The 57671-nt window shown below is 45.1% G+C and carries 49 protein-coding genes and 3 pseudogenes (1 of these 52 running past the window's edge); 21 read left to right on the top strand and 31 right to left on the bottom strand.

Annotated features, from left to right (window positions below):
* Positions 1 to 154 precede the first annotated feature (154 nt).
* Positions 155 to 1090: a Uma2 family endonuclease gene (locus RIG27_RS11985; protein WP_446345375.1), complete on the bottom strand. Its 936-nt coding sequence runs from the start codon at positions 1088 to 1090 to the stop codon at positions 155 to 157.
* Between the two features lie 284 nt (positions 1091 to 1374).
* On the opposite strand from RIG27_RS11985, the gene RIG27_RS11990 reads away from it, so the two are divergent.
* Complete coding sequence (locus RIG27_RS11990) at positions 1375 to 5118, top strand: right-handed parallel beta-helix repeat-containing protein (protein ID WP_446345377.1); 3744 nt, start codon at positions 1375 to 1377, stop codon at positions 5116 to 5118.
* Positions 5119 to 5195: 77 nt separating this feature from the next.
* Here the strand turns inward: RIG27_RS11990 and RIG27_RS11995 are convergent, their stop codons facing one another.
* From RIG27_RS11995 to RIG27_RS12010, 4 genes are all read right to left on the bottom strand, one after another.
* Positions 5196 to 5408 carry a hypothetical protein gene (locus RIG27_RS11995; RefSeq protein ID WP_446345380.1) on the bottom strand — a complete coding sequence of 71 codons (213 nt, stop codon included), beginning with the start codon at positions 5406 to 5408 and terminating at the stop codon, positions 5196 to 5198.
* Positions 5392 to 5631, bottom strand: coding sequence for a 2Fe-2S iron-sulfur cluster-binding protein (locus RIG27_RS12000; protein WP_446340657.1), 240 nt, complete (start codon positions 5629 to 5631; stop codon positions 5392 to 5394). The genes RIG27_RS11995 and RIG27_RS12000 overlap by 17 nt, the downstream gene beginning before the upstream one ends.
* A gap of 21 nt (positions 5632 to 5652) precedes the next feature.
* Positions 5653 to 7149 carry a cobyric acid synthase CobQ gene (cobQ, locus tag RIG27_RS12005; RefSeq protein WP_446345382.1) on the bottom strand — a complete coding sequence of 499 codons (1497 nt, stop codon included), beginning with the start codon at positions 7147 to 7149 and terminating at the stop codon, positions 5653 to 5655.
* 61 nt (positions 7150 to 7210) lie between these two features.
* Complete coding sequence (locus RIG27_RS12010) at positions 7211 to 7621, bottom strand: Npun_F0494 family protein (protein ID WP_446345384.1); 411 nt, start codon at positions 7619 to 7621, stop codon at positions 7211 to 7213.
* 373 nt (positions 7622 to 7994) lie between these two features.
* Between RIG27_RS12010 and RIG27_RS12015 the strand changes: the two genes are divergently transcribed.
* A complete protein-coding gene (locus tag RIG27_RS12015) occupies positions 7995 to 8429 on the top strand; it encodes a peroxiredoxin (protein WP_446340654.1) in 435 nt (144 codons plus the stop codon).
* A gap of 55 nt (positions 8430 to 8484) precedes the next feature.
* On the opposite strand, the gene RIG27_RS12020 is transcribed toward RIG27_RS12015, so the two are convergent.
* The 5 genes from RIG27_RS12020 to RIG27_RS12040 all read right to left on the bottom strand — a co-directional run bounded on the left by RIG27_RS12020 (position 8485) and on the right by RIG27_RS12040 (position 16566).
* Complete coding sequence (locus tag RIG27_RS12020; protein WP_446345387.1) at positions 8485 to 8874, bottom strand: hypothetical protein; 390 nt, start codon at positions 8872 to 8874, stop codon at positions 8485 to 8487.
* Positions 8875 to 9597: 723 nt separating this feature from the next.
* Positions 9598 to 12705: an NACHT domain-containing protein gene (locus RIG27_RS12025; protein WP_446345475.1), complete on the bottom strand. Its 3108-nt coding sequence runs from the start codon at positions 12703 to 12705 to the stop codon at positions 9598 to 9600.
* 180 nt (positions 12706 to 12885) lie between these two features.
* On the bottom strand, positions 12886 to 13779 hold the full coding sequence (locus tag RIG27_RS12030; protein WP_446345389.1) for an ABC transporter permease: 894 nt from the start codon (positions 13777 to 13779) through the stop codon (positions 12886 to 12888).
* 273 nt (positions 13780 to 14052) lie between these two features.
* Positions 14053 to 15075 carry an ATP-binding cassette domain-containing protein gene (locus tag RIG27_RS12035; RefSeq protein WP_446345391.1) on the bottom strand — a complete coding sequence of 341 codons (1023 nt, stop codon included), beginning with the start codon at positions 15073 to 15075 and terminating at the stop codon, positions 14053 to 14055.
* A 333-nt stretch (positions 15076 to 15408) separates the two neighbouring features.
* The gene (locus RIG27_RS12040) at positions 15409 to 16566 is read right to left on the bottom strand and encodes an esterase-like activity of phytase family protein (RefSeq protein ID WP_446345477.1); all 1158 of its coding nucleotides are present in this window, start codon (positions 16564 to 16566) and stop codon (positions 15409 to 15411) included.
* Between the two features lie 363 nt (positions 16567 to 16929).
* Between RIG27_RS12040 and RIG27_RS12045 the strand changes: the two genes are divergently transcribed.
* Positions 16930 to 18135 (top strand): tetratricopeptide repeat protein, encoded by a 1206-nt coding sequence (locus RIG27_RS12045; RefSeq protein ID WP_446345393.1) that lies wholly within the window; start codon positions 16930 to 16932, stop codon positions 18133 to 18135.
* 201 nt (positions 18136 to 18336) lie between these two features.
* Positions 18337 to 18714, top strand: coding sequence for a response regulator (locus RIG27_RS12050; protein ID WP_446345395.1), 378 nt, complete (start codon positions 18337 to 18339; stop codon positions 18712 to 18714).
* 86 nt (positions 18715 to 18800) lie between these two features.
* Here the strand turns inward: RIG27_RS12050 and tftA are convergent, their stop codons facing one another.
* Positions 18801 to 20156, bottom strand: coding sequence for a hormogonium tapered terminus morphoprotein TftA (gene tftA, locus RIG27_RS12055; protein WP_446345397.1), 1356 nt, complete (start codon positions 20154 to 20156; stop codon positions 18801 to 18803).
* Between the two features lie 152 nt (positions 20157 to 20308).
* Between tftA and RIG27_RS12060 the strand changes: the two genes are divergently transcribed.
* Positions 20309 to 20884, top strand: coding sequence for a hypothetical protein (locus RIG27_RS12060; RefSeq protein WP_446345398.1), 576 nt, complete (start codon positions 20309 to 20311; stop codon positions 20882 to 20884).
* A 207-nt stretch (positions 20885 to 21091) separates the two neighbouring features.
* Here RIG27_RS12060 and RIG27_RS12065 read toward each other — a convergent pair whose 3' ends face one another.
* A complete protein-coding gene (locus RIG27_RS12065) occupies positions 21092 to 21781 on the bottom strand; it encodes a hypothetical protein (RefSeq protein ID WP_446345400.1) in 690 nt (229 codons plus the stop codon).
* A gap of 302 nt (positions 21782 to 22083) precedes the next feature.
* Between RIG27_RS12065 and RIG27_RS12070 the strand changes: the two genes are divergently transcribed.
* Both RIG27_RS12070 and tsaB read left to right on the top strand, forming a co-directional pair.
* Entirely contained in the window at positions 22084 to 23625 is a 1542-nt protein-coding gene (locus RIG27_RS12070; protein ID WP_446345402.1) for a serine/threonine protein kinase, read from the top strand.
* Positions 23626 to 24073: 448 nt separating this feature from the next.
* A complete protein-coding gene (gene tsaB, locus RIG27_RS12075; protein ID WP_446345404.1) occupies positions 24074 to 24733 on the top strand; it encodes a tRNA (adenosine(37)-N6)-threonylcarbamoyltransferase complex dimerization subunit type 1 TsaB in 660 nt (219 codons plus the stop codon).
* A gap of 119 nt (positions 24734 to 24852) precedes the next feature.
* Here the strand turns inward: tsaB and RIG27_RS12080 are convergent, their stop codons facing one another.
* Together RIG27_RS12080 and miaE are read right to left on the bottom strand one after the other, a co-directional pair.
* Positions 24853 to 25473: a PEP-CTERM sorting domain-containing protein gene (locus RIG27_RS12080; RefSeq protein WP_446345406.1), complete on the bottom strand. Its 621-nt coding sequence runs from the start codon at positions 25471 to 25473 to the stop codon at positions 24853 to 24855.
* A 448-nt stretch (positions 25474 to 25921) separates the two neighbouring features.
* Positions 25922 to 26536 carry a tRNA isopentenyl-2-thiomethyl-A-37 hydroxylase MiaE gene (gene miaE, locus RIG27_RS12085; RefSeq protein ID WP_446345408.1) on the bottom strand — a complete coding sequence of 205 codons (615 nt, stop codon included), beginning with the start codon at positions 26534 to 26536 and terminating at the stop codon, positions 25922 to 25924.
* 739 nt (positions 26537 to 27275) lie between these two features.
* On the opposite strand from miaE, the gene RIG27_RS12090 reads away from it, so the two are divergent.
* A complete protein-coding gene (locus RIG27_RS12090; RefSeq protein ID WP_446345410.1) occupies positions 27276 to 28025 on the top strand; it encodes a metallophosphoesterase family protein in 750 nt (249 codons plus the stop codon).
* Positions 28026 to 28116: 91 nt separating this feature from the next.
* On the opposite strand, the gene RIG27_RS12095 is transcribed toward RIG27_RS12090, so the two are convergent.
* On the bottom strand, positions 28117 to 28968 hold the full coding sequence (locus tag RIG27_RS12095; protein ID WP_446345412.1) for a M48 family metallopeptidase: 852 nt from the start codon (positions 28966 to 28968) through the stop codon (positions 28117 to 28119).
* A gap of 198 nt (positions 28969 to 29166) precedes the next feature.
* Positions 29167 to 29556: pseudogene (gene tnpA, locus RIG27_RS12100) on the bottom strand (IS200/IS605 family transposase); the annotation flags it as partial.
* 30 nt (positions 29557 to 29586) lie between these two features.
* Here tnpA and RIG27_RS12105 point away from each other — a divergent pair.
* A pseudogene (locus RIG27_RS12105) lies at positions 29587 to 29760 on the top strand (RNA-guided endonuclease InsQ/TnpB family protein); the annotation flags it as partial.
* 78 nt (positions 29761 to 29838) lie between these two features.
* Here RIG27_RS12105 and RIG27_RS12110 read toward each other — a convergent pair.
* Positions 29839 to 30255, bottom strand: a complete 417-nt coding sequence (locus tag RIG27_RS12110; RefSeq protein ID WP_446345479.1) for a thiol-disulfide oxidoreductase DCC family protein — start codon at positions 30253 to 30255, stop codon at positions 29839 to 29841.
* Between the two features lie 369 nt (positions 30256 to 30624).
* Between RIG27_RS12110 and RIG27_RS12115 the strand changes: the two genes are divergently transcribed.
* The gene (locus RIG27_RS12115; RefSeq protein ID WP_446345414.1) at positions 30625 to 31476 is read left to right on the top strand and encodes a DUF2382 domain-containing protein; all 852 of its coding nucleotides are present in this window, start codon (positions 30625 to 30627) and stop codon (positions 31474 to 31476) included.
* 134 nt (positions 31477 to 31610) lie between these two features.
* Positions 31611 to 32087, top strand: a complete 477-nt coding sequence (locus RIG27_RS12120) for a DUF2382 domain-containing protein (protein ID WP_446345416.1) — start codon at positions 31611 to 31613, stop codon at positions 32085 to 32087.
* Here the strand turns inward: RIG27_RS12120 and RIG27_RS12125 are convergent.
* A complete protein-coding gene (locus RIG27_RS12125) occupies positions 32048 to 32227 on the bottom strand; it encodes a hypothetical protein (RefSeq protein WP_446345418.1) in 180 nt (59 codons plus the stop codon). The genes RIG27_RS12120 and RIG27_RS12125 overlap by 40 nt on opposite strands.
* Positions 32228 to 32254: 27 nt before the next feature.
* The gene (locus RIG27_RS12130; RefSeq protein ID WP_446345420.1) at positions 32255 to 33118 is read right to left on the bottom strand and encodes an endonuclease/exonuclease/phosphatase family protein; all 864 of its coding nucleotides are present in this window, start codon (positions 33116 to 33118) and stop codon (positions 32255 to 32257) included.
* A 250-nt stretch (positions 33119 to 33368) separates the two neighbouring features.
* Between RIG27_RS12130 and RIG27_RS12135 the strand changes: the two genes are divergently transcribed.
* Entirely contained in the window at positions 33369 to 35057 is a 1689-nt protein-coding gene (locus RIG27_RS12135; RefSeq protein ID WP_446345422.1) for a potassium channel family protein, read from the top strand.
* A 204-nt stretch (positions 35058 to 35261) separates the two neighbouring features.
* Positions 35262 to 36476: an RNA-guided endonuclease InsQ/TnpB family protein gene (locus RIG27_RS12140; protein WP_446345424.1), complete on the top strand. Its 1215-nt coding sequence runs from the start codon at positions 35262 to 35264 to the stop codon at positions 36474 to 36476.
* 308 nt (positions 36477 to 36784) lie between these two features.
* Here the strand turns inward: RIG27_RS12140 and RIG27_RS12145 are convergent, their stop codons facing one another.
* Positions 36785 to 39511, bottom strand: coding sequence for a right-handed parallel beta-helix repeat-containing protein (locus tag RIG27_RS12145; RefSeq protein ID WP_446345426.1), 2727 nt, complete (start codon positions 39509 to 39511; stop codon positions 36785 to 36787).
* A 238-nt stretch (positions 39512 to 39749) separates the two neighbouring features.
* On the opposite strand from RIG27_RS12145, the gene RIG27_RS12150 reads away from it, so the two are divergent.
* From RIG27_RS12150 to RIG27_RS12165, 4 genes are all read left to right on the top strand, one after another.
* Positions 39750 to 39959, top strand: coding sequence for a hypothetical protein (locus RIG27_RS12150; RefSeq protein WP_446342641.1), 210 nt, complete (start codon positions 39750 to 39752; stop codon positions 39957 to 39959).
* A gap of 319 nt (positions 39960 to 40278) precedes the next feature.
* Positions 40279 to 41265 carry a CHAD domain-containing protein gene (locus tag RIG27_RS12155; RefSeq protein WP_446345428.1) on the top strand — a complete coding sequence of 329 codons (987 nt, stop codon included), beginning with the start codon at positions 40279 to 40281 and terminating at the stop codon, positions 41263 to 41265.
* Positions 41266 to 41387: 122 nt separating this feature from the next.
* Positions 41388 to 42035 carry a Crp/Fnr family transcriptional regulator gene (locus RIG27_RS12160; protein ID WP_446345430.1) on the top strand — a complete coding sequence of 216 codons (648 nt, stop codon included), beginning with the start codon at positions 41388 to 41390 and terminating at the stop codon, positions 42033 to 42035.
* A gap of 436 nt (positions 42036 to 42471) precedes the next feature.
* Entirely contained in the window at positions 42472 to 43083 is a 612-nt protein-coding gene (locus tag RIG27_RS12165; protein ID WP_446345481.1) for an alpha/beta hydrolase, read from the top strand.
* Positions 43084 to 43300: 217 nt separating this feature from the next.
* Here the strand turns inward: RIG27_RS12165 and RIG27_RS12170 are convergent, their stop codons facing one another.
* The 4 genes and pseudogenes from RIG27_RS12170 to RIG27_RS12185 all read right to left on the bottom strand — a co-directional run bounded on the left by RIG27_RS12170 (position 43301) and on the right by RIG27_RS12185 (position 47180).
* Positions 43301 to 44083 (bottom strand): ABC transporter permease, encoded by a 783-nt coding sequence (locus tag RIG27_RS12170; protein WP_446345432.1) that lies wholly within the window; start codon positions 44081 to 44083, stop codon positions 43301 to 43303.
* 49 nt (positions 44084 to 44132) lie between these two features.
* Positions 44133 to 45161: a DUF5357 family protein gene (locus RIG27_RS12175; RefSeq protein ID WP_446345434.1), complete on the bottom strand. Its 1029-nt coding sequence runs from the start codon at positions 45159 to 45161 to the stop codon at positions 44133 to 44135.
* An 81-nt stretch (positions 45162 to 45242) separates the two neighbouring features.
* Complete coding sequence (gene fraC, locus RIG27_RS12180; RefSeq protein WP_446345436.1) at positions 45243 to 45929, bottom strand: filament integrity protein FraC; 687 nt, start codon at positions 45927 to 45929, stop codon at positions 45243 to 45245.
* A gap of 8 nt (positions 45930 to 45937) precedes the next feature.
* Positions 45938 to 47180, bottom strand: a pseudogene (locus RIG27_RS12185) (RNA-guided endonuclease InsQ/TnpB family protein).
* A gap of 303 nt (positions 47181 to 47483) precedes the next feature.
* Between RIG27_RS12185 and RIG27_RS12190 the strand changes: the two are divergent.
* The 3 genes from RIG27_RS12190 to RIG27_RS12200 all read left to right on the top strand — a co-directional run bounded on the left by RIG27_RS12190 (position 47484) and on the right by RIG27_RS12200 (position 49510).
* Positions 47484 to 48617: a cob(I)yrinic acid a,c-diamide adenosyltransferase gene (locus RIG27_RS12190; RefSeq protein ID WP_446345438.1), complete on the top strand. Its 1134-nt coding sequence runs from the start codon at positions 47484 to 47486 to the stop codon at positions 48615 to 48617.
* 5 nt (positions 48618 to 48622) lie between these two features.
* Positions 48623 to 48796, top strand: a complete 174-nt coding sequence (locus RIG27_RS12195; RefSeq protein WP_446345440.1) for a hypothetical protein — start codon at positions 48623 to 48625, stop codon at positions 48794 to 48796.
* 285 nt (positions 48797 to 49081) lie between these two features.
* Positions 49082 to 49510: a hypothetical protein gene (locus RIG27_RS12200; RefSeq protein ID WP_446345442.1), complete on the top strand. Its 429-nt coding sequence runs from the start codon at positions 49082 to 49084 to the stop codon at positions 49508 to 49510.
* Between the two features lie 209 nt (positions 49511 to 49719).
* Here the strand turns inward: RIG27_RS12200 and RIG27_RS12205 are convergent, their stop codons facing one another.
* The 4 genes from RIG27_RS12205 to RIG27_RS12220 form a co-directional block, all read right to left on the bottom strand.
* Positions 49720 to 51750 (bottom strand): CHASE2 domain-containing protein, encoded by a 2031-nt coding sequence (locus RIG27_RS12205; RefSeq protein WP_446345444.1) that lies wholly within the window; start codon positions 51748 to 51750, stop codon positions 49720 to 49722.
* A 17-nt stretch (positions 51751 to 51767) separates the two neighbouring features.
* Complete coding sequence (locus tag RIG27_RS12210) at positions 51768 to 52598, bottom strand: hypothetical protein (RefSeq protein WP_446345446.1); 831 nt, start codon at positions 52596 to 52598, stop codon at positions 51768 to 51770.
* A gap of 253 nt (positions 52599 to 52851) precedes the next feature.
* Entirely contained in the window at positions 52852 to 53340 is a 489-nt protein-coding gene (locus RIG27_RS12215) for a universal stress protein (protein ID WP_446342619.1), read from the bottom strand.
* 204 nt (positions 53341 to 53544) lie between these two features.
* Positions 53545 to 54711, bottom strand: coding sequence for a pyridoxal phosphate-dependent aminotransferase (locus tag RIG27_RS12220; protein WP_446345448.1), 1167 nt, complete (start codon positions 54709 to 54711; stop codon positions 53545 to 53547).
* 466 nt (positions 54712 to 55177) lie between these two features.
* Here RIG27_RS12220 and RIG27_RS12225 point away from each other — a divergent pair, with 466 nt between their 5' ends.
* On the top strand, positions 55178 to 55570 hold the full coding sequence (locus RIG27_RS12225) for a J domain-containing protein (RefSeq protein ID WP_446342615.1): 393 nt from the start codon (positions 55178 to 55180) through the stop codon (positions 55568 to 55570).
* 45 nt (positions 55571 to 55615) lie between these two features.
* Here RIG27_RS12225 and RIG27_RS12230 read toward each other — a convergent pair whose 3' ends face one another.
* The 3 genes from RIG27_RS12230 to RIG27_RS12240 all read right to left on the bottom strand — a co-directional run.
* A complete protein-coding gene (locus RIG27_RS12230) occupies positions 55616 to 56425 on the bottom strand; it encodes an ABC transporter ATP-binding protein (RefSeq protein ID WP_446345450.1) in 810 nt (269 codons plus the stop codon).
* A 29-nt stretch (positions 56426 to 56454) separates the two neighbouring features.
* Positions 56455 to 57303: an ABC transporter permease gene (locus tag RIG27_RS12235; RefSeq protein WP_446345452.1), complete on the bottom strand. Its 849-nt coding sequence runs from the start codon at positions 57301 to 57303 to the stop codon at positions 56455 to 56457.
* A 141-nt stretch (positions 57304 to 57444) separates the two neighbouring features.
* Positions 57445 to 57671 carry the 3' portion of an ABC transporter substrate-binding protein gene (locus RIG27_RS12240; RefSeq protein ID WP_446345454.1) on the bottom strand. Its footprint extends 799 nt past the window's final position, so 227 of the gene's 1026 nt are visible here — the last part of the coding sequence; its start codon lies off the right edge, out of view — the gene reads right to left on this strand; it ends in the stop codon at positions 57445 to 57447.

The following is a 57671-nucleotide window of genomic DNA, read 5'->3' on the forward strand; positions in this document are numbered from 1 at the left end:
GGTGTGCGAGCCGGAAAGCTCGCTACTCATACCCAATTTAAATGCCCACCAGAATACGAGGAGCATAACATTCATCAATGGCGAAATCATTGGTGTGCGAGCCGGAAAGCTCGCTACTCATACCCAATTTAAATGCACGACAGCTAATCTTGCCCTATACATTATCTGGATCAATACCTAATTCTCGCAACCGTTGCGCCAATTGCTGGGCGCGTTCTTCAGCTAATTGTGCGCGTTCAGCTTCCTGTTGGGCGCGTTCTTCAGCTAATCGAGCGAGTTCAGCTTCCTGTTGGGCGCGTTCTTCAGCTAATCGAGCCAGTTCAGCTTCCTGTTGGGCGCGTTCTTCAGCTAATCGAGCGAGTTCAGCTTCCTGTTGGGCGCGTTCTTCGGCGGCGATTGCCCGTTGTTCAGCAAATACAGCCTGCTCATTATCCGTGGGAATCAACTCGCCGGAAGGCGTCATCCATCGCAACCAACGTCCGTTAATCTCACGAAACCGTCCTGACCATAATCCCAAGCTTAACCCTAATTCGGGTATGACCAACCGATTATCAGTTAAATTCACCCGTTGATAATTCCCCTCAACTAAATGGAAGATTTGCAATTCCAAGGTATAGCGGCTAAAAATCACATAGTACGGTACCCGCAAAATCTGTTCATACACCTGCCATTTTGTCGGTGGACTTCCGGCTTGGGGTATTGTCCGTCCAAAATCCTCATCCTCCGTCCCCGGAGATAATAACTCCACCACGACAAAGGGACTAATTTCTTCTTGCCAAATCACATAACTTAAGCGCAAATCTCGCTGTTCATACAAGCGAGGAATCCCCACAACGCCAAACCAATCGGGACGCTTGTACCAGTGAGTATGATTAACATCGTAATACAGATTCAAATCGCAGGCAGAAAACACCTGCTCCCAATTCCAATTCGTTGGTTGAAAAGTTAAAAGCAGTAAAAGGGGTTGAAAAAAGTGAAACTCATCGGGCAATCCAGGGTCCTCCGGATTATCACTAGGTAAATCATACATTGTCGGCAAGGTTTGCCGGGGAGAATCTGGGGGATTGGATTGGGTGGGCAGACGAATCATGATGATGTGAGGTATTGATTACTATAAAATCTATTCCATCATTTTAGCTGGGTCACGCCGCCATCGTGCGGAGAGCAAAGCGTAACGCACCTGGAAGCGCTCACCCGCTCTCGTTTGGTTTCGTTCCAAGGGTTTAACCTACTTGCGTTGACATACACCCACGCACCTTTATTACTATATTTAATCCCCAAGCCTCGTCATGCCAGATATCGATCACCCTAACTTGAGAAAATTTATGCTAAGAAAGGAGTCGATTTAATGTCAGACTCTGAGAGCCACCACTTATGCATAAAATAGGCAACCTGTATTTTTTATGGTATGCATTATTCTTTACTCTAAGTATTATATCAACCGCCACCCAAGCCCAAGAATTAAACGGGGACTCGGACACCCCACTCGGATCAGCATCGGATTTGAGAATTACCCCCCGCGTAGGTATTGGTTATAACACCTCAGGTGCTGGCTACGACGGCTTTACCCGCTTTGAGGGCTTTGTTCCCTTGCTACAAACTCCGGGTCGGACACTGACGTTTATTCAAGGACAGTTGCTGCTCGATAATACGGCAAACTGGGGCGGTAATATTCTCTTGGGACATCGTTTTTACACCCCAGAAGCTAACCGTATTTTTGGTGGGTATCTGGCGTATGATAATCGTCATACAGGTAAAACGACCTTTCATCAATTGGGCATCGGATTGGAAACGTTAGGCTCAATTTGGGATGTTCGGGTGAATGGTTATCTGCCGATTGGAGATACTCGCAAAGTTGTTGAAGAACGAATTGTTGATACAGGATTACAACTGACAGATATTTTCTTCCAGGATCACTTTTTAGTCCAACAAGCCCGACGAGAACGTCAGGAAGTGCGCCATTTAGAAGCTGCGATGACTGGGGTTGATCTGGAAGCTGGGGCGAGATTGGCGCAATGGGGGACAACGGGTGAGTTGCGAGGATATGCAGGACTTTATTATTATGATGCTGCGGGTACAGAGGGGAGTTTGGGGTGGCGACTTCGCCTGGATATTCGTCCCACCAATTATCTGAATTTGGGTGTGGCGTTTCAAGAAGATGAGTTATTTGGTACAAATGTTCTGTTTAATCTGGGAGCAAGTTGGGGCGGAACTCCGGCGGCTGGGAAACGGGAAGGAAATGCAGTTTGGGCGCGAATGGGGGAATCGGTGATGCGTACTGCAAGTATTACCGTCGATGGACAAACTGATGTTGGGGAACCGTTCGAGGAATCCACGACTATTCAGGCGACGAACCCATTAACAGGTGAACCTTATTTTTTCCAGCAGGTAAACTTACAAGCAACTGGGGGGAATGGAACGGCTGAAAATCCCTTTGGTACTCTGGCAGAAGCGCTGAATGCAGCCCAGGCGAATCAGATTGTATATGTGCAAGGAACAACGCCGCCTGAAATTCCGGGATTTACGATTCCTGATGGTGTGTCGGTTTTGTCTACAGCGCCAGTACAAGAGATTGAAACGGTAACATTTGGTCGCATTCCGTTACCTCAGTCGGGGAGTGGAACAGTTCCCCAGATTGGGGGTACGGTAACGATGGGCAATGATACGGTGTTATCCGGGTTTGCCATTACTAATGCTCAGGGTTCCGGTATTGAAGCAATTAATATTAGTAATGCTGAGATTCGAGATACTCAGATTACAAGTTCGACACAAGCTGGTGTCTGGCTAGAAAATATAACCGGGACAATTACTCTAACCAATAGTGTGATTACCGGGGATAGAGTAGCGTCTATTATTGGCACAAACGTTAATAATATTACAGTCACAGATGGAAGCTTAATTAGCCGAGAGTCCGACACTGATGGAATTAAATTCGATGGAGTCAACGGTGTCGTTAATATTAGCGATAGTACCATTACGGTGACCAATCCTAGTCAACATGGTATTGCTGCAACTAACGTTAATGGCAGTCTCACTATTATGGCGAATGAGGGGAGTGAAATTACCACAGCTTCGACGAGAAACGCCGGAGTTTTTCTAGAGGATATTCCCGGTTCTGTGACGCTGGCTAGGCTTGATATGAGTAGTACAGGTTCAGCCGCTATTCAGGGTACGACTGTTAACAGGATCGAGGTAATGGATAGTAGTATAACGAGCCGTAATTCTGACACCAGTGGCATTACATTTGATGGAGTCAGCGGCGTGGTTAATATTAGTGATAGTCCAATTACCGTGGTGAATCCTATTGAACAAGGGATTGCACTGAGAAATGTAACAGGTGAGCTGACGATTGCCGCTAATCAAGGGAGTGAAATCACGACGATTTCAGCAGGAACTTCAGGTGTGTTAGTTGAGGATACGATGGGTTCAGTACGACTGTCTGGATTCACGATTAGTAGTACCGTAGGAGCAGTGATTCAAGGGAATCGGATTAATAATCTAGAGATTGTGGATAGTACTTTAACCAGTATTGATTCTAACCAGCATGGACTTAGTTTCAATGAAGTGAGTGGACTGGTCAATATTAGCGATAGCACGATTACAGTGACGAATCCGACTGAAAATGGTATTTCAGCCACAGATATTAGTGGCAAGCTCAATATTAACGCTAATGAAGGGAGTCAGATTACTACGGCTACTAATGGCGTCGCCGGAATTTTGTTAGAAAATGCGACAGATACTGTAATGCTTTCGGGACTGGAAGTTAGCAGCGCTGGGGGTTCTGCGTTCCAGGGAAATCAGGTAAATAATCTTGCGATCGCGAATAGTACGCTAATTAGTTCTAATTCGACGACAGGAGGCATTTCTCTGGACACTGTAACGGGTACAGTGGAGATAACCGATAGCACTATTACAATTCTTGATCCCGTCAATGATACCCATGGTATCTCAATAAATGATGTCACAGGGACGGTGACAATTGCCGCGAATCAAGGCAGTGAAATTACTACTCCAAATTTTGGCATTGAACTGACAGATTCACCCAGCGGACAATTCACAATTTCCGGATTCACGATTATCGATGCCCAAGACAGTGGTATTTTTGGGCAAAATCTGGGTGGTTTGACGTTTCAGGGAAATACAATTCGTCAAGCAACCAATCAAGGCATAGCCTTAAATAATGTGACTGGAACCGTCGCGATCGCAAATAATACAATTACCAATACGGGTTCGGATCGGGACATTAAATTACCCAATGGTGAGACTGTACCGACTGGACAAGGTATCGCGGTTGTCAACACAACCGGGCAAGTTGATCTAAGCATTTCTAATAATAATCAAATTAGCGATAATTTTAACGATGCTATTCTCTTAAGCTTTAGTGGAGATGCCGTAGCTAACACTGTGACAATTACCGGAAATACCTTGGAAAATAATGGCGGTGTTTCACCCGTTCGAGGGGATGGCATTGCTATGGCGTTGGATAATACTGCAATTGTTTATAATCTGACCATTTCAGAGAATACTATCCGGGGGAATGGGGATGAAGGAATTGACCTGCGTCTTGGCTTCTTTGGGGAGAACAATGCCCGACTGGAAAATGGGACGATTAGCAACAACCTGATCGACGATAATAATCAAATGGGTATTAATCTAGCGACAGCCAATGGTGGCACGCAACAGTTAACCGTTACACAGAATAGGATTACGAATAGTGGTCAGCAAGGGATTAACATCTTAGCGGCTGTCGGTAGCACTCAACAGATTACCCTTACGGACAACACTGTTGAAAATAGTCTGTCTCAGAACATTTTTATCCAGACTGTTGTCGATAGCCGGATAATTGCTGATGTTCAGGGGAATACCTTATCAAACAGTGGCGATGTTAATTTCCATGCGAGCGCCACGCCTCCTAGCACATTCTGCTTAAACTTGCAGGATAATACAAGTTTAGAGGATTTCTCCAGTACGGGGTACTTGCTAAATAATTTCGGTGGGACATTTTTGGTTGTCGATTTGGCAAACCTTAATATCAACAATACCCCGAATAATTCGGTCATATTGCCATCTTCTTCTTTTTCTTTAGACAATCTGACAACTCTAACAGCTTGTCCTTAATTCAACAAATGACGTATAGCGCTTCGCGCTGGTCTAGTTACACTTTGTTTGTACGAACATCCCATCTGGACTCAGTTTCAGGTACGAGAGTTGTAAATACACCAGAGCGACTTGCTATAGCTTGCTTCTCGATGAAAGCGAGTATGACCAATGACAAATGACCAATGACAAATGACCAATGACAAATGACCAATGACAAATGACCAATGACCAATGACCAATGACCAATGACCAATGACAAATGACCAATGACCAATGACCAATGACCAAAACTTACCAAAATGGATCACTATAGAGATTAATCGTAAGCTGTTCCTGACCCGGTGGTACAGCCGAGATACAGGCACAAATCGTTTCTCCGTCGTTAATTTCAACCTCGCAAGCGTGACAGGAACCCATGAGGCATCCTGTGGGAATGAAAACGCCAGCGCGTTGAGCCACTTGCAGTAGCGGTTCTCCTACTTCTGCATTAATGGTGACATCATCGGGTAAAAATCGAATGGTAACACTCATGAACAGGTTTTAGTGATTAACTCACCCCAAGTTAGGTATAATAGTGCTTAAATCTAAATGAGCCTCGACGCTATCGGCTAAGGAATTCAAAACCACTTCGAGCTGCTCTCGATAGTCCGGAATACCCGTTGGCAAAGACGCAAGTCCACGTTGATGTCGCAGTTGATTCAACCACGCCCGTCGCCAGGGACCATTATCAAATAAACCATGGAGATAGGTTCCCCAAATCGATTGAGTGATATCGACTAACCCTAAACCGGGGTCATCAAATAGGGGTTGATAGGCAGACTTATTATCCGTAGTTTCTGAGTCAATCAGCCGAGAACGCCCTTGATGGATTTCGTAACCAGCGACAGGTAAACCGACTTGAGGATAGTTAGAGGTGACTAGGCGCTGACGTGCCACTTTTCTGGCGGTAATTATGGTTTTGATCGGTAATAATCCTAATCCTTGATATTGTCCCGGTTCATCTTCAATACCATCGGGATCAAGCAGGGTTTGACCCAGCATTTGAAACCCACCACAAATCCCTAAAACGGTACCCCCAGCAGCGGCATAGTTTTTAATCTCTTCGAGCATGCCTGTTTTATGCAACATGAGTAAGTCGCTAATCGTGGTTTTTGTCCCCGGCAAAATCAGGGCGTCGGGATAGCCGAGGGATTGATTCGGTGTTAAATATTTGACACTGACCGTTGATTCCGCTTCGAGGGCATCAAAGTCGGTAAAGTTAGAGATGCGAGGGAAGCGAATTACCGCCACCGTTAATTCACTATCCCGTTTTCTCTTATTGTAGCGATCTAGTAATGCTAAAGAGTCTTCGGCAGGAAAGATCTCATTAATCCAGGGAATTACCCCAATAACAGGAATTCCGGTGCGTTCTTCGAGCCAAGTAATTCCCGATTCTAAGAGCGATCGCTGTCCTCTAAATTTATTAATCACCACACCCTTAATTAAAGCTCGCTCATCCGGTTCTAAGAGTTCTAGAGTCCCAACAATATGAGCAAATGCGCCGCCGCGATCAATATCTACTACAAGTAACGTTGGTGCATTTAAATGCTTCGCTACCCGCATATTGGTTAAGTCGCGGTGTTTGAGATTAATTTCTGCTGGACTCCCTGCACCCTCACACACGACAAAATCAAACTCATGACTCAAACGCCGCAGCGACTCTTGAATCGCTTGCCAACCCCGATCAAAGTACTGTTCATAATAATCCGCCGCGCCGACTTTACCCGCCACTTGACCCATGAGAATGACTTGAGAGGTCATATCCCCCTGGGGTTTAAGTAAAATCGGGTTCATTTCGACACAGGGCGTCACATCAGCCGCCCAAGCTTGAACCGCTTGAGCATGTCCAATTTCGCCGCCATTGGGGGTGACATAAGCGTTGAGCGCCATATTTTGTCCCTTAAAGGGAGCCACGCGCCAACCGCGCCGGGAAAGAATACGGCACAAGGCGGTAACAATAAACGATTTTCCTGCGTGGGAGGTTGTTCCCACTACCATCAGCGATTTCATAAAGCGGGTTAAGAGTTATCGGGTAATCAGCACGAATAGAAGCAACCCTGCGACTATGAATTTAAATTGGCAATCGCCACCAACGGTTCCAGGCGTGAGCGATGCGATCCCACAAGGATGGCGGGGGCAATGACTCGCCTAGGCTTGCCCATTTTTCCACCAGTTGACGACCCAAGGGTGTGAGACGAAAACTGTCGGTAATACCTTGACCATCAACTTCTCGTCGCAAAACGCCGACTTGAATCAACCAGATTAAATCACGTTCGGCTGCCAACTCGGATAAGGGACTTTTAGTATAGCCCTGTTCTATCCCTTTTTGCGTCGCGATCGCGAGTAGGGAAACGCTGGTAGAACGCATCTTCTTATACAAGGTTAACTGGAAGGGCAGACAGCGCAACGCAAGTTCTGCGCGTTTAATGGTGCGCTCTGGATAGTGAACCGTTTGGGCTTTTTCAGAGGAAATGGATGTCATCGTGATTCGCTGCTGGATACCTCCTCCATGTTGTGTATGGGTGGGGTAGTTGACTGCAACTGGATTAGCTTAATCCGTGAGAAGCCCCACACCATTGATCTGGCGCTGGGATTCTTCGCCAGTGAATTGATAAAATGTCTGTCACGCTTCTTTTTATCTTAACCTCAAAGGAGAGGGCGACCTGAGCACATGCGCTACCTGTAGGGGCTCTTCTTTGCCGTGCCCCTACCATAAATGGCGTTTGTGTGTAAGTCCTGAAGGAATTTCTCATCAAACTTCCCTTCCCTTACACACCAACTTTTTCAATCGAATCCACCGATTATCCGTAGTAGGATGAAGAATAGTTAAGTAGTACACACAGGGAAAAAGACTTATGGCTTTAAGCGTTGGCGATAAAGCTCCGGCATTTACTGCTAAAGATGATGCAGGGAATACCGTTTCCCTGTCCGACTTGGCGGGAAAAACAGTAGTTCTCTATTTTTATCCCAAAGACGATACTCCAGGTTGCACCAAAGAAGCCCAAAGCTTCCGGGACAACTATGCTGAATATCAAGGCAAAGATATGGTTGTTCTCGGTGTGAGCATGGATGATGAGACATCCCATAAGCAATTTAAGGAGAAGTATGGTTTGCCTTTCCAATTGCTCGCTGATCCGGATGGCACGATTACCAAAGCTTATGATGTTGAAGGCGGCGGTTACTCCAAGCGCGTCACGTATGTGATTAATGGTGAAGGTACGATCACTTATGTTGATGAGAAGGTGAAAACCGATTCCCATGCTAAGGATATCCTAGCTAGCATGAGCTAGCCGCCTTGTTCCCAGGCTTTGCCTGGGAATGGTTTCAGGACGGTTGTACTTCCAGTTATCTAATGCCTCCCCCAGCCGGAGTCGAGGGGTTATTGGGTTGAACGGGCTGTTGATTTCTTAACCGTTCTCGTTGTAGCTGTCGGAACTCTTGCGTGGCATTGTCTAAGTTTTGATCCAGTTCGCTGTTAAACGCCTCAGAATCAACGCCTAAACGGGAGCGATGGATAAAATCAAAGACATTAAAGCCACTGTTACCCGTTGTTCCCGTAAGTGAATCTCGCTCATTTTGGCGATTATTTATATCTTCTAGGGGATTCACCCGTTCAGTTGATTGTGCGATCGCGGATTCAGGGATAATGGCTGATATGCTAACAACCACTCCTAACCCTAGGGAAGCGAACAGGGTTGAGGTGAGTGCCGGAGTCAATAGGGTGCTGATCTTCATGGCAATTAACCTTTTTTTTTAGAAATTATAATTAGATTTCCATCAGGATACGGTAGTTCTACCGATAAGGGTACGGCAGTGCTCATCCGTGTCAACTTAAGCTAAACCCCTCACCCCCAGCCCCTCTCCCACGCCGGGGAGAGGGGAGCAAGAGAGTCCGGTTCCCCTTCTCCCATGCAACAAAAGCGAAGCATCCTCTGTCCTCCCCCCTCTTGTAGGGGGAAGGGGGGTGGAGAAGGGGTTAGGGGATGAGGGGGAAAATGTCAAGGAGTAGACAGACACAGCTTAAAACCTTGTCAGTATTAGTTTGCACCTTAAGTTGATACCAATGGGCAGTGCCGTGCCCCTACTATAGCGCCTCTAATTATTTTTATCTGGGATTTTTTCCCGATCGCTATCATTACCCATATCTTTCTTAACACGTTTCGAGAGCGATCGCTCTTTTAATTCCCGGTAGGGGCGACCCGCTTGCACAAATTGACAACTGTGTCAATTTAATTTTATCGGATCGCCCTTTCTTTTAACAGGAAGTCTAGATACCTGAGTCGGGGCGGGTGTAGTGGACTGACACAGCTAAAATTGTGGAATAGATTTGACGTTTAAACCGGGCGCAAGCCTTGCGCCCCTACAATTCTAATCCACCAATTAAGGTGTGCCACGACGCCATCGTGCGTTAGCGTAAGCGTAACGCACCATTTCAAACGATAGCAGTGAAACCCGCCCCTACAAACTTAACACTAATTGTGCCAATTTTTTCTGGGCAAACTCCCTAACTTTATCATCAGGATCATTTTCGGCTCTGTCGCGCAGCAAGGGTAGAGTCTGGGGATGGTTAGGATATTGTTTGATAATGATATCAAGTGCTAATTGCCGAGGATTGTCTTGCCAGTCTTCCTCTCGCACAAAGGGATCATTGAGGGCGCGATCGCGTAATAATTCAAATAGCCATGGGTCATCTTTCCAGCCTTGGGCTATTTCTTGCACTGCGGCATATCGCACATTCCTATCGTCATTAGATTGGGCTTTTTGTTTGAGCCAAGGTAAGGTATCTGGGTCATCTTTCCAGCCTTTGGCTATTTCTTCCACGGCGGCATCTCGCACATCCCCATCGTCATCAGATTGAGCTTTTTGTTTGAGAATCGGTAAGGTGTCTGGGTCATCTTTCCAGCCTTTGGCTAATTCTTGCACTGCTGCACGTCGCACATACCAATCGTCATCAGATTGGGCTTTTTCTTTGAGCCAAGGTAAGGTATCTGGGTCATCTTTCCAGCCTTTGGCTATTTCTTCCACGGCGGCACGTCGCACATACCTATCGTCATCAAATTGGGCTTTTTGTTTGAGGATAGGTAAAGTCTTTGGGGAATCATGCCAGCCTTTGGCTAGTTGTCGCACTGCTGCACCTCGCACAACCCAATTCTCATCAGATTGGGCTTTTTGCTTGAGAATGTGTAAGGTAGTGGGGTCATCTTTCCAGCCTCTGGCTAATTCTTGCATGGCTGAAAGTTGCACATTTTCATCGTCATCAGATTCGACTTTTTGTTTCAGCCAAGCTAAAGTGTCTGGAGAATCATGCCAGGTTGTCGCAATGGCAGCAACCGCTTGGCTGCGAATTTCCCGAACTAATTTGAAATCCTCTCCATAATGTTCGTAACAATAAGGTAAGTCATACTGAATTAACCCCTTAATCTGATTCAGTAATTGATTCGCTGTCGATACGATAACCAAACGATTCCTCACCTCAGACAGACAATCCGCCGCTAGAAACACATTAATAAACTTTTCCGCTTCCCCCGGCTGATTCCTCAGATAATCCAGAATCTCACCAGCTAACTTTGGCTCAATCATCCCCACAATCAGCCGTAACACTTCATGCCAAGACTCATCCTGCCAATGCTTGCTAAAAACTTCTGTTTTCAACTCCTCCAGAGAAAGTGTTCGTTCCTTCTCAAACTGCCAAACATATTCCCAGGCACAGAAATACTCCAAAAACGTCCGATGCACAAAGGCATAATAATCTGCCCCCATGAAACATAAGATAAAATTCCGTTCCCGCAGTTGCTTGATCATCACCCTCGCCACCGCCCTAGAATTATTGATATCTAGCGTTTTCAGATACTCTGTCAAAATTCCTTCTAACTCATCCGCCGCAATCAGATTACCCGCCAAGCCTTTCTCCGCTGCTTGCATCTGATAAGCCACCCGACGCAACATCGCCTGCTTATCTTTATAATCAATCGTTTGAATCTCTAACTGCTGATGTTCGACTAACGCCCGTTCTACATCCCATTGATACAGCAACACCTGCGAGGCTTGGTTGTATAATTCAGGTCTATCTCTGGGCAATTCTCGATTACGATTTAAAATTGCCATCATGGTTAACAATAAGGGATTCCCAGCCAGTTCGCGAATCGCTTTTGAGGTATCAATTGCCCGTTGCAGCCGTTCTCGCTTCCTCTGTTTATCTACTTGATCCGTAAAGGTTAAATCATGCCAACGGGTAATAAATTCTTTAACCTGACTTTCCTCTAAATCTTGCAACATAAAATGATAAAACTGAGCATCTCTTAAGCGCTGCGGTTTATAGCCAATCACACGAGACGTAACAATTACCCGCACATCAGGATAATCATTGGTGAAGCAATGAATATCGGTAATCACATCCTCCCGTTTCCCCGGATCAAATACCTCATCCAAGCCATCAAACATGACTAAAGCATTTCCGGCTTTTAACTGTTCCACCAGTTGATGCTGATTCAGATGACAGACAATCCCACTGCTATCATGGAAGAATTCCAGGAAGTTCTTACATTGTCCCGCATCGCGATTCCGCATATAGGTGCGTAATTCAATCAGCAGAGGAATCGGCTGTAAACTGGCGTCATTCGGTGTAGAATTTGCCCAATCTAATGCCAAATATTGCAACAAGGTAGATTTGCCTGAACCCGGATCACCGAGAATCACCAGATAGGGATAGTTATCTTTATCGTTAATAATTTCCCCAATCGGACGAATTGACTGTTGAGAATAAACCTGTTTATATTCGGTTAACTCTTCCAGAGACACATCCCCGTCAAGTAGATGACTTTCTCGCAGTCGCCGTTGATGTTCTTTGGGGAGTTCATAGACTTGGGGTAATCCCTGATGAACTTGTCGCACATTTTGCGGGATGAAGAGTCGCCAGAGTTTCAGTTGGTTATAGGCGCAGCCTGTTGTGTCTAAACTGGATAGGTTTAAGTTGCTGTAGCGTTCCCGTAAGCCTTCTTGATATTTGGTTAGATTAAAATCGGGAGGAATTCCGGCATTTTCTCGCCCTTGTTGTTCAATAGATTCCAGAATCTCTAATTCTAACAGTTCCTTTAACTCTGGCGAATTGCGGACAATGCTTTTAACTTCTTTGAGATAGGGTTTGGTAATCTCCTCCCAGTTAAACCCAGTTGGCATATCAGGTGAATAGCGCTGCACCCAAATTGTCCTTAATTGATTGTCGTCGATGGCGCGACAATCTTTTTCAAAGGCTTTTCCTAACAGGGGTTTAACGTCATCGTCTTTGATAAACCGTTCAATTACTATTTGATAGTTGTCTCGAACTTCGGCTTCGGTGACATAGAAGAGTAATTCATATTCGATGAGTTTGAGAAATTGCTGTAAAGCCTCACCCAGCGCTTTTTTCAGGATATCGGGTTGGGCAGATTGTACCCCGGTTTTAATGCAGTCTTTGAAAAAATCTTTTACATAGTCTTCTAACGCTTCTTTCCCCAGTTTCAGGAGGATGTCTTTTAAGAGTAAATCGTTGAGGATAGAAACGCCTAGCGCTGTCCAAAGTTCCACGATGCTGCTAATTCCTCTAGAAAACGTATGTTTAACATTTAAATTAAACAGGACTTACGCAGCTACACCACAGATGGTGGCTTGCGGTGCGTTACGCTTCGCTAACGCACCCTACATATCGAGCCTTTGCGTAAGTCCTATTAAAGTGGGTGGGCAATGCCCACCCTACAAGTTTTAATGCTATTAGGCAAATCGACGCCGTAGCAATGGACTAATCAGAACTAACGCGGCGGCGGCAAAGGCAAACAGGACTAAAATAGCCCCGCCAAATGTAATTGAAGCCCAAGGTGCTTCCATGACAACACTGCCTAAAGACCAAGCCTTGTGGAGGTAGAGATAGCGAATCGGTTCAATCGCATAACTTAAGGGATTGAGACTGGCGACAAGCTGTAACCATTTTGGCATAAAGGATAGCGGCGCTAGGGCAGTGCTGGCAAATAACAGGGGTAAGTTGGTGACAAAAATGACGGCAATTAGTTCAATATGACCCGGAAGCACAAAGGCGAGTCCTAAACTTAATGCTGTCATCCCGATTACCAGCAAGAAAACAATCAGCGCGATCGCACCCAGTCCGGCTATATTAGGAAAACCCGCCCCCATCACTGCACTGGCGGCGACAATCACCACGGCTTGAATAAAGCTGAGGGCGACGATATAGATAGCGGATGCAGCAACAATGGAGAAGCGAGACACCAAAGGTGCAACAAGTAAACGATTCAGAAAGCCAAATTCCCGGTCAAACATCACCGGTAAGCCAGCATTGAGCGCACCAGCGAAGGCGGTAAATACAATTACACCAGCACTCAAGAATTGGGCATAAGATAAGCTTTCACCAAAGAGTCCTTTTGGCGCATTTTGAAATAACGCCCCAAACAGAATCAGCCACATCAACGGCTGAATCACGCCAGCGATTAATGTAGATGGGCGTCGTTGTAATTGGATAAACAAGCGTTTAGTGAGTGCCAAGGTTTCTTGGACAAATTCACCGACACCTGCTTTGTCGCTGACAGGGACTTGACTTACCACGTCGGGTTGCCAATTAATTTCCGGTTTTGATGGTGTTACAGTTCCACTCATAATGTTATTTGTTATTGGTTATTGGTCATTTGTCATTCGTCATTTGTCATTCGTCATTTGTCATTTGTCATTCGCCTTATGTACAGTCGGGGCGGGTGTAGGGTGCGTTAGCGAAGCGTAACGCACCATTTCAAACGATAGTAGTGAAACCCGCCCCTACATAATTTCCCCCATCTGACACACCGAGCGTGTTACCGAGCGAAGTCGAGGTAAGTCGAGGTGTTCCCCCATCTCCCCCATCTCCCCTATCTCCCCCATCTCCCTCTCATCTCATCATTCCTTCATCCGTTGCTTTTTCTCTGCCTTCACATCTCGTGTTCCCGCCGCCGCGAGTTCAGCATCCATTAAGGTTTGACCGGTGGCGGCTAAGTAGACATCATCTAAACTAGGTCGAGATTGGGCAATACCAAAAATGGGTAATCCGGCGTCTTTTAAGGATTGCTGAATGTTGGTCAATGCGTCACTTTGGGATTTAACCACTAAGTTGAGGGAATTTCCTTGTGCCGTATTAATAATCACTTCTTGGACAAAGGGTAACACCTCCAGCTTTTCCTTGGCATTTTGGGCTTCTTCCATAGGCGAGAATTCCCGGATGCGGAGGGTTATGCGATCGCCTCCTACGTTATCCTTTAACTGAGAGGGCGTACCTTCGGCAATAACAACTCCTTTGTCGATAATTGCCACGCGATCGGCTAGAATATCTACTTCTTCCAAATAGTGGCTGGTAATAAATATGGTCGTGCCAGCGTTTTGCAATTGACGCAGGAAATTCCACACCACTACCCGACTCTCGATATCCAATCCCACCGTGGGTTCATCCAGAACCAAAACATCGGGTTTATGCAGTAAGCCGGAGGCTAAATCCAGACGCTTGCGGATTCCGCCGGAGTAGGTTCCTGTCTTTTTATCAGCATACTCCTGCAAGCCCAACACCTCTATCATGGTATTGACCCGCTCTTTGGCAATGTTGCTGGGTAGGTGATATAAATCCGCTTGTAGTTGCAGTAACTCGCGCCCTGTCAACACCTTGTCTAATGCCACTTCCTGGGCGACATAACCGATGCGACGGCGGACGGCTCTAGGATTCGCGATCGCAGAAATTCCCGATACCTCAATCTTACCCGCGTCGGGTTTACTTAAGGTACACAGACAGCGAATCGTTGTGGTTTTCCCCGCCCCATTTGGACCGAGTAAGCCAAAAATCTCACCGGGTTCGACGTTCAGGGAGATGTCCTTCACGGCTTCGACATCCCCGTAGTATTTTTTTAGGTTCTTGATTAAAACGGCAGCAGCCATATATCGTTCTATACCTGAGTTGGCTATACAAATCTAAACAATTAGTTGTCTTTTCATTTTAAGGGGTTTGTTGGCATTGAGGGGGGGAAGTTTTGCCCCTTCGCTTCGCTAGACGTGCCATAGCGTGTCTGTAGGGGCGGGTTTCACTACTATCGTTTCTTACCTCACAACAAATGTAACTAAACCCGCCCCGACTGTGGGGGGATTGCGAAGAATACACATTTATTTAAAATTGTCAACCTGCTATGGCTTTAATTTTATAATTGAGGTTGACAAGAAGAAGGGGATAGAGGAAGAGAGCCAATTAGCTGTGTCACACCACGACAAGTTAGCTCAATTCGACTTATTCAGGTTTAACCGAAACAAAAGAAACTGCGTAATCTGTGCTTGATTAAAATTATCATCACTGACTAATACCAAACTCTGACTCCCATCTGGCAACCGTGAACCTAGGGTCATCCCTTCCAAATTATCTAAATAAATTCCCAAAGTACTCAAATCAAGGAGCAATTTTTTCTTCACCGGATCAAGGCGAGAAATATTCCCCTTGAGACTGGCAATATTAGATGTATCCGTCGCCCCACCCAGGGTTAGTTGATAAATTTGGGCGCTGAGTCCAAACAACCCATAACTCCGTTCTAAACTCAGAAAGTGACCTTCTGTATCTAATGCCACTAATTCCGATAAGCCATAATCAATTGTCCCTTTGGGGGCGGGAGCCAGTGGATACAAATGTTCCGCTACTAGCATGGGTGGCGCAATATCGCTGATTAAATAATGCAGCAGCCGAATTCGGGGAACCTCGTCTGAATCTGGGGGTAAACTATCTTGAATTAACGCGGATTCCGTTGCTGTAAATAGGCGAAAAGGATCGCCACTAGCCGCCGCTAAAGTAATTGGTTCTAAGGTTAATGCTTCAAAGCCTAGGTTCTCTTGTACGCCACGGGGAACTTGTTCTTCTTCTATCGTATTATTCGGGAGAAAACGATCAGGAATTCGCAAGCGTTGCAACGGTTGCCCCGTTTGGCGGTCAAATTCTTGAATAAAGGGTTCAATTCCCTGACTAGGAACCCCTTCAGTGGAAATAAATACGCCACCTTTACCGGATAGGGCGATGCCTTCGGGGTCAATGGTTCCCGCCGGATAGGGTTTGCCGTTTTCGTCTTTGAGAATGGTTACATCCTCCACGGTGACGGATTCAATCCCAATTTCTCCTGCCGAGTTGCGGTTAATCGTCAGCGCCAGGGTGTAAAATCGTGCGGGTGCGAGATTTGATCGATCATCGGACAGTGCCAAAAAACGATCGCGATCGCGATCATAGGAGAGGGCGGATAAGCCGCCAACGGGAGTATCCTCAAACCTCATCGGTTTGGGCAGTTGATACTCCGCCAAAAAGTCTAAGGATAAATCCAGAAACGTGCGCTGTTCGGCGGTTCTAGCGGTAGAAGGACTACAGCTCGTCGTCAACAGAGTCAACAGCGCGATCGCCACGACGAAGAGTCGAGATAATAGGCGGCGAAATCTATTGATTTTTAATGGTTTTTGTGTTATTGGCTGAATCATAAAAAATGTCAAACGTCTTAGGGTAAGGGGTTCCTGTAGAAACTATAAGTTGATTTTAAGCGTCAATGGTGATTACGTTGGCAGATAAAATAATAATTAATCAGACTTAAGCTCTGAACTAAAGTTCTCGAAGAGAAGCCACTTTGCGTCTATGGGCTAAAAGCTCACGTCCCGTTCAAACGGGTTAAAAGTCTTTAATGTAGTAAGCTTTAGCTTACTTTAGCTTAAAGATAAGAAATTTATTTCCTGGCTCTCCTTAAAACAGTGTTGCATCTTATACAGCTTAAATTAATGAGAAAAGTTCAACTACTCTTTTGCATAGCGACACTCTGGTTAGGGTTAAGTGGTGGAACATTAGCCCAACCCGCTGAAACAAATCCACCCAATCCCCTAGAACTCGATACCAGTGGTGATCCCCTGCTTCCCAATCCCCCCGTAGAACGCCCTTTAAGCCCCTTAGAACGCCGCCGATTGAGGGAAGATCTCAATCAACTGAATAATCAAGCCGCCGCAGAATTGAGGGCGGGAAATCTAGAAGAGGCGTTTGATATCTGGTATCGAGAAATTCGCTTACGGCGAGTCTTGGGTGGACGATTAGAAGAAGTCAAAACCCTAGGGCGGGTGGGCGAAATTGCCTGGAGTCGGAATGCGAAATCCCAGGTACAGTTAATTACTAAACGCTTAGAAACGATTCAGCAAAATGCTGAGGAAGAAGGAGAGTTAGATCCCGAACTTTTAGGTGCATTAGGTCAAGCTTATCGACAGGTACGAGTTCCCAGAAACGCCCTAGCTATCTATGAGCAAATTTTAGCCGATGCCCGTCAACAAGGTGATCGGCAAACTCAAGCCGAAACCTTAGAGACAATCGCCAAACTCCACTTAGCTTGGTTTGATTATCCCCAAGCCGCCGCCATTTATGAAGAATTACTAGCAATAGCTCAAGCAAAGCGCGATCGCGTGGCGGAAGTTAACTATCTACAAGAATTGCTCAACATTTATAAACAATCCCAGGAACCCGAAAATGCCCTGCGGATCAAGGAACGGTTAGTAGACAGTTATCTCAACCAAGACAATTATACTCAAATCCCTGCCCTACAAATTGGGATTGGTGCCGACTACGAAGCCCTGAATCAACCCGAACAAGCCTCTCAAAGCTACCAGGAAGCTTATGCACTCGCTTGGTCATCACAACAGTTGGCTTATGCCAGTGATGCACTCGAAAAATTAGCCCAACTCTATTTATCTTACGACCAACCCGACTATGCACTCCAGGTGTACGAAACATTGATTATTGTGGAACAACAGTCCTACAATTATTATGGCTTGATGCAGGCTTACGATCAAATGGGTCAGATTTATCTCGCCCAAAACAAGTATGCCCAAGCCTTAGAAGCTTTTCAAAAAGGTCTAGAATTAGCGCGATCATTGCAGTATAGAGAAACCCATTTTGCCCGTCAAATTGAGAAAGTTAATCAGGAGGAAACAAGTAATCAGTAATAAATCTGCCCTCGAAGAGCGTGAACAGTCAGTGATCAGGGTGAGTTTAGGAAATCTGTAGGGGCGGGTTTAGGGGCTAAAGTCAGCTATTCACTGATAAATGAACAACAAAACCCGCCCTCCCCTAAATGGACAACAAAACCCGCCCTCTTTCACAAGTAAGCTGATGTGCATTTAAATTGATTATTTCCTATTCCCTTTATGTCTACCAAATGTATCCTAGTCATTGACGATGAACCCAATCTTTGTTTAGTGATCCAAGCTTGCCTGGAAACGATTGGCAACTGGCAAGTAATCACGGCTGAATCCGGCAAGAAAGGACTACAGTTAGCCCAAACTGAACAACCTGATGCGATTCTCTTGGATGTGATGATGCCGGATATGGATGGGTTAACCCTATTGAAAGAGTTGCAAAAGTCTCCCAGCACTCAAGAAATTCCCGTGATTTTACTCACGGCAAAAGTGTTTAACAACAACATCACTCAATTTGATCAGTTAGGTATTGCTGGAGTTATTGCTAAACCCTTTGACCCAATGACGCTAACTAAGGAGGTCACTAAAGTTTTGGACTGGTCATAATGTAAGTATGTGGACACAACAAAAATTAACGGTAGAGATCGTCATTTGTCATTTGTCATTCGTAAAGGTTTGAGGACTACTCACCCTTAGAAAAACCCGGCTGATTCATAGAGACGCCGAAGAACAGCCATAATGCGATCGCCATAATTCAAGTCAGCGGACCACCGTCCGCTCAACTGCTGGATGAGGGGTGCAATTCCACGAGTGACAAAACGAAACCGGGGACTAACCACTTCTTGTACCAAAGGTTCTAAACTGGCGTAGGCTTTTAATTGTTGAATATGAGCGCGAACCCCTAATCGGGCGCTAGGGAATGTCGCTCCCTCCGGATCACCCCCAACTGATCCTAAGCCACCAAAGTTATTTTGACTAGGTTTCAAGTCGCCCCCAAAACGGAGGAAATTTGTTTCCACCATGGCTTGAGCAAACGCAATATCATAATTTACCCCTTCAATGGCGGCTTCTTCGCGGTAAAGCTTGGGTAAGTCAGGAAACTGAGCCAGGGCGTCTTCATTATTGGCTTTGAGGAACATCATTAACTGTACTTCTGACGTATTCCCATGTGCCATAATTCGGTCAAGTTGACCCGGACAAATTTGTAAAATTGAACGCAAAATTACCGTGCGCGTCGCCGCATCCCAACCGACGGAAATATTATAATCTCGCAATTCAATCGCTTTAACGTAAACCACTCCCCGATACTGAAGGCGGCGAATACCGGGAATCGTGGTTAAATCCACACCCAAGCGATCGGCTAAGTCAATGGGAATATAGGCATTGTTATTTACAATAATGCCTTGCTCTCCATAAGTTTGATTATTAATCTTGATATTAATAGCAGAATAGGTAACATCCGTTCCATTGCCCGGTTCCGTTCCCGAAACCGCCCGACTCCACGCCGCTAATCCATCCGCAATTCCTAACGCCATCTCGCGGCGGCGATTTTGAATAATAAACCGATCCTCTGGATTGGTGAGATAGCCAACCTCCATCAGCAGCGAAGGAAGAATCGTATCGCGGGTAAATGACAGAAAACCCATCCCTGTCGCCGTATCCTGCTTCGCGCCTCGATTTGGCAATTGAGGAAGACGGCGCAGCAAGGCGAGGAGGATCAGTTCCGCATGATTTTTGCGTTCAGTGTTATTGGCGATATAGTAAACCGCCGTCCCTCGGACACTGGGATTCGGGGAAGAACCCAGATGAATTTCCAGCGCTACATCGCCAGGGCGAGAACGCGCATTAATCCATTGGATCGATTCAGCTGAACTCAAGTCATCCGGAACAGAGAGAACCTCAAAGCCACGCGATCGCAACTCTGGGACAATCTGATCCCGCAGCAGAATCATCTGTTGAGCTTCCGTTGTACCGCCTGCGATCGCGCCTAGATCGCGCCCCCCTTGTTCAATTCCTCCGTGTCCGGCAGAAATAAAGATTCGTCCCATTAGTCACTTGTCCTCAGCACTGATCATTCGCACTCACTGCCATTAATCCAGAATAAGGATTTCGCAGTCTTTCGGCTAGTGCTTAACCGTATCAGTTTGCTATACCATCTGTCATAATTAAATTTAATGTGGTTTTCATCTCTGGAGCAGCTATGGCTAAACGCAAAAAGCACAATCTCCAATGGATCAAGGAAACCCTAGAGCTACAAGAAGACCACAACTGGACATCCAAGCCAGGACATCGGATCTTCGTAGCAGGGCGAGGAGCATTGCGCTTTGATGTTCCCGAAGATTGGCATTTTGAACCGGATACCAAATCGTTTCGGTTTCTGGACAGAAAGCCACCCAACGATGATTGTCGCTTAGAAGCCTCCTATAATCTACTCCCCCCAGGTGACTGGGCTGAATTTCCCTTAGTTTCTTTATTAAAGCGAGTCGTTCGAGATGATGAGCGGAATATAACTGAGCAAGGGGAAATTGTTGAACTCAAGCGCCAAACCGCCCGCATCGTCTGGACTCAATTCAAATTTATTGACCCTAACGAAAACCGCGACGCCTATTCCCGCATCTGTATTGGGTTAGGTTCTGGCGTTCAATGTTTGATTACATTTGACTACTGGGTAGATGATGCAGAGCGTCTGAACCCCGTCTGGGACACGGTGATGGACTCATTAGTGCTTGGGTTATTTATCCGCGATCCCAGAACCGGATTCGCCTTCCCAGATTAGTTCCTGCTTTTGAGATCTTTCAGATCGCCGACTTCTTCAAGAAGTCGGCGATCTTAGCCAGGGATCTTACTCATCCAGCAACAGTCGTTTGAAACCAACGCTATATTATCGAAAAGCATAAAGGTCAACTCAGTTGTATGTCTGCGAGCCGACAAAGCACAGAATTTATCATAGAAATTCCGTTAATCAGTATTCAGCTACTCCTACTTAGAATTGATGACGTTTTCTATAACCTCGCCCCCGCTCAATTTCATCTCTAAGTTCCTTGAGTTCTTTCAGATTCAACTTCTTGGTATAACAATTATGGTTATCCCCCAATACCATCTTGCTATAGCTCTGTAAACTCTCAATCCAAGGAAACTCAGTCATCCGGAAACGCCACGACACTCCCGGAAGCGGCGGTAAATTCAACGCCTCTCGCACCACGAAACGACCAATCGTAAATGCACTGGTATTAGGGTCCCAGGTATCGCCTTGCAGGTCAAGATCCCAGGTTCCAATCAAGTGAAAAACCTTGCGAGAACTCTTCAACTTAATAATCCACTGCACGCTAAACCGATGAGTCCGAAATATCTGGTCTTCCTGGGCTAACGATAGCTCCAAGATAGATGTATCCTGATCGGAAAATGAATTAGCATCCAGAGCTAATCGAATCGCTGCCAAGTTGTCAAGGGTAATCAACAGATTGTGACGGGGATTGTGTTGATTCAGGAGATACCAGGTTCCTACAGCACCGGGTGCGTCTCGTTCGACGGATAAAAGGACGATGGATTCATCAGCCGAATAAGTGCGCTCAAGAACCAGAAACGTTGGTTGGAAAGTTTCTGGTTTCTGAAAGATGCGGCGAATCCACCGAGTCAGCCATCGAAACCATTGTCGTAAACTCTGTTGCTTCACTGGTGTCGCGTTCTCAGGGGGGATATGTTAAAACTTCTCATCGACAATGGCTTGATCCGAAGTGCTAGCTCCATAATAGAGATGAGGAAAAATTTTTTGACCTCATCTTACTCAACCCATCCCTACCTAAGTTACGGGTTAACTCACAATTCCCTAATCGTTCAGACGTTTCTGCTCATCTCCCCCATCTCCCCCATCTCCCCCATCTTCCGCATTCCCTGACACCTCATCCCTCAATCCAGAAATTCTGAGTTAAAGTGAATTCTGAACTGACAAATTTTTCTCAACCCGAAGGTCAGTGTATGAACTCGTTAGTTGGTAAAACCCTACAGGGTGGCAAATACACTCTAGAGCAAGAACTAGGACAAGGGGGTTTTGGCATCACCTATAAAGCCACCCATCACTATTTAGGTCAGGTGGTGGTGATTAAAACCCTAGACGAGTCCATGCATCGTAACCCGGACTGCTCTCGGTTTCAGCGCCTATTCCAGGATGAAGCACGACGGCTAGCCTTGTGTACCCACCCCAATATTGTCCGAGTCAGTGACTTCTTTGTAGAAGCAGGGTGGCCCTACATGGTAATGGACTATGTAGACGGTCAGACCTTACAAGAGATTTTACATCCCGGAAAACCCCTCAGTGAAGCCACCGCCATTCATTACATCCACCAAATTGGTGACGCCTTAACCGTAGTCCATCAAAAAGGTTTACTCCACCGAGATATTAAACCTGCCAATATCATCCGGCGAGAAGGAACACACCAAGTTGTACTCATCGACTTTGGCATTGCACGAGAATTTAGCCTGAATACAACTCAAACCCACACTAACATGCTGTCTGAGGGCTATGCCCCCTTAGAACAGTATTTAATCAAAGAAAAACGCACCCCAGCCTCGGATGTTTACGGTTTAGCCGCCACTCTCTATACCCTGTTAACTGCCCAAATCCCCACACCTGCCGTTATCCGGGAGCGCCAACCCATGCCGGCTCCCCGTGACCTCCAACCCCAACTCAGTGCTGCCGTAAATCAAGCGGTCATGCGCGGGATGGCAATTGAGGCGCGTCATCGACCCCCATCGGTAGCCGAATGGCTGTCCCTGTTGCCAGATGTATCCTTTGAACCCAACCAGGAATTCGTCTCCCATCCTGTATCGACCACTAATGGCGCCACAATTGCTTTAACACCGCCACAGGAAGCCAGTTCCCGTCAGCGAGAGTCCCAACCTACTCAATATACGCCTTGGCATCGACGCTTAGGTGTTTCTCCCGTTTTACTAGGAGTGGGCGCTGTTATTGCTACAGGTTTAGTCGGATTGGGAACAATTTGGTATCAGTCTCAAAATCTGTCAACCCCACCAGCGGCTGAACCCTCATCCCCAGAGGAACCCCTAAATCCTGATACTGAGCTTAATGATAGTGAGGAAACCACTGAACCCAACCAGGGCAAAGATGACCCTTCCTCCAACCAGGAACAGAAACCCACTCGCCGCTCTTTTCCGGGATTCCCTAAAAAATCAAGTGATTCAGTTGAACCCTCTCCCTCGCCCACTCCTGAAAACCCCTCATCCGCTTCTGGAGAATCATCCTCCTCTGATGAGAAAAACTCGTCAACGTCAACACCTAAACCTTCACCGAACTCGTCCCCAGCATCCCAAAATCAATCTCAACCGGCGCAAGCGTCACCCTCTCCAGTGACTCCCAAGTCTGCTGAGTCATCTGAATCGGTCAGCGAACCCCCGTCTGAGTCGATTGGCGAACCCCTAGAAAACATGAAAAAAGCGCCGACTCCACCCGAACCACCCCTACCAAAGAAATCTGAAACTACTGAGGAGAATGAGCTATAGGCTGTCGCCTATAGCTCTCCCGAAGGGGAGCGTCGGGAAGGATAGCCTGACAATGAAGCGAAGCGGAGTTGTCAAATTTCATGCGTCGAATATATACTAAAAACGTGGCAAACGTAAAATAAATAGATGGCCCGTTCTACGCCTTTCTTTCGGGCAATGCACAGAGTAGACACCCATAGCTGGAATACGTTTTCTGGAAAAGCAAAAAACGAAAGCTTAAAAACAAGTTCTCACACCTTTTGAGAAAAGTATTAAAAAGTGGGTCTGGGCATCTTACTCACTATAAAAAGCTCGAATCCTACGCTCTAGAAATAGAGCTCATTATAGATGTAGTAGGTGGGAGAAGCCAGCAGCGTATACTTGTATCGCTGTCTGGAGTATGTCACGAATGACAAATAACGTAGCTTGCTTCTCGCGCTCTTCGAGTATGACAAATGACTAATGACTAATGACCAATGACAACCAATACGGTTTAGCCCTACATACCACCAGTCCTCAACTCGGATTAGCTATCAGTAATTTTCAGAACGATAATCGTGCGGCTACCTGGGATTTGGGACGAGATTTATCGACTCACTTCCATCAACACTTGAGTGAGTTTTTGCTCCCAAACGCTTGGTCAGATGTGGCATTTATTACCGTCGCCAAAGGTCCGGGCAGTTTTACAGGCACTCGTATTGGTGTGGTAACAGCCCGAACTTTGGCACAGCAACTGGATATTCCTTTATTTGCCATTTCCACCTTGGCAGCCGTTGCTTGGTCAGTCATGCTTCAAGGGAAAGAACACCTAGAAACCTCACACAAAAGAGCGATCGCGCTACAAATGCCTGCTCGACGGGGGCAGTTGTATACTGCAATCTATCAGCTATCTTCAGACGGTTCCAGCTTGACGCCGCTTGTACCTGATGCCGTGATGACACCTGATATTTGGCAACATGTCCTAGATCATCAAAACCTCCCCTATCAACTCATTGAGGTATCCGTTGATTTAGGAACTTGTGTCACCAGTGTATTAGACTTGGCTTATTTAGATTGGCAGCAAGGCAAGCGTCCTCACTGGTCCGATGCGTTACCGTTTTACGGACAGCATCCGGTTGAACCTAAGTGAGCCTGATCAACAACCAAAAACCCACACTATAATGTCAGCTTAGTGTGGGAAATTGAATAGAAGCATGATTCAGCTAGCTTGAAGCTAAGAGGCATGAAAAGCGCGATCGCTTCAGAGCTTTACTTAGCTTTACGACGACGGGTTAGAGCCAATGCTCCACCAATTAATCCTAAACCAGCCAATGTAGCTGGCTCAGGGATATCTGCCGTGATAGTAAAGTCGTTGAAGTCTTTATCGTCCCCGTTTCCTCGATCATCGAAGAGAATCGTGTACTTGCCAGCATCAGTTTGTCCAAAAATAAACTTTGCCTGTTCACCTTCATTCGGATTCGATGGATTATTCAATTTATTTGTTGACCAAACCTTACCACTGTTACCAGAGTCAAGCAGCAAACTATACTCTACGTCTTTCTCGAAGATAAACCAGTTTGTGCAAGAATCGGTACCGGGTGCGGTCACTGTTTCGGGACAAAGTCCTTTGAAATCCTCTGCTCCGGATATGAATGCCTCGTTCTCGGTAAACAGGGTATATACAGGTGTATCTTTATCGGTTGCTTCTACGATAAACAAGGTCGATTGGAACTTACCGTGAGATTCCAAGAACTCAAAATCAACTTTCGTATCGGTATCAAACAAAATACCCCCATTGCCAAATGAGGCAGCTTCTGCTGGCATCGCCGATAAAGCTAAGGCACTGCCAGCAACTAAGCCAAGGACTGTTGAAGTCTTTGCTAGATTCATGATTGAGTCTCCTAGGTGAACTTGAATCACTCATCATTCGCTCACTTAAATCTTGAATATGAGTTTTTAGAGTTGCCCACGGTAGAACTGGTTTGACGAGCTATCCTTAGTTGGTTGCTAATCGGGAGGTTATCGAAGCTGAATCGCCTTACCCCAAAGACAGTCGCTAGCTCTAGCCGATTTCTGCAACTCTAGCCGATGTCTACAATTGGATAGTGCTACGGATGGTATACATCCAAGTGCTAACACAGTGCTAACACGATTAAACAGATGGACGAATCATGAGTGACTGTTTACTGATCACTTTGACTATACTCTGAAGTCACTTAATCGGTTCAATTTGTGGGTTAAACTTATCAATTCTTTAAAAGAAATTCATCAAAAAGTTATTATTTATACATAATCAAAAACAATAGTTTACAAAACGAACTCGCTTAATTCTCTAACCTTAACTGTGAATTCGAGGTTCTGGGTAAAGCGTGCTAAGTAACTGACTTTCTATCGTCGCCAGTTCTGCTAGCCTCTGGTTGACAACCTCCCGCTCAAAATAGGTATCCGCTAGCACCCAATACACACCATAGTGACGCGCTTCAGATGTCATCAACTCTTGATAAAACGCGGCGAGTTCCGGGTCAGGGCAATGAGTTGCCAGTAAGCCCAACCGTTCGTGAGAGCGAGCCTCAATGAGAGCAGCCACCAGTAAAGAATCTAATAACCGATCCGGTTCATAACGACGAATCTGGGCTTTCAGTTTAGCACCATAAGGCGATGGAGAGAGGGAAGCTAGGGGAATACCCCGTCGTTCCAGCCATTGATTGACTTGTTCAAAGTGATCCAGTTCCTCACGCGCGATCGCGGTAAGCTGACGAACCAGTTGGGTACTCGATGGATAGCGAAAGATTAAATTCAGGGCGACACCTGCCGCTTTGCGTTCGCATTGGGAATGGTCGAGTAGAATGAGATCAAGGTGAGCTAGGGCTTGTTCAACCCAAGTCCAGCTCGTGGGTTGTTGGAGGGCATGAATCATTACCCAGGGAGAATCTAACACAGGTTTTGGTGACATCGAACTGTCTTGTGAATCACAATAGGGGGAAGATGATTAGGATAGAGACTGGGATTCGAGGAAACTGGTATTTATCCATGGCGTGCTGGATGCTAAGCGGAAAAGGTGTGAAATTCAGTCAACAACCCACCGTTAAATCGGAGTACCGATTATAACGGGGGCTTCTAAGATAGCCCGAGTTGACCCGACTCAGGCAGGAATGCCTAAGTTAGTGGCAAGTGTTTAAGTTCTTACCTACGGATGCGTAGCTAGTCTGTAGCTCTAAAACTCAAAAGTTAAACAGCCATCTGGGAGGCAGTGCTTTTGAGAAAGTACCGACCACTAACATTGTCTAAGCTAACATTACCGGAGTAATCCGAGTGGGTTTTGTAGGTTTCCCATCAAAAAACCTGCACTGTATTTCAGTTGAAAAACCAACCAGTTATGGATATATTGCCTAGACCACTTGTATCGAGGGGAGTCGAGATCTGCCCCCCGTTTCCTCCCACCACCAAGCTGAGTACAGCTATGGTGGAGACCTCCGAGAAGACAGATGAATTTCCTCTGAAACCCGGAAGATAGATGTTAGCACTTGTTTTAACTAATAGATAATAGAGTATCCTAAGCCTGAGAATCTTGCCTACCCCTGGTAAACATACCTCGGCACACAATAATCCAGCTTTTGGTAACCAAACTGGTGCAAGTAAACGTTTATGGGTGCTACTTATTATTTGACGACACGGATTTGGATCAATAAACAATGACTCACCGCCGGATTGTTATCGGTGACGTGCATGGGCACTACGATACCCTAATGACTTTATTAGACGCGATCGCTCCTGGTAAAGACGATCAGGTCTATTTTTTGGGAGACTTAATTGATAGGGGTTCCCAAAGCTCTCAAGTTGTTGAATTTGTCAAGCAAAGCCCTTATCCTTGCTTGCTAGGCAATCATGAGCAAATGCTCTTAGAAATCCTGGGTCAGGGAGAAATCTATGGTCCAGCCCTGCAAGCATGGCTCTATAGTGGCGGTCACAGTACCATCAATAGTTATGGTGAGAATGGTGTCCGCCAAGACCATATCGAGTGGATGCGTACCTTACCCACCCATATCGATTTAGGAGATACATGGTTAGTCCATGCTGGAGTTCATCCCCGTTTACCCCTGGAAAAACAAACGTCAGAACAATTTTGTTGGATTAGGGATGAATTTCATAGCATTCAAGAGCCTTATTTTACAGATAAGTTAATTATCATTGGTCATACGATTACCTTTACCTTGCCAGGAGTACAACCGGGACGAATTGCCCAAGGTCGAGGATGGTTGGATATTGACACGGGCGCGTATCACCCGAAAAGTGGTTGGCTCACAGGGTTAGACCTGACAAACTCACGGGTTTATCAAGCCAATGTTTTTAAACAACGGGTTCGCCAAATGCCACTTGGGGAGGCGGTGACAAGGGTAGAGCCTTCACAACTCTTACCACGTCGTTCTGTACTCCGTTCCTAGTGCAGTATGGGGAAGCTGGGGGAGCTGGGGATGCTGGGGATGCTGGGGGAGCTGGGGATGCTGAGGAAGATATCAGGGATAGCACATAGCACTATAGCAGGGGACGAATTTTGGCTTTGTAGGCATTTTCATCCAAACCATCACCGACAGTAGCTTCAGCCGGATCGATCGCCTGCTTCAAGGCATTAATGCGATCGTCAACACCTGGATGAGTGCTGAGGAAAGAGGGGACGGAACCGCTTTTCTGCTGGAGTTTTTCCATGAAATTTACCATGGCTGACGGTGCGTAGCCTGCTTTTTTGAGGATGTCTAACCCAACTTGATCCGCCTCAAATTCATCTTCACGACTATTGGGTAACCGCAGCGCCAAGTCCACGCCAATATTGACTAAGGTATTGCGATCTAGACCTGCGGCAACGGCTACTCCCCTAGCGATGGCGGTTTGGCGCATTTGTTGAATCATGTGTTCCTCTTCGATATGCCCGATTTCATGAGCAATCACACTAGCCAATTGAGCCTCATTGTCCGCCGCTTCAATCAAACCCGTGTTGAGATAAATAAAACCCCCCGTAGTCGCGAAGGCATTAATGCTGTCATCCTTAACCACCTGAAACGTATAGGGAATATTAGAGCGTTGAGTTTCTTTTGCCAATCGCTGACCAATCTGATCAATGTAGCGGTTGACACTGGAATTGCGATAGAGTTGGATCTGGTTTCTCACCAACTTCTGATTGATCTGCTCTCCGATCTCGACTTCCTGGCGATCAGAAATATTGGAAAGTTGGATAATCTGGACGCCTCGGAAAATCAGATCCAGCCAGGGAATTGCTTGACTCACCTGAGGTGTACCCACGATCAGGCTAAACGCTAAGATCGCTGACACATAAGGATATAATAAACGACGACGGTGACGATGAGACCAGAAGGAGAAAGGATTAACCATGGTACATAAAATTAAAATAGCTACAGTTCAGGTACTCAAACAATAGACGCTACTTATAGGGTATAAGTTGCCTCTTAGCTTCAACGTGTTCGCGGGAGTCCCCACCCTCAGCAGATCCTTCGCAGGCTCAGGAGGGTGGGGAGGGATAGCGGATTGCCGGAGGAACGGAGGCAATCAACCCTTCGACTTGGCTCAGGGTTAATCTTGAGGTGTTTCTTGGGATTTAATATAAGCCTTAACTCTCTCAATGGGAGCGCCACCAGTAGAAGCAACATAATAAGAGCCTGACCAAAATGCCGACTTAGTATAAGTTTTTGACAGTTCCACGGCAAAGTCTTTTCTGATAATTCAACTAGAGGCAGACTTCATGCTACCAATCAAAGATGATAGGTTGTTGTCTGGATGAAAGTCTACCAGTAAATGAACGTGATCAGCTTCTCCTGAAAACTCGACAAGGCGGCACTTTGTCTTAATACAGACATTTGCAAGCACCTCATGTAATCGCTCTAACATTCCCGATGTAATAATCTTGCGCCTGTATTTAGTCACGAACACTATATGCAGTTGAACAGAGAATACAGAATGAGAACCTTATACAAAGACAAAGAGTGTAACTGCATGACTTTACAAGCTACCTTAAAGCGCGTTGATTACGCATTTAATCGGTGGTTTAAAGGGTTAGCCAAGCGTCCTAAATACAAGTCAATCAAACATTATTCTGGCTGGACGTATCCGAGTAAAACAGGCTGGAAAGTGCATACTACTGGTGATAACGGTTATCTGGATTTAGCCGCTTGTAGTAAGCGCTGTCTTCACTTCTGGCACGCTTCGTGCCTACTACGAACCGAGATTATATCAGCCACATTCCAATTACGTCTGGCAATTTTGGTTATCCTGACATCCCAGAGGATAAGCTGAATTGTAGGTACTCGATCGCTTGCCAAACCAACTATACCGATTATCACGAACCTGTTGATATGTGCGATCGCCTAGCCATTTCATTCCAGGCATTGCTCGATATGCCGAGACGAATACCTCGCCCATAGGCAACAGACGCCCAATTTCCTCAGCCGCCTCACTCCCTTGCCACCGACGTTCCGGGGATGCCCCATCGATGAGAATCATGCCCATTTCGCAGTCTTGGGGAGTAATGCCAAAGGTTTCACAGGTGGCTTCATCCTGCATGGGAATGTAATCAAACTGCTGTCCTTGATCCAGATTTTCCAGAAGCTGCACTAACGTGACACAAAGATTGCAGTTGCCGTCGTAAATAACGTGATATTGCATCAAAGGGGTTAATCGCACTCCTTATGAGTTATCTTTATTTACTATACCTAATTTAATCTATTACTATAGGAGGATAAAAAAGATAATTTATCGTGTTAAATTAAGGGCATTTATATGTTCTATTTGATTAAATCCTGTAACCTAAGGGGATATTATTAAACTTAAGGGATTTGCGTAGAAGAAAATCGGTCAATCAGTATAAATATTCTAAATCCAAGCAAATCACAGTATCAGTGTAAAAAAATCACCAACCTAGTTTCGTTTATGTCTTTTGATGGATTCACCCAAAGCTTTTTTTTTGTAATCTAAAATTAGATTGCGAGAGTTGAACTCTCAAAGATAAAGATAAAGAAACAAGGAGACTATTCTATGAATCTCATCAAAATAGACAAGTTTTACCCCAACTATAAAGAACAGATTTTCGGTGGCGATGACATTAAAGGATATGATGTCTACTCTGATCGAGAAGAGAAAATCGGTGAAGTTCATGATGCTCTTCTGGATGAAAATGGTCGTTTCCGGTATCTAGTCATTGATACAGGCTTCTGGATCTTTGGTAAAAATGTCTTGTTACCTGTAGGTTATGCTCGGATGGACTATGACCGTCATCGGGTTTATGTGATCGGTATGACCAAAGCGCAAGCCGAAAGCTTACCGGAATACCATGACAACATGACCATTGACTACGACTACGAAGAACGAGTCCGGAACGTCTACCGACCAATGGCGGCTAATCGCTCGGCAGGAGCAACATCGGCTCAGGCGAAAACCTATAACCGCGACACCTACAGCTATGATCATGAGCCTGAACTCTACGCCACTACTGAGCAGGATCATAAAAATCTCAAGCTGTATGAAGAGAAACTAATTGCCAACAAAGACCGTTACAAGAGTGGCGAAGTTACTCTGGGTAAGCATGTGGAATCTGAAACAGCTCAGGTATCAGTTCCTGTAGAAAAAGAACGGGTTGTAATTGAGCGGAATAGTCCCTCTGAAGCCCGCGAAGTTCAACCAGGTACTGCTGATTTCCACGACGGTGAAGTTGCGCGTGTGGAAGTTTATGAAGAAGCAGCAAATATCGAGAAGAAAGCCTTTGTTCGGGAAGAAGTGGGTGTCAATAAAGAAGTTAAGCGTGACACCGTAGATGCCAAAGAAACGGTTCGCCGCGAAGAATTAGAAGTCAATGTAGATGGCAATCCTGTAGTCAAGGGTCGTCGGTAGAATTCTGAAAGCCATTGAATTTCACTGATTGAACTAAATGAATTGGTGGATACGGGGGTGGGCATTGCCCACCCTACTAGGCTGGCAAGCTTAAAGTTGTGGGTAAAATTTTTGCTGTTAATTCGGAAAAATCTATGGATGCTGAAGAGATAGTGAATAGTGATCTAGAACAGTCTGATCAGACATCAGAGATAGTCGAAGAAGACATGATTCGCTTGCTAGAAGAAAAGTTAGTCGTTAACCGCAGTAAGCAGAAAGTCGGTGAAGTTGTCGTTCGCAAAGAAATTGAAACCCGTGTGGTAGAAGTTCCTGTACGGCGGGAAAAATTAATTGTTGAACAAGTTGGTGAAGAACCGAAACAATTGGCAGAAATTGATTTGGGGAAGGGGAAAGTTACAGGTGTTCCCGATAGTGTAGAGACGAGTCCACCGACAACGACTACTGTCAACGGTGAATTTGTCTCGCCTAAAGCAGCCAGTGATCTTTTAGCCGCGATCGCGCTGCAAGATAATCACGGTTGTGTTAAAGTGCGTGTAGAGCTAGTGGTGGACAATCCAGAGCTTCAGGAAACTTACCAACAGATGTTTGATCGCTGTCGTGGCAGTAAATAGAAAGCAGGAATTGTACCGACATAACCGTGGAACGTCTGGGAGATGGGGAAGATAAGGGAGCAAATGACAAATGACGAATGACAAATGACAAATGACAAATGACAAATGACAAATGACAAATGACAAATGACAAATGACAAATGACAAATGACTAACTTTTATTGTGCCTACCTACTTATTAAATGACCCACTAAACCAAAATGGTCAGATGGGAAAACATTAGGACAATTCCGGGAAATAGGTTCTAATCCCAGGCGTTCAATGGATTCTGGCTGCCAACTTTGGGAAGCAGAACGGAGTAAGATGCGGTCAAAGCGGACTTTTTTATGTTTCTGTTTTTGCTGTAACCGCATGATATTAATATCCGTATCTTCTGTATAACCCGGTTCATTCTCTCTAAGAACTGCCCACAGATCTTGATAGCGAGGGTCAAGATTACGGTTTTCATCTTCCCAAGATGAACAAAAATTAAAGTCTCCCATGAGTACAGTATGATCGGACTGTTCCAATAGGGGAAAGATATCAGCAAGCTGTATGGCGCGGATGGATGCAAATTTCTTCTTGCTTTCTAAATGAACCGTAGCAATATTAAAATTTTGCCCATTAAGCTGCAATTCAGCACAGAGGAATTTGCGGCTCATTTGACTGATAAGTTCACAGAAAAATAACCGATATATAGGAAGCTTAGACAGCAAGAGAACGCCATAAGGATTTACTGTTGCTCCTGTGGTGTCGGAACTATAGTAATTCTTTCTAACCCAGTCTTGCTCTAAAATTAGTTTGAGAGAGGTTGGCGTAACCTCTTGCAACGCGATCGCGTCAGCATCACAGTCTTGAATAAGCTTCAGTATAGCTTCGTGGCGTTGTTGACGATAATAGTCGGAAAACCAGATATTATAGGTTACCAGTGTTAGTTCACTGATAGTTGTGTCACTGACAACATCGGTTGATTTAATCCAAGCTTGTTTTTCGGGATTAAACCTCTTGGGCTTGAGTTCTTGTAGGTCTGGAGGAATCTGAGGCTTGGCCATAAACTGCTTTCTCGTTAATTACTATTAGTCTAAGAGTAAGGATTTCCTTTCGTCAATAAACAGGAATTGCTGCTAATAACCATAAAAAAATCCGCTCTGTTTGAAATATAAATGATAAACGAGAATCCCTTTTTTACCTATTTCTGCCAGTCTTGGTGTCTTCGGTTACAATGGTTTCGGTCAATCTATAGGAGAATAGTTGTTCAAAACACGACCAGACAAAAATCTGTCTGTTGATAACGCTTGCTTTATGAAACCCCGAATCATCGTTTGTGGCTTGGGTCGCACTGGCTATCAAATTTTCTCACTATTAAAGCAACAGGGAGCCTCTGTAGTTGGAATTAGCGATCGCTTAGTCCCGGGTAACTGTCAGGATCTGATTATCGGCGATTTTCGGGCAGCCGCCACCCTACTCGCCGCTGGGATTCAGGAGGCGCAAACCCTAGTCATCACCTCTAGCGATGATGCCTTGAATCTAGCCATTCTCACCCAAGCCCGAGTCCTCAATCCTCGGATTCGGATTATTAGTCGGCTATTTAACAACAGCTTAGGCGATCGCTTGGATCAGATCCTGCCTAACCATGTTAGCCTCAGTGTTGCCGCGTTAGCCGCCCCTGTGTTTGCCTTTGCCGCGATGGGGAATCAAGCGATTGGACAACTGCGATTATTTAATCAAACTTGGCCCATTCACGAAGAATACATCCATGAGTCTCATCCCTGGAACGGGCGTCGGTTAAATGAGTTGTGGGAAGATCGATCGCGGATGTTGATCTATTATCGACCCGTCCAAGGGCAGGTGAGTTTGGTGTCAGCCGTTGTGCAAGGGCGAACCTTACAATCTGGCGATCGCATAATTGTTGGCACTCAACCCAATATCCGCAGCCGTCGGGGTTCTTGGCTACGCCGACTGTTTAAAGTGCTCACTAACCTGCGACAGTTCCAGCACCACGGTCAACCCATTCTCGCCGGAACTCTCGCCCTACTCCTAACCATTTTCATCGCCACACTCACTTATGTTAGCGTTCAGTTGAATACCTCAATCGTTGACGCTCTCTATTTTTCCGTGGGTATGATTACCGGGGCTGGCGGGAAAGAAGAAGTGGCAGAATTAGCACCTGATAGCATCAAAATTTTTACGGCGGTGATGATGTTAGTTGGGGCAGGTGTAATTGGGATTTGTTACGCCCTACTCAACGATTTTATTTTAGGTACTCGTTTTAATCAATTTTTGGATGCTGCCCGTGTTCCTAGTCGCCATCATTATATTGTTTGTGGCTTGGGGGGTATTGGTGTTCAGATCATTAATCAACTGCATAGTCATGGCTATGACGTGGTTGTCATTGAACCCGATACCCACAATCGATTTCTCGGTGTTGCTCGTTCCTTGGGAGTCCCCGTGATTATCGGTGATGCGAGTTTAGCGACCCATTTAAAAGCGGCGAATATCCATACAGCGGAAGCCTTATTAGCTGTAACCAGTAGCGATATGACCAATGTCGAGATTAGTTTAAGTGCCAAAGCATTAACGCCCAATTTACCCATCGTGGTGCGAAATCATGACCCCCAATTTGCCCGAGGAGTGCAGCAAGTTTTTAATTTTGAGGTGGTACTCAGCCCCACCGAATTAGCCACACCTGCCTTTGCCGCCGCTGCCTTAGGTGGGCGTATTTTAGGGAATGGCATGACCGGGGATACGCTTTGGGTAGCGTTGGCAACAACGATTACGCTGAAGCATCCGTTCTGTGGACGGCGGGTGAAAGATTTAACCCTAGATATTGAGTTTGTTCCCCTATATATTGAAACCCGAAATCAAAAGCTTCACGGTCTAGATTTATTGGAAACCGCGTTAGCGGCAGGTGATGTTTTATACTTGACCATGCCAGCGTCACAATTAGAACAGTTGTGGCGAGTCACCCCCTCTCAGTTGTTGGCGAGTTGAATCTGGGGAACCTGTAGGGGCTCACTTTCACTAATATCGTTTCTTATAGGTAGCGAAGGTGAAAACCCCCGTACTTCAGTCGGGGGATGAAACCGAATTTCGACAGGCTCAATTGCCGCAAGGCTTAACCCAACAGCTTTAGCTGTGATTAACACTCTAGAAGAGTTATGCTATAATGGTCGGCATAATCCTAAGAAAAGGACAATGATAGTTTTTGAGTTCAAGGTAAAAGCTAAACTAACTCAATACGCAGCCATTGACGAGGCAATTCGGACAGCGCAATTTGTCCAAAACAAATGCTTGCGATACTGGATGGATAACCAGGGTATCAATAAGTATGACCTCAACAAATATTGCAGTGTATTGGCGAAAGAGTTTAGCTTTGCATCTGAACTTAACTCTCAGGCACGTCAAGCATCAGCGGAACGTGCTTGGAGTGCGATTAGCCGTTTCTATGAAAACTGTCGGAACAAAACTAAAGGTAAAAAGGGTTTTCCTAAGTTCAAGAAAAACTGCCGTTCTGTTGAATATAAAACATCAGGATGGAAGCTATCGGAGAATCGGAAAGCCATTGCCTTTACCGACAAGAAAGGAATAGGACGACTAAATCTCAAAGGCACTTACGATTTAAACTTTTACCAGCTTGGCCAAATCAAGCGAGTACGATTAGTTCGACGTGCTGACGGATACTATGTACAGTTTGCAGTCAAAACCGATGTGCAAATAAAAACTCAGCCAACGGGGAGAGCTATTGGTTTAGACTTGGGAATCAAATATTTCCTGGCTGATTCTAACGGTCACACAGAGGAATCTCCAAAGTTTTACCGCCAATCGGAAAAGCAACTCAATCGAGCTAACCGCAAAAAGTCTAAGAAGTACCGGAAGGGAGCAAAACCACAGTCAAAAAACTATCATAAGGCAAGGAAACGATATGCTCGGAAGCATTTAAGAGTAAGTAGGCAGCGAAAAGAGTATTGCAAGCGAGTCGCGTACTCCGTCATCCAATCTAACGATTTGGTCGCCTATGAAGATTTGAATGTGAAAGGGCTGGTTAGAAATCGTCACTTGTCTAAATCTATTTCTGATGCAGGTTGGTCTACTTTTAGGCAGTGGTTAGAATACTTTGGTCATAAATACGGAAAGGTGACGGTAGCGGTTCCACCACACTACACCTCTCAAGATTGTCCAAAGTGTCACCATCGAGTTAAAAAATCCCTATCCCAACGAACACACGTTTGTGATAACTGCGGATATGTTGAAGATAGAGACATTGCCGCCAGCCTAAACATCCTGCAAAAAGGATTAAGTACGGTAGGGCATACCGGAACTTACGCTTGGGGAGACACACCCTCTTGGTCAGTTGGAACAATCCTGCTGGCTAACGGTGAGTCAGAGAAGAAGGTATCCCCCGCGTTTTAACCGGGGGAGTGTCAACTCACAAGGGATGTGACTAAACCCGCCAAAATCTAAGGCTAAAGCCCTTACTACGAACTGGTGTGACACAGCTAAAATGAATTGCACTGAAAATTTGCATTTTGAGATCGGCAAAACCATTGATATACCGTAGGGTGGGCATTGCCCACCAGCCTCATCTGAGCGTGCCATTCCAGCTCAAATAGTGGAATAGATTGTCGGTTGGGTTGACGCCTGTTACTAGGGCAGAATCTAGGGCTAAAGTTCCCTACCTACAAGCGAATCTAATCTATCAATTGAGGTGTGCCACGCCACTACGGAACTGGACAATCCCCTAGCGGCTCAACAGGCAATTGTGGTATAGAAATTGTACCATTATTTGCCGTTGTATCGGCTTTGAATGTACTGTCAAGATCGGTGTAATTTAGAGAGAAACCATTCTCGCTGGTATTATTACTCAAATCTAAACAGATAGTCGATTCTGGCTCAAGATTCGTCAGTGATCCAGTTTGTACTACAAAACCATTGGCATTATCAAGAGTACCTGGGTTTCCTGTAAATGTATTAAATCGGACACCGGCGAAAAGTTCAGACTGATCTTCTGCTAATATCAACGCACCAAAACGAGCATTGTCCATGACTGTATTTCTTTCCAGTAGTAACTGGAGCATTGAGTTATTGAGTGCGTCTATAAAAATGCCATCGGGTTGGGGGAAATTTAGGTCAACACCCTGAAAGCCATTCCTGTCAACTCGATTATCAGTAATTTCCAGTCTCAATGTGGCAGCTTCTTGAATGCTAACACCGATACCATGATAACCATTATTGAAGATCTCGTTATTGTCAATCGTGACTCCTAAACTTGAGTCCCCGATCATCAAGCCAGCAATCCCTAGCGTTTCATTATCAGAAATCAGGTTATTTTGGATAAGGACTTCTCCTTCAGCAGTCATCGTAGATTGTACAGTCATTCCCCGCCTCTGATTTCTAGCCAGGGTATTTTCGACAATCGTTACCCTTCCACGGGAATCATCCAAGAACGTGAAAATAATCCCATCAAACTGGTTGTTCAAAATAGTGTTGTTTGTAACATTAACTGTTCCCTGAGAATTATCACTCAACAATACATCAATTCCATTAAACTGATTTTCTGAAAGCGTATTATCTACAATCGTAACTATTTCATCGGAATCTGCGAATAATCCGATAACAATCCCATCTTCTTGATTGCCCCTAAGATTATTGTTAGTCATAGTGACTATTCCCTCAGAATTATCTGCTAGTGCCATAGAAATACCATCAAACTGGTTGTATGAAATTTCATTGTTGATGAGTGTGACCCTTGAATTAGAATTGCTGAATAGCTCAGAGAAAAGTCCGGCACTGCCATTGTTTTGACTTGTATTATCATTAATATTGAAATTAACATTGACAGCATTAGCTAATCTAAAGCCAATGCCGTTAAGGAGATTATCCGTAAGTATATTTTCCGACAGCGTTACTGTACTGTCCTCAGTATTAAACAGAGCAATACCCATCCCATCGCCTGTCGTATTGACAATCTGATTTCTGACCAGGTTTAGGTCAACCGAACCCGCCGTATTCCCAATAAAAAATCCGCTATTACCCAAACCACCTGTCGTATCAATACTATTATCGGTAACAGTGACATTTCCCGTAGCTTCAAGTAACACTATACCCGCTTGAGTTGAATTCGCGATCGCGTTATCCCGAATCGTGACTGTATCAATCTCCCTTCCCTCAATTCCAAACGTACCCGCATCGGGGATATAAAACCCAGATAGGGTGGTTCTATTACCCATTGTTACCGAAGCTTCTGCGCCTGGATTAATCGTGGGGAGTAACCCTGCACCGGATAGCGGTAATTGCACTATTCCTGTTTCTACAGTATCCAGTTGCTGAATTGGACCCGTAGATAACACCTGCACTCGATCAGGAATTGTAAACGGCGGAATCCCTGGATTGCTTCCGGGTTGTACATAAACAATATCATTACCATCAGATACCGTTTGAGCTAACCCATTCTCAACCCTACCAAACGGATTTTCAAACGTACCCTCTCCCCCCATTTCGCCCAAAACAATATGCTGAAATATATAAGGTTCATTAGTTTCCGGATTCGTGGCTGGCACTTCTTGAAAATCATCTTGATGATCAATCACAATCGCATTAGTTCGCTGTACCGATTCAGCGAATCGTGCCAAAACTCGATCATCTTCATCCGTTAACCTTTGGGGACGACTTCCGGGAAATGTAGCACCCACTGTAAACACTAAATTTGTGCCAAATAAATCATCATTTTGCAGGGACAAACCCAGATTAAAATTATCGGAAGGACGCGCTTCCAATCTCACTCGCCATCCCCATATCTCTGAAGTCCCTTCCGCATCATACCAATACAATCCCCCATAGCCGCGCAGATCCCCATCTGTAGCAATTCGAGCAAGTTTTGCGCCAACTTCTGCATCCCAACCTCCCATGGCGGCTTCTTTGTTTTGCCCCTGTTCTAAAATCAAGAAATTGCGGCGAAAGAAAATATCTCGAACTCCAGCATCACCAACTCCTTGGCGCGTATCGCCAATGGGTAAATAACCATTCACCCGAAAATCCCAAACAGTTCCTAAACTTTCTATGCCTAACCCCAGTTGGTTAAAGGTATTGTGACCTGTATGGCGGTTATCATAACTCATATAACCTCCCCAAATTCGATCGGAATTGGCACTATAGGTACGATATCCCAGGAGCAGATTACCCCCCAAATTGGCATCATCGTTATCCAGGAAGAGTCGCCCTTCTAGAAACGTCAGATTTTTACCTGGAGTTTGCAAAAGGGGAACAAATCCCTCTAGGCGGGTAAATCCATCAAATCCACCACCAGAACTCGTATGTCCAATTCCCAAACGGGGTTTGATTCTTAAGTTATCAGCCGTTTCGGATGCCGCCTCTGTCTGCGCTAGCACGGGTGGGCTAGAGATAGAGAGGAGAAATACACTGATTAATCCCAGTTTTGTGTTTTTCATTAGTCTGAAGGCAGAATTGAGGAGAGATATTCCGGTGGAACCTTTCTCAATTCTGGTGAATGTCTGTAAATTTTATATTTATCCATTTGTGATCTATGTCACTCCCTAACCTTATCACAGATCACGATTTGCTTTTTAGAAAAATCACAAACTATCTTTTAGCACGATCACAAAATTGATCTAGAAAATCATTCATAATGATGACAACAAAAATGAACATTTAATATTTTTGAAGTCAATGAACGTTACTCTGCCTCAGACACATATCGAAGATTTAGTGACTAAGGTTTTAATGAATCGCTGCATCACCTCCTCCGATCAGCAATTTTTAAAATGTGCTTTACTGTATAAAGATAGCTTAAAGGAACATGAACGAATTCTCATTGAACGAGTTTTTTATGGGATACGACATGGATTGCTGCAAATCCTTGAATCCACATCGGTTTAGCGATTGTTCGGGATAGATAAATTCAAGAAAGTTGGGCTGGGCGTGTTCCCACCGATAAAACCTTGTCCTCGAACGAAGTGAAGGAGCCGGAAGCGTAATCTGTAAAATTGCCACAAAGGAAGCCTACACCGTACCCGTAGGATCGGTGTAGGAGGATGTCACGAGTGTATTCTACCATTGGGCATGATAGTTCCGACTAAGGAGGCGTCACTTAAGTATGGTAAACTCCTGTAATACAGGTTTTACAAAAAAGCAACGTTCACCTCTAGTATGATTCCCTAGGGGCAAACGTGCCGGATGTCTACCGCACACCATACCGATGATAACCACTCCCTCATCCGACCCAAAGCTCTTTGGCTATTGGGCTTATCTAGCTATTGAAAAACATTTCCAGAGAACCGTTCAGTATGAAACTGATGTTCTCAAGGATAAAGATCCGGAAGCGCTACACCAAATGCGCGTAGGGATGCGACGGCTACGGACAGTGGTGAGCGGTTTTGCCCCAGCCCTGGTATTACCCAAAGCCGCTCGTGAGAAAAAGATTGCTAAAGTGGCGCGACGGCTGGGACAACTGCGGGATTTGGACATTATGCAAGATGCGCTGCAAAATCAGTATCTGCCCACTTTGCCCAACTCTGAACAAAAAATAGGCAAAAAAGTATTAGCAACGTTGGAAAAGCGGCGTCACCAGGTTTTAGTTCGAGTTCAGAAAACTCTCAACGACAAACTTTATCAGGAAATGAAACTGGCATTTCAAGATTGGTTGCAGACGCCGACTTACGGAACTTTTGCCGAATTTCCAATTGATCAGATTTTGCCGGATTTACTGTTACCGTTTGTGAGTCAGTTTTTCCTCCACCCCGCGTGGCTTATGGGGGTACACTTTTCAGACGGACAGAAGCAGTTAGCTCAGGATCTGAGTTTAGAGGATGTGGTTGAACTGTTCAGCGTTCAGGGTTCAGTGTTGCACAGTTTGCGGAAACAAGCTAAACGAGTGCGTTATCAGATGGAATTATTTACTGACTTTTATGAGACGCCTTATCAGGATTATGTGAAAGAGATTAAATCGATTCAGCGTATTTTGGGACAGATTCAAGACAGTTTCGTTTTGGCAGAATTTCTGTCGGATTGTCTGCACTCAGACATTAAGAAGAAACTCCCAACCCTGGTAGAGCAGTTGAGTGGCGATCGTTATCAATTATGGCAGGAATGGCGATCGCTCCAGGAACGATATCTCCATCCCCAAACCCGCAAGGAGTTGCGTCTAATTGTTATACACCCAGTAGAGAGCGCGACTTACACCTAACATAACATTAGATATGGAGATGATTTAATCGGTTGATTACCGAGCCTTTACCTTGATTGCTTACAGTAGAGCTGCCCTGCTATACCAGCTTGTAAAAATCTGGCTGGAGAGAGTTGCAGCCCATGATTCCAACTTCCCGATCCGTTTTGGACGTAAACCCGACTCAATCTCTTGGTCAAGCCGAACTTCAAGATTCACGTCGATTGCATTTTTATGCTAAAGGCGACAAAATCCCCATAATTTCTCAAGGAGTTTGGCAGGTTTGCCAAGGTTTAGTTCAGCTCAGTACGCTTTGCCAAAATGGGGAAGAAGTGTGGCTAGGTTGGGCAGAGCCTTCAATGTTTTTTGGTCGTTGGTTTTCTCTGCTGAGTGCTTACCAAGCGACGGCATTGTCTGACGTACATCTGATTTGGTTTTCTATAGAGGAGATCAATGCTTCACCGCGATTGGCTCAGATGATATTACCGCAAATCGTCCACCGGATACGCCAAACTGAGGCACTCCTAGCGATCGCGGGTCAGCGTCGAGTTGAAGATCGTTTAAAACACTTGTTGCGGTTGATGCAACAGGAAATGGGTCAACCTGTACCCGAAGGGACTCGTTTGAAGATGCGCCTGACGCACCAAAACCTTGCTAATGCGATCGGTACGACTCGTGTAACCGTCACCCGACTCCTGAACAAGTTAAAAAATCAGGGCAAGATTAGCTTTGACAGCGATCGCCACATTATTATTAAACCAGATAGCTTTAAAAATGTTGCTGAGTGGTGAGGAACTAGATCGCCGACTTCTGCAAGAACTTGGGGATCTGGACTAGCCAAAGCCAGATCTTAGATGCAGCCGTTTTGAGCTTCATGATTCTGTCCTCCGTCTTTCCAGGACGAAGGATAAATTTTTTTGTCAATATCTGCTATATCTTCTCGGGTTGAACGCCAGAGAACGCCACTGTCAGAGAAATTTAGGCATTCCATGACAAACAATAAGTCACTTAATGCGATCGTTTATCCCGATCCGGCGTAGACTATCTCTACTGACAAGGAAGCGATAGTGGCGAATGAATCGCGTCTTATGAGAAAACTTGTTTTCATGGTATTCATCCTCACAGGTATAATACAAACAATAGTTAAGCTATCGATGGGGATTGGGAATTGCCAAAGTATGTGTAACCCCAGTCAAATCACACGTTAAATTTTTCAGGAGTAAGCCCCTGTCTTTGGAGACGATTTCAATTCCACCAGCTACAGTTAAACAACCAGTGGGACTGGTTGTGGTTTTGCATGGCTGGGGAGCTAATGCTAAAGATTTGCAACCTCTAGTGCCAGAATTGGCTCTATCTAACTACCATGTCTTGCTACCTAATGCACCCTTTGCTCACCCACAGGTGGCTGGAGGCTATATGTGGTATGACTTGGAACGAGAAGACTATCAAGGCTTGGCACAAAGTCAGCGTTTATTGACAGACTGGCTAAAGTCTTTGGAAAGTCTCACCGGTATTCCTCTTGGCTCTACGATTATAATGGGCTTTTCTCAAGGGGGAGCCATGGCTCTAGATGTTGGGTTACATTTACCCTTGGCGGGTTTAGTGTCAATGAGTGGTTATTGGCATCGCACGCCTCAAGAGATTGAACCTCCCTTGCCCCCTGTTTTAATCGTTCATGGTAGACAAGATAATGTTGTTCCTTTGAGAGTAGCTCATCGATTGCGGGATTATTTACTAGCGCTAGGTGCGCCGATGCAGTACAAAGAGGTGGATATGGGGCATGAGATTGCACCTGAAGTGGTGGAAATTGTGCGGGATTTCATTCTGGTTAATACATGAAATAGGAAACAGGGGGAGTTGGGGGAGATGGGGAAGATGGGGGAGATGAGGGAGATGGGGGAGATGAGGGAGATGAGGGAGATGGGGGAGTTAACTCAACACTGAGTCAGGGCGGGTTTTGTACTAAAGTTACTATCAATCGCGACAAGAGAGTTCCTAAACCCGCCCCTACAAAGTCGGTTGTATTGAGCGAAGTGAAGGGACACTCAATCCCCAATTAAAACTCACGTCGAGAGAAAATCAGAATCGCGATCGCAAGCAGCAAGATCGTGTAGAGTATGGCATAAGCGGCATGTTCTAAAAGCTTTACAGAGGAGGGAAGCAAGCCATAGACTGCCTCATTTTTCAAATTTAGACGGGATAAATCGGGTAAGATTAGGTAAAGACCTTGGGTTATCGTCTCAATCGTCGCATTTTCGCTGAGTTTGCCTAACTCCTGCACATCGCGACTCAAATGTCCCATTAAATAAATGCCGAAGGTTAGGAGTGTGGCTAGGATTGAGCTGGTAAACACACCAAACATTAGCGCTACGGCGACAATTAGGCTTAACTCTAAAAACTGATAAAGCTCTGAAATGAGTAGGCTAGCTAAGGGGTAATTAATGCCATTGAAACTGAGGATAGCTAAGTAAATAGCTGTCATGGCGATAACCAAAACAGCTAGGACTCCCAGTAACCCTAAATGCTTGCCAATAATTAATTCTGCTCGTGAGATAGGTTTGGGAATTAAAACCAACACGGTGCGTTTTTCGATTTCCTTATTAATCAAACCTGTCCCAACAAATATGGCAACCAGGACTCCCAACACACCAATCGCCGCTAGACCTAAATCCATAAATATTTTATCTTCTGTGGTGGCGGCTACTTCCCTCAATAGTGGTAGCGAAACCACCAACAGCAGGGCAAAAAAGCCAATCACATAAAAGATGCGATCGCGAATGACTTCCTGAAACCCATTTGTCGCAATTGTCCAAATTCTACCTACAGTTTTTGTTGCCATTTGTCTGATGTCCTTTGTCTTATGTCAACTCATTGGTTGCATCGATAATTTATAGAGTTGGTGATTGAGAGGTAACAATCGGTTCAGCGACGCGCCATCCTTCTACCGGATCACATTCTACCTGACTGACAAGCCTAATACCGATGTCAGTTTGGCGATTGATGGATATTATCTGACAAGACTTGGTGAGTAAGTTGGCTTGGGTTTGCGATCGCGGACCTTCCCAAAGGGCTTTTAGTTCTAAGTTATACCCCGACTCCCGCAGTGAAATCTCTCCAAGACTCACTTGCCACAAATTGTCTTCTTTGATATCAGGGGAGTCAATTTCTTGCCTCACTTGGGTGTCAATCTGCTCAATCTGCTCAATCAGTTGTTCGCGTTCCCGAAGCAGAAGAATTTGTTCAACGTCTGACCAATCTTGGTTATTAAGCTGTTCTTCTAAGCGAGATGCTATCAAATCCAAAATGGTCGTTCCACGGGGTAGCCTTTGCCTCGATTCCTCGGTTGATAGTCTGACAACAAAGGCACTTTTCTCAAACGTATCAGCGGCGATTGTGGGATATTGAACTAACCAGTTTTGTAGCAAAAAATAGAATTGAAACCAACTACTTAGTATCAACTGAGTCGTGAATAGCCACACCAGCGGTTGACGTTTGTCTCTATCGGGAATTTTGGGTTGAAAATTCTCACCTAAACAAGTGGGTAATGCGGCAATCACTGCTGATATTAGGGGCCAAACGACTAAAGCATAGGCTGATAATTCGCCTGTAATAATGCCAAAAATATAAATGGTAATCAGCGCTCCCGTAATCCAGGGACTTAAGAGTACTTTACCAATGCTTAAGCTTTTATTGCTAGTTGTTGCCCAATAGACACCTAAAATTAGAAACCACCAACTAAAACTCGCTAATAGAATTGTAAAAATACTCGTTGCCAGAAATGACATTGCCCACGAGAAAACACTTAGCCCGATTAGGGTTTGCCAAGAGAAAGCTGTCTCAGGGTTAAAGACTCCGAATAGGGTTTTCAGTAGGTTGTTTACCCAATTTAATAAATTATCAAAAATTTTCCTGATCATCGGTTTACTCTGAAAATAATGGTGAGAGTGTTGGGGAGAATTAGAACGTCCTGCAAATAGTTCAGGAGACGTAGGTATAGGTTAGAATGCAATATTCAAGTTAAGAACATTCACGTCCATAAAGCGTAATACTAAAAGCAGCAAAATAGCACTGTAACTATAGGCATTAGCCAGTAGCACAGCCAAGGCTGGATTGGGTTTATTTCTGGTGATCTTCCGCTTAGGTTGATTGAATAATCTGGGTCTTTTGTTCGATACATCAGAACTTGTGTCAAATTGTTCCGGCTGCTCATGAATCCATATTTTTATCAACTCAAATCCGATTATTTTAATCAGAAAACTGAAAAAGAAAATTACGATGCCGATAAAAATTATTCGAGGATCTGCTTTATCTAATTGACTGCCTATTGGATGATCGAAAAAAATAAAGCTAACAATTTGAATCTGTAAAACTTGAGGCAACGAAGTTCCTAGAATTAAAAAGGTTAACCAACCAATAACAACGCTCCATAAATTCAGCGATGTGGCATATTGCACGCTGTTTTTGCGAGTGAGGTTTAGCCGTCGGTGAAAGACGCGGGATTCTAGGGCGATCGTGACTAACAGGAATAAGACTTGAAATAAAATCAGTTGTAGGGGTAAAACAAGAGTTATGTTATCTATGATCATGGTTTGTTTCCGTTTAATCGATGGTATCAGTGCCTCGTCGAGTGCGGCGGCAAAGGAAGCAGCCGTTAAAAACAGATGGATAAGTAGAGAGGTTGACACTCCCCCGGTTAAAACGCAGGGGATTCTTGGTTCCCTGACTCGCCGTTAGACGACAGGATTACTCCAATCGCTTGCGTAGGGCAAATCTCCCCAAGCGTAAGTTCCGGTATGCCCTACCGTACTTAATCCCTTTTGCAGGATGTTTAGGCTAGCCGCAATATCCCTATCTTCAACGTATCCGCAGTTACCGCAAGCGTGTGTCCGTTGAGATAGGGATTTTTTGACCCGATGATGGCACTTTGGACAATCTTGGGATGTATAGTGCGGCGGCACTGCTACCGTCACTTTCCCGTATTTATGTCCAAAATATTCCAGCCATTGTCGAAATGTAGACCAGCCTGCATCAGAGATGGACTTAGACAAGTGACGATTTCTTACCAGCCCTTTCACGTTCAAGTCTAGCCTTCGGCAAGCCGCTGGCGCGTCTACGTAGGCTACCAAATCGTTAGATTGGATGACGGAATATGCAACTCGCTTACAGTATTCTTTTCGCTGCCTACTTACTCTTAAATGTTTCCGAGCATATCGTTTTCTTGCCTTATGATAGTTTTTCGACTGTGGTTTGACGCCCTGTCGATACTTCTTCGACTTTTTACGATTGGCTCGATTTAGCTGTCTTTCAGATTTACGGTAGAATCTTGGCGATTCTTCTGTATGACCATTTGAGTCAGCTAGGAAATATTTAATCCCTAGATCTAAGCCAATGGCTTTCCCAGTAGGCTTGGCTTTAACCCGCACATCAGCTTTAACCGCAAATTGAGCGTAATAGCCATCGGCACGTCGAACCAACCTTACTCGCTTAATTTGGTTGAGTTGATAAAAGTTGAGATCATAGGTGCCTTTGAGCTTCAATCGCCCTATCCCTTTCTTGTCAGTAAAGGTTATGGCTTTCCGGTTTTCTGATAGCTTCCATCCTGATGTTTTGTACTCAACCGAACGGCAGTTTTTCTTAAACTTAGGAAAACCTTTCTTTCCTTTGACCTTTTTTCGACAGTTTTCGTAGAAACGGCTAATAGCACTCCAGGCACGTTCAGCAGATGCTTGTCGCGCCTGAGAGTTGAGTTCCCCCGCAAAGCTAAACATGCCAGCTAATACGCTGCAATATTTATTGAGGTCATATTTATCAATACCTTGGTTATCCATCCAGTATTGTAAACATTTATTCCGGACAAACTGCGCCGTCCGAATTGCCTCGTCAATAGCTGCGTATTGAGTATGTTTAGCCTTAATTTTAAACTCAAAAACTATCATCGTTAACGTAGACCGCGTAGGTCTTATGCTGGTCAGGTATGGGCTTTATTTCAAGCCCCCGCCTTTAGGCGTGGGGTTCCTGACAGTCTTTCACTCAGGCTTATGCTATTTATTTTAGTATAACGTTAGCTAATTGTGTCACTCGCAACTAAAGTTGCTAGGCTAAATGCCTTGCTCGGTTTCATCCCCCGGTTAAAACACGGGGGTTTTCACCTTCGCTTCCCTATAAGACGGTGAATGTTATTCTTACCATTCCCGGTTGTATGGTTAAACTGAGTTGGGGTAGATTCTCAAGGATCGTCAATGACTAGGACAGGTATTGGTATTCGCACGGCGGCTGAGCGTACAGAACGCATCACCGGTCAGATTCATGTTTACGATGGCGTCGGTAAGGGGAAGTCTCAAGCCGCATTGGGCGTGGTTTTGCGCTCAATTGGTTTGGGGATCAACTGTGCGGAATCCAGTCGGGTCTTATTGTTACAGTTTCTTAAGGGACCGGGACGGAACTATGATGAGGATGCGGCGATTGAGGCGTTGCGACGGGCGTTTCCTCACTTGATTGATCAGGTTCGCACGGGACGAAGTGAGTTTTTTACCCAAGAGGAAGTGACGCGGTTTGACAAGTTAGAGGCTCAGCGCGGTTGGGATGTGGCGAAAGGCGCGATCGCGTCCAATCTCTATTCGGTTGTGGTGCTGGATGAGTTGAATCCGTTGCTGGATTTGGGGTTACTCCCGGTTGATGAGGTGGTGCAAGCCCTGAAAAATAAACCGCCGTCTCTGGAAGTGATTGTCACGGGACGCGGAACACCGCCAGCGCTGTTGGATTTGGCGGATTTACATAGTGAGTCGGTTCCTCATGATCATCCGGTTTCTCGGGAACAGGGGATTGAGGGAATCGAAATTTATACCGGTGCGGGGAAAGGAAAATCGACTAATGCGTTAGGGAAAGCGTTACAAGCCATTGGTAGGGGAATTAGTACAGATAAATCCCACCGGGTGATGATTATGCAATGGCTGAAGGGAGGAAGCGGATATACCGAAGACGCCGCGATCGCAGCATTGCGTCAAAGTTACCCAAATCTGGTGGATCATCAGCGTTGTGGTCGAGATGCGATCGTTTGGCGGGGACAGCAGCAGATTTTGGATTATGTGGAAGCGGAACGGGGATGGGAAATTGCTAGGGCGGCGTTAGCGTCAGGGTTGTATAAAACGATTATTCTGGATGAACTGAATCCGACGGTTGACTTGGAATTGTTGCAGGTTGAACCGATTGTCGAGGCGCTGTTACGCAAACCTCGTGATACGGAGGTTATTATCACAGGTCGTTGTAAAAATCAACCCGCTTATTTTGAATTGGCGACGGTTCATTCGGAAATGATTTGTCATAAGCATTATTGTGACAAAGGGGTGGATTTGAAGCGAGGGGTGGATTTTTAAGGTATTTGTCATTTGTCATTTGTCATTTGTCATTTGTCATTTGTCATTCGTCATTTGTCATTCGTCATTTGTCATTTGTCATACTCAAGGGAGCGCCAAGCAAGCCGTCTTGGTTAATGTCCAAGGCGGTTTGTGCTGTATTGGTGAGGGAACGAGATTTCCAGTGCCTGAGCGATTAACGAACTCGAAGCAAAACTCAATCCATTAACAACAGGGAGAAATTAATGGAAGCTGCCGCGCGTCAGGTGTTGGTGGCGTAATTTTATCGGTCTGGAGTCGGTGAAAAGCTGTTCCAAGATGACTTCTGTCGATACCACTTTTTATCAAAAAGTCTGCATCAGCGATTTAGAGGCACAATCGCTTAAAATGAATAAAAACTATTGAGCCGTAGAACTCCTTTATCATCCCCTAGCCTCATTAATGTAATTCAGATAAATGAAATGTTACATAGATGGATATGCATTTTGCCATTTCTAGTGTTGTTCGCTCAAATTTGGGTTGGGCAAAAAGCTGAAGCACGACCCTATCCCGATAGTTTAGGTATTTGTTACTTATTCCAAGGTGATATTTTAGACCTGATTCAACCTTGTGTAATTTCTCAAGGTTACGGTACTGGGGAACATTATACGATACTTCATTGGTCTAACGGCAAAAAAACAACAATTTTAACCAATGTTCTTACCGAGCAACATGCTGTCACTGTAGATGGAGAAAAGGCAGAAAGCTACATTCGTGATAGTAGTTGGTATAACCGAGTTGAGCAGCCTGATTCAGATGATGATCTGATTTTCTGTGAACGTATCTTAGCAACTGATAATAGTGTTTGTTATAATACAACTTTTACCCAGAGTAGATTGCCAGCTATGATCTATAGCAGTCGCCAGGGTCATTAGGACATCAGATGAATGCCGTTTATTGTTAGGGAGCATCCCAATTTGGCAAGTTGCCTCTTTGAATGAGGCTGAAACCTATAACTGCGAAATTATTGTAGTGCGAGCATCTTGCTCGCTACTAATACTTAGCTTAATAATATACCAATCAAGCTAAACTGAGTTGATTAATACAGTTTGCCTAACTGGTACTTTATTTTTACGCAAGTCCCTTAACTCTCTTTTTGCTGCAAAAATTCCTGTAAATCCCTCTGCACCTGCTGATACAATTGCGGCGACTCACCCTTTAACCCAATTAAACTATATAATTTCACCGTTCCCGCTCGTCCTCGCACTTCTTCTTCCCCTACCGACACCACCTCAACCTCATCTTTGACAAGTTGATACAGAGAATCAGTAATCAAAATATCTGTGCCAAATTTCTTCGTTAACCCCTCTACTCGACTGGCTACATTCACCGCATCACCAATCACCGCATATTCTCGACGACGCTGAGAACCAATATCCCCAGCAATCAATTCCCCATAATTAATCCCAATTCCATTAAATAATGGGATTCGTTCTTCCTGACGCCATTCCTCGCGCAACTGATGCAAGGCTTTTCGCATCCCTAATGCCGCACGAATGGCATTCATCGCATCGGTTTCTTCCCCCTCAGATACTGGACAGCCAAATTCTGCCATTACTGCATCACCAATAAATTTATCCACGGTACCGCCAGCATCTAAAATCGCCTCAACCATGTCATTGAGATATCGATTCAGTTGTCGCACTAATCGGACAGGTGAAAGTTGGGAGGAGAGGGTGGTAAATCCGCGAATGTCAGAGAATAAAATAGCGGCTTTTAATTTACGTCCTTTGAGTAATTCCTGATAATCATCGTGCTGCTTGAGAATTTCTTGAACGACAGGTGCAGCGACATACCGTTCTAAGGTACTGCGGAAGCGGCGTTTTTCAATTTGATCCCCAATGAAAAGTGCTGTAAAGTAAGAAAAACTATTCAGAGTTATCGCGATCGCAGGGACGGCAATGGGAAAAATTAGTCTGGCCTTGCTATAGCCTAGAAATGCTAGTCCCACCCAAATCCCTGCCATCCCCAATCCCCAAAACAAGCTTGCCGCAGTACGTCGGGGGAGTTTATACAACAGGATAGCGGTTCCCCCAACCAGGACAAACACAAACAATCCCTCTAGCCATGGATTAGGAATAGCGACGGCGATTGAACGTCCTTCCATTAAGGTGGCGATCGCGTTAGCATGAAGCTCAATCCCTGGCATGTTTAACTGGATAGGTGTCGGCACAAAATCACCGATATTTTGCTCATCGGCTGTTGTGCCAATCAAAACAATTTTGTCTTTAAAAGTTTCCTCTCGTAAATGCACATCCCATATATCAGATGCCAGAACCTGCCAAAAGGGAATGGTAGTAAAAACATTTTGATTCTGAGTTGGGGTTCCGTAGAAGAAAACCTGACTTCCTTTTAGCGATGGATAGCTAACATTTGCCACGTCTAAGGTAGCTTGAGCAAATGAAGGAATCGTGTCTAATCCCAACGGTTGCAGAATTTCCCGGCTGTATTCATTCCCCAGCCGATACACATTCCCATCCACCTCTGGGGGTAAAAAGTTGACTAAACCCAGTTGCACCGAATCTGGATAAAGTTCTGGTAACGGCTTATACAACTCAAAGGTGGTAAAACCTTGGGGATCAATGGTATCTTCGTAGACAGCCGCTAGCACGACGCGATCGCTATATTGAGTTAATGCTTGTTTAAACGGCTGATCATCCTCAGCACCATACCCACTGGGAAGATCAAACAGTAAATCAAAGGATACTGACTTAGCCCCCGCCGCCATTAAACGCTCAATCACCTCAGCATAAGCCCTTCGCTTCCAGGGAAACGGTGGTGTTAGCAACTCCACAACCAAGGCTTTATTCGGATCAATGGGATTGCTGTAGCGTTCTGATGCCGTCAACGATTGATCATCAATCGCTAAAATTACAATATCATCAGGCGGTACAACGGGTCCACGTAATTCAATGAACCACTTTTGGCTTTGCCGTTCAGCTAGCTGTATAAGTGTTCCCTGCCAAATCGTTACTCCAGCACCGACAATCGCCCAGCATCCCATTAACATCAAACCAATTCGTTCTGGATGCCAAAACGGTTGGGAATGACTCCGGCGACGCCGTCGGATGCGTTTTCGTCGTTGTTTTTCCAGCCATTGCCACCAGTGATTCATCGCCCTGACTCCAACACTTAAAAGGGATTGGGAATTGACGGCAAATTATCTCTCAATACATCGGGAATCTCTATTTGCGGAAACTGCTCATTCAAAACCTCTTCAAGTTTATCAATTCCCGGAATTTCAATATCAAACCCTTCAAACAAAGCCCCGGTGAAAATTTTTTCAATTTCGGCTTTTGACAGGTCTATTACCGTCCCTAACACCCCCTCCGGACTAATATTAATCCCTTGACCTTGACGTAACAAAATAGGCTGAGGGTTCCACAAATTATACCGTTCGCTCAAGGCGACTTCGCCCTGTAAAACCTTCACTTGTGCTTGTTCATTTTCATCTACTTCCATCAAATAAACAGTTCCCCGCGTCACAGCGGTAATCGAACCGACACATCCTTGCGCCCCCGAAACGACACTTCTACCACTTCGTAGCCGCACACAGCGACTCCCCACAGTGAGTGCCGAATTTTGTCCGAGTCGCACCCCCGCATTGTTATTAAACAGCAAATTTACCCGTGCTTGTTTGGTACTCACTGTTTGTCCCAATGTAGCCACCGCATTAACTTGGGCGGGTTTGTTTTGGATATACGCTTGATTTCCCCCTAAAATTTCTACAATTTTGGCTTGACTAATTCTTTGCGCCGATGCTGGCGGATTGTGCCATCCCAATGCTATGACGATTAACAAACCACTGATAAAACTGACTAAAGATTGCCACCTCAATGTTCTCCCTGGCGTCAACGTCTTGGTTGGCTCACCGTGATTCCCTGCTAATTTTATTCTCTGGGTTAAACTGAGAATCTGTTTCTTGAAATTAACCCAACTTCTCAGCCTAAGTTTATCGTTCATAGACGCTAATTAACGTTAAATTTTTGTCCAAACTCGATGATATCAAAGACTTAGACAGGTCAAAGGCTTACCAATGACACAAGACCAACTAGGTAGGTTGGTGGAAAGAAACTCAACCATATTAAGTTATGTAAACACCCCTCCAACCCTTACAAATGACGTAGCTTGCTTCTCGCGAAGCGAGTATGACGAATGACGAATGACGAATGACGAATGACGATCTCCACCGTTCACATTAATTGTCCCCACCTACTTAGGTTTCCGACGTTTCATTCGCAACCCCTTGCACCACTAAAACGGAACAAGCAACATGGTGAAGAACATGATTACTGACACTGCCTAAAAGCACTTCAGTTAAACCCCGACGACCTCGACGACCAATAACCACTAAATCAGCATCCCAACTTTTTACTAAGTCTCGAATTGCACTGCCAGCATCTCCAATTTTACACGTCCATTCTGTTGCCACACCTTCATCTGTTGACTTCTGACAATAGCCAGATAGCCATTTTTGAGTTTCATCCGTTTCCTTTCTCATTTTTTCTTGCATACGACGGGAGAAGTCAATCAATTCTCGACCAAACATATCTCCATAAAAACCTACACCTTGGTTTTCTATAGGCAAGCAATGAAAGAGCATCAAGGCTGCATTTTCTTGTTTGGCTATATCTAGGGCTTGGGTAAAGATTCCCTCAGTTTGAGGGGAATGGTCAAGGGCGACTAATATTCTTTTATAGGTCATCAGTGTTATCTCCTAATTCTTAAGGAAAAGTTATAAGTGTTGAGTGTTGAGTGTTTATCCTTCGCTTCGCTAGTTGAACATAGTTTTGACCCTTGGCTTCGTTCAGGGAACCTACTTGTAGGGGCGGGTTTAGGGATTTTCGTTTCGCTGTTGATGATAACGTTTATTCAAAACCCGCCCTGACTGCACCTGGAGTCTCTCCGCTCAACTTAACTGGCGAACAAATTTATCCAATCGATCCATACCCTTTTCAATGGATGGCATATCAGTAGCATAGGACAGACGGATACAGTTATCGACACCAAAGGCAATACCGGGAACTGTCGCTACTTTCTCAGCCTCCAAAAGGCGATTACAAAACTCCAGGGATTTGAGTCCAGTTTTGCTGATATCGGCAAAGACATAGAACGCCCCATTGGGTTGAGGACAACTAATTCCCGGAATGCTATTCAGGCGTTCGTATATGACTTGTCGGCGTGCAGCAAAGGCAAGGCGCATTTCTTCTACACAGTCTTGGGGATTTTCCAGGGCTGCGATCGCGCCATACTGGGCAAAGGTACAAACATTAGAGGTACTGTGGCTTTGAATTGTGGTAACTGCCTTAATTAAATCCACAGCACCCGCTAAATACCCCACCCGCCAACCTGTCATCGAGTAGGCTTTGGCAAACCCATTACTGGTAATTGTGCGATCAAAGATATCCGATCCAATAGCACCAATACTCAGATGTTGAGCGCCATCGTAAAGAATCTTTTCATAAATTTCATCCGAGACGACTAAAATATCCCGTTCTACAATCACTTGGGCAAGGGCTTTGAGTTCCTCTGGGGTATACACCATCCCGGTGGGGTTCGAGGGGGAATTGAGGATAAATAGCTTGGTTTGGGGCGTAATCGCCGCTTGGAGTTGCTCTGTGGTGATTTTATACCCCGTTGACGCATCCGTTTGCACAATGATTGGTGTACCCCCTGCCAGTTTGACCATTTCCGGATAGGAAAGCCAATATGGGGCGGGAATAATCACCTCATCCCCCGGTTCAATCAGCGCTTGCATTAAACCAAACAGGGAATGTTTACCGCCATTGGTGACAATGATATTGTCCGGCTGGTACTCTAACTGATTATCTCGGCGCAGTTTATTCGCGATCGCTTGCCGTAATTTCGGTTCCCCAGCGGCGGGTCCATATTTGGTTTTCCCCTGATCTAGGGCTTTTTTCGCCGCCGCCTTAATATGAGCCGGGGTATCAAAATCGGGTTCCCCTGCGCTGAAACTACACACATCCAAGCCATCGGCTTTCATCGCCTTAGCTTTGGCGGAAATCGCTAGGGTGAGAGAGGGAGAGACTTGACCAACTCGTGCTGCTAACTGCATGTTTTCTGAACTTAAACGACTAGACGGTGTGTCAAAAGCACCTGAGAAAGTAGGGTAAGGGCAGGTTTGGGTTTTGGGCGAAAGGTTCAAAGCATTATCGCGATGTCTCAACCCGCCCTTCCTCTGTGCAGACACCTTTTTTAACACGCTCTGAGGAAATATACTACTTGATCTCCGTCTAATTACCTATTTTTCACCCCTCCTCTAGATTCGTTATGTTCGTTCAACTTAAGAACGGGTAACTTGCTCTGATCTGACATATATCGCTATAAAAACACTCAAATTCTAAACAATTGAGTAAACAGGAGGATTTAAAATTGTTAACTTACGTTAACAAAAACTTACAAATTATATCTTTCCTAAACTGATGTATTTTTTTGCATGGTTTCAGCCACAACAACAGAGAACTTGAATTACTATTTTTATCAATATCAAGATAGTGCTGTCAGTCGTGAGGATGGCGTAGATGTTAGACGTAGAACGATACTATAGAGTCTTAGACTTAGACCCTAATGCCTCACCCGAGGAAGTCCACCAAGGGTATCTAGACCTGACGTGGGTATGGCATCCTGACCGTTTTGTCGGTCATCCCCGTCTACAACAAAAAGCCCAGTACAAGTTGCAAGAACTAAATGAAGCCCATGAATGTTTGCGTTCTAAATCGGCGGCTAACGGTAGAAAAATGGGTCGTAAGTCAAAATACTCAGCCTCACCACCGCCAGCCCGTCATGTACCATCCCCAGGTTTATCCAAATCACCAACTCAACGGAAGCCAGGAAAAAAGGCTCCGCCAACGGTTAACACGAGTAAACCACCGATTCAGTTTAAAGCCAATCCCATCGATGATTGGTTAGATTAAAATTGGGGAACGTGGAAAGTCTTTCAGCTAACTATTAACACTCAATCAGCTCCGCAAAAGTGCAGCTTCTGGTTGATCTGTGAGTAACTCAATAATCTGATCGGTGTAGTTTTGAAACGCCGACAAACGCTTAATTTTCAGCCTACGTCCATCAGAATTATCAGTTACGCGATCGCGCGGTAAATCAATCGTCAGTTCCCCTTGAATTGTACCCGGTTGCGTCGTCAGCACATAGATGCGTTGGGAGAGAAACACCGCTTCCCCTACATCATGGGTAATCATCAAAATCGTTGTACCCGTTCGTTGCCATAATTGCAGCAGGAATTGCTGCATAGCTTCGCGGGTTTGCACATCTAACGCGCCAAAGGGTTCATCGAGGAGTAAGACTTTCGGTTGACAGGCTAACGCCCGCGCGATCGCGACTCGTTGTTTCATTCCCCCGGATAGTTCTTTGGGCAACGCTTTAGCAAACTTTGATAATCCCACAACCTCTAAATAATAGGATACGTGCTGCCGTCGTTGTGCTGCGGATAGTCCCTGTAACCTTAAACCAAATCCCACATTATTCGCTACCGTCATCCAGGGATAAAGCGTATAACTTTGAAACACCATCCCTCGATCGGAACCCGGTCCAGTCACTCGCACACCATCCACACAGATTTCACCAGCCGTTGCTTGATCCAATCCAGCAATGAGACGTAATAACGTCGATTTACCAGAACCCGATGCACCGACTACACTAACAAATTCTCCCGATTCAATGTGCATGTTGATATCTTTAAGCGCAACCGTGACGCCCTTACGACTGGAGAATTGTTTATAAAGTTGAGAAACCGTTAATTTTGTATTTTTCATTTGTGATTGGTTATTAGTTGTTTCAATCCTTAATCTATAGTCCATTTACATGATAATCGCAGCAACAATCTAAATAATAAATCGAAGCTTAGACCAATTAATCCAATCACAATGAGTCCAGCAAAAATTTGATCGGTTCTCAGAAACCGCTGCGCCACACTAATCCGACGTCCCAAGCCTTCAGTTGCTGCCACTAATTCTGCCACAATCACTAAATTCCACGAGGCGGCAATATTGACCCGACAAGCATCGATAATGCTGGGCATAATAAACGGAAAAATAACATACAGTAAAACTTGAAAGCGTTTGCCCCCTAACGTGTAAGATGTTTCAATTAACTCCTTGGGGACAAACTTCACCGCATCCATGATCATCAGTGTATTAAAAAATAACGTTCCGATAAAAATAAGCAAAATCTTCGGGGTTTCTCCGACGCCAAAGTATAAGATGAGTAAAGGAATAAATGCTGGCGCAGGCATATACCGCACAATTCCAATAATCGGTTCCATTAGCGCCCGAATACTGGCAAAGGTTCCCATGAAAGTTCCCAAGGGAATAGAAATCAACGCGGCGAGGAGAAACCCACTCAGAACCCGAAATACACTGGCTACAATATCCTGGGGCAAATCGCCACTTGTCCAAAGTGACACAATCGCTTGCCAAACATTCTCTGGTGTCGGTAAAAACAGAGGCTCAACCCACCCCGAATGAGAAACTAGCCACCATAACCCAAACGGAATACTGATAGACAACACCATCAATGTCCAGGTCAAGGATTTGGGAATATCTTCGGCAATGCGCCAAAATAGGGTAGGTTTCAGTGTTTGAGGAGAATATTTTACCTCTCTTGTACACAAATTTTCAGGAGTTCGAGTCATTAGGGTTTACCAGAAACGATTGGCTGTGATTATCTACATCATCGTCTTAGGTCGATACACAACTGGTTCTTGTGGATAAACATTCACAATGAATAACGACAACCCCGATTGTGTACGAGAGCGAATCAGCCCTGAATAGATTTAGGTTTTCTGGTTCTCAGCATAGGCTTTGACAAAGCGATCATCTAAGAGTTTCTCCAAATCTGGGGCTTGTTCAATTAAACCATTCTCGACTAAAAATGTACTAATTTCTTCAGCCGCATAAGGCAGCGACGTCATGTCATCTCCCGGTTCAAATGCCGCTAAATTCTCCTCAATACTAAAAATAGTCGTTCCAGCATCATAGTCCTTATATTCATCAACCGTAA

This window comes from Coleofasciculus sp. F4-SAH-05, assembly GCF_040222985.1.
Taxonomy (GTDB): Bacteria; Cyanobacteriota; Cyanobacteriia; order Cyanobacteriales; family Coleofasciculaceae; genus Coleofasciculus; species Coleofasciculus chthonoplastes.

Excerpts from the sequence above, each read along its gene's own strand:
- RIG27_RS12205 (WP_446345444.1), bottom strand. The coding sequence starts at position 51,750 with ATGAATCACTGGTGGCAATGGCTGGAAAAACAACGACGAAAACGCATC.
- RIG27_RS12045 (WP_446345393.1), top strand. The coding sequence starts at position 16,930 with ATGAGAAAAGTTCAACTACTCTTTTGCATAGCGACACTCTGGTTAGGG.
- miaE (WP_446345408.1), bottom strand. The coding sequence starts at position 26,536 with ATGTCACCAAAACCTGTGTTAGATTCTCCCTGGGTAATGATTCATGCC.
- RIG27_RS12080 (WP_446345406.1), bottom strand. The coding sequence starts at position 25,473 with ATGAATCTAGCAAAGACTTCAACAGTCCTTGGCTTAGTTGCTGGCAGT.
- RIG27_RS12050 (WP_446345395.1), top strand. The coding sequence starts at position 18,337 with ATGTCTACCAAATGTATCCTAGTCATTGACGATGAACCCAATCTTTGT.
- RIG27_RS12120 (WP_446345416.1), top strand. The coding sequence starts at position 31,611 with ATGGATGCTGAAGAGATAGTGAATAGTGATCTAGAACAGTCTGATCAG.
- RIG27_RS12220 (WP_446345448.1), bottom strand. The coding sequence starts at position 54,711 with ATGCAGTTAGCAGCACGAGTTGGTCAAGTCTCTCCCTCTCTCACCCTA.
- RIG27_RS12175 (WP_446345434.1), bottom strand. The coding sequence starts at position 45,161 with ATGATCAGGAAAATTTTTGATAATTTATTAAATTGGGTAAACAACCTA.
- RIG27_RS12030 (WP_446345389.1), bottom strand. The coding sequence starts at position 13,779 with ATGAGTGGAACTGTAACACCATCAAAACCGGAAATTAATTGGCAACCC.
- tftA (WP_446345397.1), bottom strand. The coding sequence starts at position 20,156 with ATGGGACGAATCTTTATTTCTGCCGGACACGGAGGAATTGAACAAGGG.
- cobQ (WP_446345382.1), bottom strand. The coding sequence starts at position 7,149 with ATGAAATCGCTGATGGTAGTGGGAACAACCTCCCACGCAGGAAAATCG.
- RIG27_RS11985 (WP_446345375.1), bottom strand. The coding sequence starts at position 1,090 with ATGATTCGTCTGCCCACCCAATCCAATCCCCCAGATTCTCCCCGGCAA.
- tsaB (WP_446345404.1), top strand. The coding sequence starts at position 24,074 with ATGACCAATGACAACCAATACGGTTTAGCCCTACATACCACCAGTCCT.
- RIG27_RS12235 (WP_446345452.1), bottom strand. The coding sequence starts at position 57,303 with ATGACTCGAACTCCTGAAAATTTGTGTACAAGAGAGGTAAAATATTCT.
- RIG27_RS12060 (WP_446345398.1), top strand. The coding sequence starts at position 20,309 with ATGGCTAAACGCAAAAAGCACAATCTCCAATGGATCAAGGAAACCCTA.
- RIG27_RS12110 (WP_446345479.1), bottom strand. The coding sequence starts at position 30,255 with ATGCAATATCACGTTATTTACGACGGCAACTGCAATCTTTGTGTCACG.
- RIG27_RS12020 (WP_446345387.1), bottom strand. The coding sequence starts at position 8,874 with ATGAAGATCAGCACCCTATTGACTCCGGCACTCACCTCAACCCTGTTC.
- RIG27_RS12015 (WP_446340654.1), top strand. The coding sequence starts at position 7,995 with ATGGCTTTAAGCGTTGGCGATAAAGCTCCGGCATTTACTGCTAAAGAT.
- RIG27_RS12225 (WP_446342615.1), top strand. The coding sequence starts at position 55,178 with ATGTTAGACGTAGAACGATACTATAGAGTCTTAGACTTAGACCCTAAT.
- RIG27_RS11990 (WP_446345377.1), top strand. The coding sequence starts at position 1,375 with ATGCATAAAATAGGCAACCTGTATTTTTTATGGTATGCATTATTCTTT.
- RIG27_RS12210 (WP_446345446.1), bottom strand. The coding sequence starts at position 52,598 with ATGAACGATAAACTTAGGCTGAGAAGTTGGGTTAATTTCAAGAAACAG.
- RIG27_RS12170 (WP_446345432.1), bottom strand. The coding sequence starts at position 44,083 with ATGGCAACAAAAACTGTAGGTAGAATTTGGACAATTGCGACAAATGGG.
- RIG27_RS12140 (WP_446345424.1), top strand. The coding sequence starts at position 35,262 with ATGATAGTTTTTGAGTTCAAGGTAAAAGCTAAACTAACTCAATACGCA.
- RIG27_RS12150 (WP_446342641.1), top strand. The coding sequence starts at position 39,750 with ATGAACGTTACTCTGCCTCAGACACATATCGAAGATTTAGTGACTAAG.
- RIG27_RS12095 (WP_446345412.1), bottom strand. The coding sequence starts at position 28,968 with ATGGTTAATCCTTTCTCCTTCTGGTCTCATCGTCACCGTCGTCGTTTA.
- RIG27_RS12035 (WP_446345391.1), bottom strand. The coding sequence starts at position 15,075 with ATGGCTGCTGCCGTTTTAATCAAGAACCTAAAAAAATACTACGGGGAT.
- RIG27_RS12130 (WP_446345420.1), bottom strand. The coding sequence starts at position 33,118 with ATGGCCAAGCCTCAGATTCCTCCAGACCTACAAGAACTCAAGCCCAAG.
- RIG27_RS12160 (WP_446345430.1), top strand. The coding sequence starts at position 41,388 with ATGATTCCAACTTCCCGATCCGTTTTGGACGTAAACCCGACTCAATCT.
- RIG27_RS12070 (WP_446345402.1), top strand. The coding sequence starts at position 22,084 with ATGAACTCGTTAGTTGGTAAAACCCTACAGGGTGGCAAATACACTCTA.
- RIG27_RS12190 (WP_446345438.1), top strand. The coding sequence starts at position 47,484 with ATGACTAGGACAGGTATTGGTATTCGCACGGCGGCTGAGCGTACAGAA.
- RIG27_RS12090 (WP_446345410.1), top strand. The coding sequence starts at position 27,276 with ATGACTCACCGCCGGATTGTTATCGGTGACGTGCATGGGCACTACGAT.
- RIG27_RS12000 (WP_446340657.1), bottom strand. The coding sequence starts at position 5,631 with ATGAGTGTTACCATTCGATTTTTACCCGATGATGTCACCATTAATGCA.
- RIG27_RS12230 (WP_446345450.1), bottom strand. The coding sequence starts at position 56,425 with ATGAAAAATACAAAATTAACGGTTTCTCAACTTTATAAACAATTCTCC.
- RIG27_RS12010 (WP_446345384.1), bottom strand. The coding sequence starts at position 7,621 with ATGACATCCATTTCCTCTGAAAAAGCCCAAACGGTTCACTATCCAGAG.
- RIG27_RS12135 (WP_446345422.1), top strand. The coding sequence starts at position 33,369 with ATGAAACCCCGAATCATCGTTTGTGGCTTGGGTCGCACTGGCTATCAA.
- RIG27_RS12215 (WP_446342619.1), bottom strand. The coding sequence starts at position 53,340 with ATGACCTATAAAAGAATATTAGTCGCCCTTGACCATTCCCCTCAAACT.
- RIG27_RS12145 (WP_446345426.1), bottom strand. The coding sequence starts at position 39,511 with ATGAAAAACACAAAACTGGGATTAATCAGTGTATTTCTCCTCTCTATC.
- RIG27_RS12115 (WP_446345414.1), top strand. The coding sequence starts at position 30,625 with ATGAATCTCATCAAAATAGACAAGTTTTACCCCAACTATAAAGAACAG.
- RIG27_RS12155 (WP_446345428.1), top strand. The coding sequence starts at position 40,279 with ATGATAACCACTCCCTCATCCGACCCAAAGCTCTTTGGCTATTGGGCT.